Annotated in this window: 59 protein-coding genes and 2 pseudogenes (2 of these 61 running past the window's edge); 18 read left to right on the top strand and 43 right to left on the bottom strand. The window is 29.6% G+C overall.

The window, feature by feature from the left end; translation table 11 throughout:
• Positions 1 to 249 carry the start of an NUDIX hydrolase gene (locus CXF68_RS09895; protein ID WP_232771635.1) on the bottom strand. The gene continues 360 nt to the left of window position 1, outside the view, so 249 of the gene's 609 nt are visible here — the first part of the coding sequence; the start codon lies at positions 247 to 249; the stop codon falls past the left edge of the window.
• A 7-nt stretch (positions 250 to 256) separates the two neighbouring features.
• Between CXF68_RS09895 and pyrE the strand changes: the two genes are divergently transcribed.
• Positions 257 to 898, top strand: a complete 642-nt coding sequence (gene pyrE / locus CXF68_RS09890) for an orotate phosphoribosyltransferase (protein WP_101044231.1) — start codon at positions 257 to 259, stop codon at positions 896 to 898.
• A 15-nt stretch (positions 899 to 913) separates the two neighbouring features.
• Positions 914 to 1303, top strand: coding sequence for an orotate phosphoribosyltransferase (locus tag CXF68_RS09885; RefSeq protein ID WP_101044228.1), 390 nt, complete (start codon positions 914 to 916; stop codon positions 1301 to 1303).
• Between the two features lies 1 nt (position 1304).
• Here CXF68_RS09885 and CXF68_RS09880 read toward each other — a convergent pair whose 3' ends face one another.
• Complete coding sequence (locus CXF68_RS09880) at positions 1305 to 2036, bottom strand: biotin--[acetyl-CoA-carboxylase] ligase (protein ID WP_101044226.1); 732 nt, start codon at positions 2034 to 2036, stop codon at positions 1305 to 1307.
• 85 nt (positions 2037 to 2121) lie between these two features.
• Between CXF68_RS09880 and rsfS the strand changes: the two genes are divergently transcribed.
• Genes rsfS through CXF68_RS09850 form a run of 6 tightly spaced genes read left to right on the top strand, consistent with a single transcriptional unit; the run spans position 2122 to position 6769 of the window.
• Positions 2122 to 2490: a ribosome silencing factor gene (rsfS, locus tag CXF68_RS09875; RefSeq protein WP_101044224.1), complete on the top strand. Its 369-nt coding sequence runs from the start codon at positions 2122 to 2124 to the stop codon at positions 2488 to 2490.
• 28 nt (positions 2491 to 2518) lie between these two features.
• Positions 2519 to 4447, top strand: a complete 1929-nt coding sequence (gene ftsH, locus CXF68_RS09870) for an ATP-dependent zinc metalloprotease FtsH (RefSeq protein WP_101044222.1) — start codon at positions 2519 to 2521, stop codon at positions 4445 to 4447.
• 9 nt (positions 4448 to 4456) lie between these two features.
• Positions 4457 to 5047, top strand: coding sequence for an LUD domain-containing protein (locus tag CXF68_RS09865; RefSeq protein WP_101044220.1), 591 nt, complete (start codon positions 4457 to 4459; stop codon positions 5045 to 5047).
• A gap of 3 nt (positions 5048 to 5050) precedes the next feature.
• Positions 5051 to 5845, top strand: coding sequence for a phosphatidate cytidylyltransferase (locus CXF68_RS09860; RefSeq protein WP_101044218.1), 795 nt, complete (start codon positions 5051 to 5053; stop codon positions 5843 to 5845).
• A gap of 28 nt (positions 5846 to 5873) precedes the next feature.
• Positions 5874 to 6131, top strand: a complete 258-nt coding sequence (locus CXF68_RS09855) for an acyl-CoA-binding protein (RefSeq protein WP_101044215.1) — start codon at positions 5874 to 5876, stop codon at positions 6129 to 6131.
• 5 nt (positions 6132 to 6136) lie between these two features.
• Entirely contained in the window at positions 6137 to 6769 is a 633-nt protein-coding gene (locus CXF68_RS09850) for a YceI family protein (protein ID WP_101044213.1), read from the top strand.
• Between the two features lie 720 nt (positions 6770 to 7489).
• On the opposite strand, the gene CXF68_RS21200 is transcribed toward CXF68_RS09850, so the two are convergent.
• The 5 genes from CXF68_RS21200 to CXF68_RS09830 all read right to left on the bottom strand — a co-directional run bounded on the left by CXF68_RS21200 (position 7490) and on the right by CXF68_RS09830 (position 10397).
• On the bottom strand, positions 7490 to 7831 hold the full coding sequence (locus tag CXF68_RS21200) for a hypothetical protein (protein WP_369800496.1): 342 nt from the start codon (positions 7829 to 7831) through the stop codon (positions 7490 to 7492).
• Between the two features lie 66 nt (positions 7832 to 7897).
• A complete protein-coding gene (locus CXF68_RS21195; protein WP_369800495.1) occupies positions 7898 to 8026 on the bottom strand; it encodes a hypothetical protein in 129 nt (42 codons plus the stop codon).
• Between the two features lie 9 nt (positions 8027 to 8035).
• Entirely contained in the window at positions 8036 to 8290 is a 255-nt protein-coding gene (locus CXF68_RS21190) for a hypothetical protein (RefSeq protein ID WP_369800494.1), read from the bottom strand.
• A gap of 42 nt (positions 8291 to 8332) precedes the next feature.
• Entirely contained in the window at positions 8333 to 8824 is a 492-nt protein-coding gene (locus CXF68_RS09835; RefSeq protein WP_101044208.1) for a nuclear transport factor 2 family protein, read from the bottom strand.
• 25 nt (positions 8825 to 8849) lie between these two features.
• Positions 8850 to 10397, bottom strand: coding sequence for a peptide MFS transporter (locus CXF68_RS09830; protein WP_101044205.1), 1548 nt, complete (start codon positions 10395 to 10397; stop codon positions 8850 to 8852).
• A 189-nt stretch (positions 10398 to 10586) separates the two neighbouring features.
• Between CXF68_RS09830 and CXF68_RS09825 the strand changes: the two genes are divergently transcribed.
• The 5 genes and pseudogenes from CXF68_RS09825 to CXF68_RS20980 form a co-directional block, all read left to right on the top strand.
• Positions 10587 to 11270, top strand: a complete 684-nt coding sequence (locus CXF68_RS09825) for a TetR/AcrR family transcriptional regulator (RefSeq protein ID WP_101044203.1) — start codon at positions 10587 to 10589, stop codon at positions 11268 to 11270.
• Positions 11257 to 12921, top strand: a complete 1665-nt coding sequence (locus CXF68_RS09820; protein ID WP_198553790.1) for a peptidase domain-containing ABC transporter — start codon at positions 11257 to 11259, stop codon at positions 12919 to 12921. Before CXF68_RS09825 ends, CXF68_RS09820 begins: the two co-directional genes overlap by 14 nt.
• A gap of 13 nt (positions 12922 to 12934) precedes the next feature.
• Positions 12935 to 14290: an HlyD family secretion protein gene (locus CXF68_RS09815; RefSeq protein ID WP_101044198.1), complete on the top strand. Its 1356-nt coding sequence runs from the start codon at positions 12935 to 12937 to the stop codon at positions 14288 to 14290.
• Positions 14290 to 15687, top strand: a complete 1398-nt coding sequence (locus tag CXF68_RS09810) for a TolC family protein (protein ID WP_101044196.1) — start codon at positions 14290 to 14292, stop codon at positions 15685 to 15687. The genes CXF68_RS09815 and CXF68_RS09810 overlap by 1 nt, the downstream gene beginning before the upstream one ends.
• 267 nt (positions 15688 to 15954) lie before the next feature.
• A pseudogene (locus tag CXF68_RS20980) lies at positions 15955 to 16200 on the top strand (IS110 family transposase); the annotation flags it as partial.
• Between the two features lie 132 nt (positions 16201 to 16332).
• Here the strand turns inward: CXF68_RS20980 and CXF68_RS09800 are convergent.
• The 3 genes from CXF68_RS09800 to CXF68_RS09790 all read right to left on the bottom strand — a co-directional run bounded on the left by CXF68_RS09800 (position 16333) and on the right by CXF68_RS09790 (position 19123).
• Positions 16333 to 17439, bottom strand: coding sequence for an SMP-30/gluconolactonase/LRE family protein (locus tag CXF68_RS09800; protein WP_101044194.1), 1107 nt, complete (start codon positions 17437 to 17439; stop codon positions 16333 to 16335).
• A 68-nt stretch (positions 17440 to 17507) separates the two neighbouring features.
• A complete protein-coding gene (locus CXF68_RS09795) occupies positions 17508 to 18083 on the bottom strand; it encodes a Crp/Fnr family transcriptional regulator (RefSeq protein WP_101044192.1) in 576 nt (191 codons plus the stop codon).
• Between the two features lie 410 nt (positions 18084 to 18493).
• Entirely contained in the window at positions 18494 to 19123 is a 630-nt protein-coding gene (locus CXF68_RS09790) for a hypothetical protein (protein ID WP_101044190.1), read from the bottom strand.
• Between the two features lie 223 nt (positions 19124 to 19346).
• Between CXF68_RS09790 and CXF68_RS09785 the strand changes: the two genes are divergently transcribed.
• A complete protein-coding gene (locus tag CXF68_RS09785) occupies positions 19347 to 20339 on the top strand; it encodes an IS110 family transposase (RefSeq protein WP_101044188.1) in 993 nt (330 codons plus the stop codon).
• A gap of 153 nt (positions 20340 to 20492) precedes the next feature.
• Here the strand turns inward: CXF68_RS09785 and CXF68_RS09780 are convergent, their stop codons facing one another.
• From CXF68_RS09780 to CXF68_RS09750, 7 genes are all read right to left on the bottom strand, one after another.
• A complete protein-coding gene (locus CXF68_RS09780; protein WP_101044186.1) occupies positions 20493 to 21644 on the bottom strand; it encodes a serine hydrolase in 1152 nt (383 codons plus the stop codon).
• A gap of 50 nt (positions 21645 to 21694) precedes the next feature.
• Positions 21695 to 21964 carry an integrase core domain-containing protein gene (locus CXF68_RS09775; RefSeq protein ID WP_255398684.1) on the bottom strand — a complete coding sequence of 90 codons (270 nt, stop codon included), beginning with the start codon at positions 21962 to 21964 and terminating at the stop codon, positions 21695 to 21697.
• A 65-nt stretch (positions 21965 to 22029) separates the two neighbouring features.
• Positions 22030 to 23115: a serine hydrolase gene (locus CXF68_RS09770; RefSeq protein WP_101044184.1), complete on the bottom strand. Its 1086-nt coding sequence runs from the start codon at positions 23113 to 23115 to the stop codon at positions 22030 to 22032.
• 58 nt (positions 23116 to 23173) lie between these two features.
• Complete coding sequence (locus CXF68_RS09765) at positions 23174 to 23605, bottom strand: nuclear transport factor 2 family protein (RefSeq protein WP_101044182.1); 432 nt, start codon at positions 23603 to 23605, stop codon at positions 23174 to 23176.
• A gap of 47 nt (positions 23606 to 23652) precedes the next feature.
• Entirely contained in the window at positions 23653 to 24081 is a 429-nt protein-coding gene (locus CXF68_RS09760) for a nuclear transport factor 2 family protein (protein WP_101044179.1), read from the bottom strand.
• A 58-nt stretch (positions 24082 to 24139) separates the two neighbouring features.
• On the bottom strand, positions 24140 to 24889 hold the full coding sequence (locus tag CXF68_RS09755) for a type 1 glutamine amidotransferase domain-containing protein (RefSeq protein WP_101044177.1): 750 nt from the start codon (positions 24887 to 24889) through the stop codon (positions 24140 to 24142).
• A 75-nt stretch (positions 24890 to 24964) separates the two neighbouring features.
• Positions 24965 to 26008 (bottom strand): AraC family transcriptional regulator, encoded by a 1044-nt coding sequence (locus CXF68_RS09750; RefSeq protein WP_157821902.1) that lies wholly within the window; start codon positions 26006 to 26008, stop codon positions 24965 to 24967.
• A 384-nt stretch (positions 26009 to 26392) separates the two neighbouring features.
• Between CXF68_RS09750 and CXF68_RS09745 the strand changes: the two genes are divergently transcribed.
• Entirely contained in the window at positions 26393 to 27358 is a 966-nt protein-coding gene (locus CXF68_RS09745; RefSeq protein ID WP_101044173.1) for an IS110 family transposase, read from the top strand.
• Positions 27359 to 27485: 127 nt separating this feature from the next.
• Here CXF68_RS09745 and CXF68_RS09740 read toward each other — a convergent pair whose 3' ends face one another.
• The 3 genes from CXF68_RS09740 to CXF68_RS09730 all read right to left on the bottom strand — a co-directional run bounded on the left by CXF68_RS09740 (position 27486) and on the right by CXF68_RS09730 (position 30341).
• A complete protein-coding gene (locus CXF68_RS09740; RefSeq protein WP_101044171.1) occupies positions 27486 to 28226 on the bottom strand; it encodes a hypothetical protein in 741 nt (246 codons plus the stop codon).
• A 276-nt stretch (positions 28227 to 28502) separates the two neighbouring features.
• Positions 28503 to 29492: a WG repeat-containing protein gene (locus CXF68_RS09735; RefSeq protein WP_101044168.1), complete on the bottom strand. Its 990-nt coding sequence runs from the start codon at positions 29490 to 29492 to the stop codon at positions 28503 to 28505.
• Between the two features lie 213 nt (positions 29493 to 29705).
• Positions 29706 to 30341, bottom strand: a complete 636-nt coding sequence (locus CXF68_RS09730) for a hypothetical protein (RefSeq protein WP_198553789.1) — start codon at positions 30339 to 30341, stop codon at positions 29706 to 29708.
• Between the two features lie 356 nt (positions 30342 to 30697).
• Here CXF68_RS09730 and CXF68_RS09725 point away from each other — a divergent pair.
• A pseudogene (locus CXF68_RS09725) lies at positions 30698 to 31663 on the top strand (IS110 family transposase).
• A gap of 134 nt (positions 31664 to 31797) precedes the next feature.
• On the opposite strand, the gene CXF68_RS09720 reads toward CXF68_RS09725, so the two are convergent.
• From CXF68_RS09720 to kynU, 21 genes are all read right to left on the bottom strand, one after another.
• Positions 31798 to 33336 carry a hypothetical protein gene (locus tag CXF68_RS09720; RefSeq protein ID WP_101044164.1) on the bottom strand — a complete coding sequence of 513 codons (1539 nt, stop codon included), beginning with the start codon at positions 33334 to 33336 and terminating at the stop codon, positions 31798 to 31800.
• 162 nt (positions 33337 to 33498) lie between these two features.
• The gene (locus CXF68_RS09715; RefSeq protein WP_101044162.1) at positions 33499 to 34413 is read right to left on the bottom strand and encodes a hypothetical protein; all 915 of its coding nucleotides are present in this window, start codon (positions 34411 to 34413) and stop codon (positions 33499 to 33501) included.
• A 214-nt stretch (positions 34414 to 34627) separates the two neighbouring features.
• A complete protein-coding gene (locus CXF68_RS09710; protein ID WP_101044160.1) occupies positions 34628 to 35611 on the bottom strand; it encodes a hypothetical protein in 984 nt (327 codons plus the stop codon).
• A gap of 391 nt (positions 35612 to 36002) precedes the next feature.
• Positions 36003 to 36521 (bottom strand): hypothetical protein, encoded by a 519-nt coding sequence (locus CXF68_RS09705; protein ID WP_101044158.1) that lies wholly within the window; start codon positions 36519 to 36521, stop codon positions 36003 to 36005.
• A 157-nt stretch (positions 36522 to 36678) separates the two neighbouring features.
• Positions 36679 to 37449 carry a hypothetical protein gene (locus tag CXF68_RS09700; RefSeq protein ID WP_101044156.1) on the bottom strand — a complete coding sequence of 257 codons (771 nt, stop codon included), beginning with the start codon at positions 37447 to 37449 and terminating at the stop codon, positions 36679 to 36681.
• Positions 37450 to 37612: 163 nt separating this feature from the next.
• A complete protein-coding gene (locus tag CXF68_RS09695) occupies positions 37613 to 37963 on the bottom strand; it encodes a hypothetical protein (protein WP_101044153.1) in 351 nt (116 codons plus the stop codon).
• A gap of 34 nt (positions 37964 to 37997) precedes the next feature.
• On the bottom strand, positions 37998 to 38498 hold the full coding sequence (locus tag CXF68_RS09690) for a hypothetical protein (RefSeq protein WP_101044151.1): 501 nt from the start codon (positions 38496 to 38498) through the stop codon (positions 37998 to 38000).
• Positions 38499 to 39133: 635 nt separating this feature from the next.
• Positions 39134 to 40234 (bottom strand): hypothetical protein, encoded by a 1101-nt coding sequence (locus CXF68_RS09685; RefSeq protein ID WP_101044150.1) that lies wholly within the window; start codon positions 40232 to 40234, stop codon positions 39134 to 39136.
• Positions 40235 to 40318: 84 nt separating this feature from the next.
• Entirely contained in the window at positions 40319 to 40948 is a 630-nt protein-coding gene (locus CXF68_RS09680) for a hypothetical protein (protein ID WP_157821901.1), read from the bottom strand.
• A 51-nt stretch (positions 40949 to 40999) separates the two neighbouring features.
• Positions 41000 to 42085 carry an amidohydrolase family protein gene (locus CXF68_RS09675; RefSeq protein WP_101044148.1) on the bottom strand — a complete coding sequence of 362 codons (1086 nt, stop codon included), beginning with the start codon at positions 42083 to 42085 and terminating at the stop codon, positions 41000 to 41002.
• A 138-nt stretch (positions 42086 to 42223) separates the two neighbouring features.
• Positions 42224 to 42754: a 3-hydroxyanthranilate 3,4-dioxygenase gene (locus tag CXF68_RS09670; RefSeq protein WP_101044147.1), complete on the bottom strand. Its 531-nt coding sequence runs from the start codon at positions 42752 to 42754 to the stop codon at positions 42224 to 42226.
• 27 nt (positions 42755 to 42781) lie between these two features.
• A complete protein-coding gene (locus tag CXF68_RS09665; RefSeq protein WP_101044146.1) occupies positions 42782 to 43558 on the bottom strand; it encodes an SDR family oxidoreductase in 777 nt (258 codons plus the stop codon).
• A 10-nt stretch (positions 43559 to 43568) separates the two neighbouring features.
• Positions 43569 to 44126, bottom strand: a complete 558-nt coding sequence (locus tag CXF68_RS09660) for a cysteine hydrolase family protein (RefSeq protein WP_101044145.1) — start codon at positions 44124 to 44126, stop codon at positions 43569 to 43571.
• 12 nt (positions 44127 to 44138) lie between these two features.
• A complete protein-coding gene (locus CXF68_RS09655; protein WP_101044144.1) occupies positions 44139 to 44354 on the bottom strand; it encodes a DUF6500 family protein in 216 nt (71 codons plus the stop codon).
• Positions 44347 to 45789, bottom strand: a complete 1443-nt coding sequence (locus CXF68_RS09650) for an aldehyde dehydrogenase (protein ID WP_101047448.1) — start codon at positions 45787 to 45789, stop codon at positions 44347 to 44349. The genes CXF68_RS09655 and CXF68_RS09650 overlap by 8 nt, the downstream gene beginning before the upstream one ends.
• 5 nt (positions 45790 to 45794) lie before the next feature.
• Positions 45795 to 46427: a DUF4240 domain-containing protein gene (locus tag CXF68_RS09645; RefSeq protein WP_101044143.1), complete on the bottom strand. Its 633-nt coding sequence runs from the start codon at positions 46425 to 46427 to the stop codon at positions 45795 to 45797.
• Position 46428: 1 nt separating this feature from the next.
• Positions 46429 to 46830, bottom strand: a complete 402-nt coding sequence (locus CXF68_RS09640; RefSeq protein WP_101044142.1) for a RidA family protein — start codon at positions 46828 to 46830, stop codon at positions 46429 to 46431.
• A 56-nt stretch (positions 46831 to 46886) separates the two neighbouring features.
• Positions 46887 to 47456: a transposase gene (locus CXF68_RS09635; RefSeq protein ID WP_101044141.1), complete on the bottom strand. Its 570-nt coding sequence runs from the start codon at positions 47454 to 47456 to the stop codon at positions 46887 to 46889.
• Between the two features lie 27 nt (positions 47457 to 47483).
• Positions 47484 to 48017, bottom strand: a complete 534-nt coding sequence (locus CXF68_RS09630; RefSeq protein WP_101044140.1) for a DUF1697 domain-containing protein — start codon at positions 48015 to 48017, stop codon at positions 47484 to 47486.
• Positions 48018 to 48069: 52 nt separating this feature from the next.
• Entirely contained in the window at positions 48070 to 49479 is a 1410-nt protein-coding gene (locus tag CXF68_RS09625; protein WP_101044139.1) for an NAD(P)/FAD-dependent oxidoreductase, read from the bottom strand.
• An 81-nt stretch (positions 49480 to 49560) separates the two neighbouring features.
• Complete coding sequence (kynU, locus tag CXF68_RS09620; RefSeq protein WP_101044138.1) at positions 49561 to 50820, bottom strand: kynureninase; 1260 nt, start codon at positions 50818 to 50820, stop codon at positions 49561 to 49563.
• 150 nt (positions 50821 to 50970) lie between these two features.
• On the opposite strand from kynU, the gene CXF68_RS09615 reads away from it, so the two are divergent.
• The gene (locus CXF68_RS09615) at positions 50971 to 51747 is read left to right on the top strand and encodes an IclR family transcriptional regulator (protein ID WP_101044137.1); all 777 of its coding nucleotides are present in this window, start codon (positions 50971 to 50973) and stop codon (positions 51745 to 51747) included.
• A gap of 52 nt (positions 51748 to 51799) precedes the next feature.
• On the opposite strand, the gene serA is transcribed toward CXF68_RS09615, so the two are convergent.
• A complete protein-coding gene (gene serA, locus CXF68_RS09610) occupies positions 51800 to 53692 on the bottom strand; it encodes a phosphoglycerate dehydrogenase (protein WP_101047446.1) in 1893 nt (630 codons plus the stop codon).
• A 198-nt stretch (positions 53693 to 53890) separates the two neighbouring features.
• On the bottom strand, positions 53891 to 54706 hold the full coding sequence (locus tag CXF68_RS09605) for a hypothetical protein (protein WP_101047444.1): 816 nt from the start codon (positions 54704 to 54706) through the stop codon (positions 53891 to 53893).
• Positions 54707 to 54839: 133 nt separating this feature from the next.
• On the opposite strand from CXF68_RS09605, the gene gcvP reads away from it, so the two are divergent.
• A protein-coding gene (gene gcvP / locus CXF68_RS09600; RefSeq protein WP_101044136.1) for an aminomethyl-transferring glycine dehydrogenase crosses the window boundary here: on the top strand, positions 54840 to 57671 show its 5' portion. Its footprint extends 24 nt past the window's final position; 2832 of the gene's 2856 nt are visible here — the first part of the coding sequence; the start codon lies at positions 54840 to 54842; its stop codon lies beyond the right edge, outside the window.

Here is a 57671-nt window from a genome sequence, read left to right as displayed (position 1 = left end):
AAATTCTTTTTTATCATTTATAACAAGTCCGCCAGCTGAAACAATAATTTTAAATTTATTTTTAAATCCTTGCCAATCTCTTGCGATATTAGTTGTATAAATATATACACCTTTTAGCTTATTTAATTTTAATTTATAAATAAGTTCACTCATTATTATATTTTTGTAAATAAAAACGACATAATCTTCTTCATTTTTTACAGAAGTTGTAAAGATTATTGGTTTATCATTAACAAAAACTTTATACATTTGCATTATGGATTTTAACAAAGATACAGGAAAAAAAACTGCCGAACTTCTTCTGCAAATAAAAGCTATAAAACTAAGCCCTAACGAACCTTTTACTTGGGCTTCTGGCTGGAAATCACCTATATACTGTGACAATAGAGTTACATTATCTTATCCAGCAGTTAGAAACTTTTTAAAAGAAGAAATTGCTAAATTAGTTGAACAAAAACATGGTAAACCTGATGTAATTGCAGGTGTTGCTACTGGTGCAATTGCTATTGGAATGCTAGTTGCGCAAGAATTAGGAGTTCCTTTTGTATATGTACGACCTGAACCTAAAAAGCATGGTAGAAAAAACCAAATAGAAGGTCATTTAGAAAGCGGGCAAAATGTAGTGGTTATTGAAGATTTAATAAGCACAGGTAAGAGTAGTTTAAATGCGGTAAAGGCTTTAAAAGAAGCAAATGCAAATGTTAAAGGTATGATTGCTATATTTTCATATGGTTTTGAAATTGCTTCTGATAATTTCAAAAACGATAATATAGAGCTTACTACATTAAGTAATTACGAATATTTACTTGAACAGGCTTTAGATAGCAAGTACATTACAAATAAAGAACTAAATACTTTAAAAGACTGGAGAATGGCACCTAGTCAGTGGAAACAATAAAGAAAAACAAAGAAAATGAATATTGAAGGAAACAAAGTAGTTGTAAAGAAATCTACAGAAGAAGTTTTTAACTTTTTAATAAAATTAGATAACTTTGAACAATTAATGCCAGAAAATACTCAAAAATTTGAGGTAGACGGAGATAGTTTTATTTTTGGATTAAAAGGAATGCCCGAAATAAGATTGGTAATGAAAGAAAAAACTGCACACTCTAATGTTACATTAGGTGCTGCAAGCAGTAAACTACCTTTTACTTTATCTGCTGATATTTCTGAAATTTCTAAAGAAGAGAGTGAAGTTATTTTAAATTTTGATGGTGAGTTTAATGCAATGATGGCAATGATGGTTAAAAAGCCTTTAACAAAATTTATCGACGCTTTAACTGAGAATATTACAAAAATATAATTTAAACAAACGAAATTTCTTTAAGGCCAAAATCTTTTACTGTTTCGTTATCTAATTCTATTTGAATATTTCCGTTATCGGATATTCCAATAATTTTACCCATAAATAAAATGTTCTGATTGTTTTTAAACATACTCGGAACATTTTTTTTATATAAAACACTCAAGTACTCACTTTCTAAAAGTGAATATTCTTTTGTTTTTAGCACTTTTATTTTTTCTTTAAGAGTCTCTAAAAAGCTATTCATCAGAAAATCTAAATCTGTTTCTTTCTTTAAAATCATTTTTAATGAAGACGCATTCGGTAACTCATCAGAAAAATTATCTTGGTTAACATTAATACCAATACCAATAACTGAAGAGGTTATTTTATTAAGATTCAACGTGTTTTCAATTAAAATACCTACTATTTTTTTATTTACTGACATAATGTCGTTAGGCCATTTAATAGCTAACCGTGGTATTTTCAAATACTTAATAGCCTCATAAACACTTAAAGAAACACAATAGTTTAAATACTTATAATCAGCAATATTTAAATCAGAAAACTTACAAAAAACACTAAAAGTCAAAGCCTTACCTGCTTCAGCTTCCCAATAAGCATCCATTTGCCCTCTCCCAGAAGTTTGCCTTCTAGCAACTACAACAGTAAAATCATCTACTGCTGTTTTTACTGCCATATTCTTTAAAAAAGAATTGGTTGAATCAATGGCATCAAGTTTGATTATTTTCATATGGATTTTGTGAGTAAAACAAGTACCAATATTAAGCAATATACTCGCAAAAAAATAATAACTTTGCTAAAAATTATTTTTTTTGATGACAAAAAAACAAGCAAGCACAGATGATTTAATTTCTGTGATTATAAAAGGGATTGACGAAGTAAAAGGAGAAAACATCCAATTACTAGATTTAAGGGGAATTGAGAACACCGTTTGCGATTATTTTGTAGTCTGTTCGGGTAATTCAAATACGCAAGTTAATGCGATTTCTGGATCTGTTCAAAAAATGGTAAGTAAAGAACTTAAAGATAAACCGTGGCATATTGAAGGTCAAGGAAACTCTGAATGGGTTTTAATGGATTATGTAAACGTTGTCGTTCATATATTTCAGAAACAAGTTCGAGATTATTATGATATTGAAAGTCTTTGGGGTGATGCTAAAATCACAGAAATTAACCCAAAATAATTGCTAATAATTTAGACAAATTAATTATATGAGTGATAAGAAAAAAAACACACCAAAATTTACTTTTAATTCATTTTGGATATATATACCTATAATAGTCGTATTATTAGGATTAAGCTTTTTTAATTCAAGTAATTTAGGTTCTCGTAACATTACAGAAAATGAGTTCTCTAAGATATTACAGGAAAATGATATAAAGAAAATCGTTATTGAGAATAATAATCTTGCTCAAATATTCTTAAAAAGTGATGCTGAGAAAAAAGAAGAACATAAAAAAATAACAGAATCTGCTTTCTATAGAAAAGGATCACCTTTATATACATATAACTTTGGTGATTTACAAAATTTCGAAAATGAAATTAAAAAAGAAAGAACTGAAAAGAATCTTGATTTTGACATAAATAATGTAGAGCCAACAAGCTTAATGAAAACATTGTTTGACTTTCTTCCTTTTATCTTACTAATAGGTATTTGGCTTTTCTTTATGAAAAGAATGTCTGGTGGTGGATCAGGAGCTGGCGGTGGTGGTCAAATTTTTAACATTGGTAAATCAAAAGCTAAGCTTTTTGATCAAGACACTAAAGTTAAAACAACATTTAAAGATGTAGCTGGTTTAGAAGGTGCTAAAGAAGAAATTCAAGAAATTGTTGACTTCTTAAAAACACCTGAAAAATACACTAAACTAGGTGGTAAAATACCTAAAGGAGCCTTACTTGTAGGACCTCCTGGAACAGGTAAAACCTTATTAGCAAAAGCTGTTGCTGGTGAAGCAGGAGTTCCTTTCTTCTCTTTATCTGGTTCTGATTTTGTAGAAATGTTTGTTGGTGTAGGTGCATCTCGTGTTAGAGATTTATTCAAACAAGCCCAACAAAAATCTCCTTCAATTATATTTATTGATGAAATAGATGCAATTGGTCGTGCAAGAGGAAAAAACAGTATGACTGGTGGTAACGATGAGCGTGAAAACACATTGAATCAACTTTTAACAGAAATGGATGGTTTTGGAACTGATACAAATGTTATTGTATTAGCCGCAACAAATCGTGCAGATGTATTAGATAAAGCTTTAATGCGTGCTGGTCGTTTTGATCGTCAAATTTATGTTGACTTACCAGATTTACATGAACGTAGAGAAATTTTTGACGTACACATAAAACCTTTAAAGTTAGCTGAAAATGCTAATTTAGAATTACTAGCACAACAAACTCCTGGTTTTTCTGGAGCTGATATTGCTAATTTATGTAACGAAGCTGCTTTAATTGCCGCTAGAAACAATAAAGAAGCTATTGAGCATCAAGATTTCTTAGATGCTGTAGATAGAATTGTTGGTGGTTTAGAAAAGAAAAATAAAGTAATTACGCCAAAAGAAAAGAAAGTTATTGCTTTTCATGAAGCTGGTCACGCTACAGTTAGTTGGATGTTAGAACATGCAGCTCCTTTAGTTAAAGTAACAATTGTTCCTCGTGGTCAATCATTAGGTGCAGCTTGGTACCTTCCTGAAGAAAGAAAAATTATTCAAACCGAACAAATGCTTGACGAGATGTGTGCTACTATGGGTGGTAGAGCTGCCGAAAAGTTGATGTTTAATAAAATTTCTACAGGTGCTTTAAGTGACTTAGAAAAAGTTACGAAACAAGCCAGAGCAATGGTTACCGTTTATGGTTTAAACGATAAAGTAGGTAATGTTACCTATTATGATTCATCAGGAAATGATTCCTTTGTTAAGCCGTATAGTGATGACACTGCTAAAACTATTGATGAAGAAATCTCTAAAATGATTGAAAATCAATACCAAAGAGCTATTGATCTTTTAAGTGAACATAAAGATAAACTTAGCCAACTTGCAGAGTTATTACTTGAAAAGGAAGTTATGTTTAAAGATGACTTAGTGAAATTATTTGGAGAAAGACCTTTTGATAAAAAAGAAGAAAAAACAAATACTGTAACTGAAGAATAGTTTATTTGAATGAATATTTTCAAGAAAATATATAAATCTTACAAAAAATCATCTACAGAAAGACAAATTAACGAGCAAGAAGTTAATTTGTCTTTAGATGATTCTTTTGTTCATAATTTTATCAGTAAAGGAGGTCGGTTTTTATACTGTACATCTATAAATGAAGTAGCGAGTAATTTGAAAGAAATTTTAAAAGAAAACAATTGGAACGAAATTACTTGTTCTGATTTCGATTTATTAAAGATTACTGATAAATTAGATCTTAATATTCAAAAAAAAACTTCTGAAAACACCCCTTACTTTACCTCTTGCGAGCATTTAATTGCTAACAAAGGAGATATTTTGTTTTCTTCTAATCAAATAGGAAGCGATAAGCTATCTTCTCTTTCAAAACATTTTGTAGTATATGCTACTACAAGCCAATTGGTGAAAAATATGGGAGAAGGATTAACGGGTATTAAAACAAACTTTCAAGGTAATATACCTACAAATATTAGCTCTATCACTAATTATAAAATTGACGTTGACGATGATAGTTTTTTAACTTACGGTAACAGTAATTCAAAAAACTTATATTTGCTACTCTTTGAAGATTTATAAACCATGCGCAACCTTATAACAAGAAGTATTTCTGGACTTGTTTATGCTATAATTTTTATTTCTGCTATTCTTTTTTCCGCAGAATCCTACATCGGCTTAATTAGTATTTTTTCTGCTATATGTGTTTTTGAGTTTTCAAGAATACTCAATTTAAAAAATAGCATACCATATTTACTTTTAGCAAGTATTATTCTTTTATGTATTATCACAGTTCCCTCTTCTGTTGATAGCTTCCTTATAGGTTTTTCTTTTGTTGGTTTATTAGGCCTACTTTATTATCTAATAAGTACAAAACCTATAAAAACTAATACTATTACTCAAAAAATAACTTTACATATTACCTACCTAATTTTACCTTTTTATTTTTTAATAAAATTACCTTTTATTGAAAACGATTATCACCCGAATATTATTATTTTTATTATTTTGATGATTTGGACGAATGATAGTTTTGCTTTTTTTGTAGGTAAAAACTTCGGAAAACATAAATTATTTGAATCTGTATCTCCTAAAAAAACGATTGAAGGTTTTATCGGAGGGCTACTGTTTGCAATTATTGCAGGTTTTTTAATTGGAAAATACTCTACTTATTTTTCTATTTCAAATTGGATAATCATTGCTGTTATTGTAGCTATTTTTGGATCTTTAGGAGATTTAGTAGAATCTAAATTTAAAAGACAAGCAAAAGTTAAAGATAGTGGTACAATAATGCCTGGACATGGCGGTTTATTAGATAGGCTAGACAGTTTGTTTTTCCTAGCTCCCTTTGTATATTTGTATATACACTATATAATGTAAAATATAATTATATACCTTATTAGTATTTATGGTAAATGATTTAGACATACAATTTCAAAAAGCATACAAGGAAGCCTCTAAACTAAGGGAAAGACTTCCTCCTGATGTTATGCTTAAATTATATGCTTATTACAAACAAGCTGTTAAAGGAGATCATTTTTCCTTTAACACAAATAATGGTTTAAGAAATGCTTTTAAATTTAATGCTTGGATGCAATTAAAAGGAATGAGCGAAGACCAAGCAAAACAAGAATACATCAACTTAGTCAATTCAATTATAAAATAATTATCATGAAAAAAATCATTCGTTTAGCTGCAATTTTTATTGCCATTAATAGTATTGTTTCTTGTAAATCTGAAGCAAAAAAAGAAACACCTGTTAAAAAAGAAGAAGTTAAGGTAGTAAAAAAAGCAGCTTTTGTATTACAGGATGCCGATAATAAAATAAACTGGACCGCGTACAAGACAACTGAAAAACTACCTGTTAACGGGCAATTTAAAAAAGTAACTGTTACTTCTAATGGAGAAGGTAATACTCTTAAAGAAGCTATTAATAATGCAGAATTTTCTATTCCAGTAAGCAGTGTTTTTACAAAAGATACAAGTAGAGACTTTAAGATTAAAAAGTTCTTTTTTGGTATTATGGATAAAACTGAGTTACTTTCTGGTAAATTAGTTTTAGAGAATGACTCTATTGGTTTTTCTGATATTACTATGAATGGAGTTACTAAAAAACTTGCTTTTAAGTATACTATAAGCGGAAAGGTTTTTAATTTAACTGGTAACCTTAAAATTACAGATTGGAATGCACAAAAAGCTTTAACATCTTTAAATGAAGCTTGTAAAGATTTACATAAAGGTACTGATGGTGTTTCTAAAACTTGGGATGAAGTTGCGATAAACATTACATCAACGTTTAAATAACAGTAAACTTATCAAAATAATAAAACCATAGGAGCTCTCCTATGGTTTTTCTGTTTTAAGGATAAAACTTATCCTTTATTATAAATATTCCTGTTTTATCAAAATCAAGCAATAATTTATCTCATTAAAGAAAAAATAAAACCATACAATAAGCAAGGTTTAATGCAAGATTAATAGATCTATTAGCTCATATTTAATCATTAGCAAATATCTCAAAAGTTACCTTACAATATAAATAGTATGCGATATAAATAATTATTGTTTTTAATAAACCAGACGAAAAAATCAATAAAAATATGGTTAAAATTAGGAAACTAATTATGAAGCTGAGCTTATCCTTTGTTTTCTTACTTATATTAAAAATATAAAAAAGTTCATTAGAGAAGCTCCTAATAACTCCAGGTGGCATAAGCATTAGAAAAGCAGTAATCGTAAAAGAGCTTGAAAGTTTCATTAAAATAAAAAGCATTATTACATTAACTACAAAAAAAAGCGGTATAATTAAGAAAATACTTATTCTTTTACCAAATATAGTGGTGTATAAACTATCATTTTTCATTTATTTTTTTTTTGTAAATGTAATAAAATAAACTTTCCTTATTTCGTCTTTTAAACAACATAACAACTCGCTAACTCCAAATACCTAACTTATTGCATTATCAATACCATACAAAAATGACAAATATCTTTTTTATATAAGAAAACCATAAGATAGAGATCTTATGGTTTTGTTGCTTTAAGCGTATAAATTAAAGGATAAAGTTTATCTTTTGTTGCAAACATTCCGTTCTCTTCTTCTTCTAAATCTGGTAGTACATTATAAGGACATTCGTCATATTCCCTTAAAAATTCAATCTGCAAGCCTTCCGAAGTTAAAGCAGTAACTACATTACCTAAACCATGATTCCAACCATATTCTCTGGTTAGCATTTCATCATTAGTATCAGCATAAGTTCCTGAATACTCTTCGTAAATAACTTCTTTTTGATTGTATTTGTAGCGCATCACCGTTTTGTTGTCTTGATAATCGAACATCCATACAATCGGATGAAATTCTGCCATAAAAAACGTTACTCCACTTTTTAAACTAGCTGCAATTACTTTTGCCCTAGGTTTTAAATCAGGCAGCTAACCAATAACACCATAACTTGTATATACAATATCAAAAGTTTCTAATACATATTTATTGGTATCATATACATTACAACATATAAATTTCACCTCTAAACTTAATTCTTTATTTAACGCTTTTGGCAATTTAATTACTTAATCAGACAAATCTATCCCGGTGCACTTAGCTCCCATTCTTGCCAAACTTAACGTGTCTTGCCCAAAATGACATTGTAAGTGCAATAATGATTTACCAGAAACATCACCTAAAGCATCTAACTCATATTTCTTTAATGAACTCTCACCATTTTTAAATGCATTTAAATCATACATGTCACTTTTAGCATGCACCCCAACCTTCATGTTCCAAGTTTCTTTATTAATCACAAAATATTGTTCATTGTTTTCCATAATACCAAGGTATTAAAGATGCATATTTCATACTTTTCATCTTTAGCTTTTAGTTTTTTCAATTGAACTAGCATGGTCTTTTATAACATACCATTTACCTTTTATTTTTTCTAAGGTATAAGTAACTATTAATCTATTAAAATAAGGCTTACCGTTACGTTTAAATTCTTTATATATAGCTTCTGTAGTAGCAACTCCTATTCTATCTCCAATATTTTTACTGGTAATTTTAAATTCTAATGCTGAATTAGAATCCTTTAAAAAAGGCTCGTGGAATTTCAAAAAACCATTTACAGAATAAATAATTTCCATATTTGGTTGAATTAGCTCCATATCTCCTTTAGGTGATAATGTTATTTTTAACGTTTCCATATTTTTATCAGAAACTGCTTTTAAGTGCTTTAACATTACTTCTGTAAATGCTTTCTCATTTTGTTTTTCTAAAAAATTATTTGATTTTTTATTTTCTACATTACAAGAACTAACTAATGTAAATACAATAAAAAGTGATAGTAAATGTTTTCTTTGCTTCATACTAAATATTGTTTATGATTAAAATTTAATGAATTTTACCCATCATTTTTTTTATTGGATTTGAGAATAATACAACTATAACACCAATTACCGAAGCAACTAACCCTAAACTAGAGTATACAGAAACGTAAGAATATAACTGTTGAAAAGCAATTCCTTTTTCTAAAACGATGGTATTTGACAATCCCGTTACAAACTGTGTGATTTCTCCAAAAAAACCTTCTGAAAAAATACCTAAATCACCTTCTGATACGGTTGTTAGTTTTGCTATTTTACCTGCAAAATAATGTCCATAAAAATTAGCAGAAAACCAAACTCCCATAATAAAAGCCACATATTTCATTGGTGATAGTTCTGTCATTTTTGACAAACCAATTGGAGATAAAAATAATTCTCCAATAGTTAACACTAAATAACCAACAACTAAATATAGCATTGGTGTTTTTGCAAATTCATCTACTTGGTTTGCTGACATTCCGAAAATAACAAATCCTAAACCTAAGAATAACAACCCTAATCCGAATTTAATTACAGAGTTAGGATTCTTATTAATTTTGCTTAAAAATGTCCATAACATAGAAAATGGAATTGCTAACAGAATTATGAATCCAGAGTTAATACTATTGGTTCCTGCTGCATTCATACCTACTAAATTTACATTTCTATCTGCAAAAAGGGTTAGAGAACTACCTGCTTGTTCGAAAATAGCTGAAAACAAAGTGTATAAAATCGTAAAATAAACAGCAACCAATAAACGTTGCTTTTCTGATTTGCTTACCTGCTTTAAAATATACGTTATATATCCTATTAAAAATAAAGAAACTACCCAAACTAAATAATGTTCAAACTGATGAAAGCGTACAATTAAAGCAAAAATAGGAACAGATAAAAAAGCAGCTATAACAATAGCTGTACCTTTTTTAATTCCTAAAATTGTTTCGTTATATAATGTTGAGTTTGTTACCAAACCTTTATCTTCAAAAGTATTATTTTTAAGACCTCTCTGAAAAACGAATAAGCCCAATAACATACCAATACCAGCTAATACAAAACCATAATGCCAACCATAGGTTTCAGCAAACCATGCACAAGCTAATGGAGCAACTGCCCCACCAATATTTATTCCCATGTAAAATATTGTAAAACCTGCATCTCTACGAACATCTCCTTGTTTATATAAATTACCTACAAAAGAAGAAATATTTGGTTTAAAAAAACCATTACCTACAATAATTAAAGCTAGCGAGCCATAGAAAAATATTGGCTGCTCAAAGGTTAGCAAAAAATGACCTAATGACATTAATACTCCACCTAATAAAATTGCTTTTCTAAATCCTAAAATTTTATCAGCAAGAATACCTCCAATCATCGGAGTTACATATACTAAAGACATATAAGCTGCATAAACACCAAACGACATCTCATCAGAATACAATAAATGTTTTGTCATGTATAAAACAAGTAACGCTCGCATTCCGTAAAAAGAGAATCGTTCCCATAGTTCTGCAAAAAATAAATAAAGTAATCCTTTAGGGTGCCCTAAAAAGTCACCCGTTGATGTATGTGTTTTCATAATATAATTTTGTTTACACAAATCTAATTTTACATACCTTTAATATGAAGCGTTGTAGTAAAATGTATAAAAAAATAAGTGATTGTGAGTTTTTGTAATTCCTAAAAAAACTAATTTATTATTAAATTAACACTTTTACTTTCTTTATTAATAGTAATACTATTACATTTGCACTTATAATATTTATTTATGAAAAATTTTTTATCAAATATTAAGATTGAAATTCCTTCTGGCATCTATCTCAAAGACCCTGAAACTTCTGATTTAGGTAAAAGAATTGTAGAAAATAGTATTAAATTAATTGAAATTATTGGGTTTGAAAGCTTCAATTTTAAAAAACTTGGTAAATTAATAGGCTCTAACGAAAGTTCTGTTTATAGGTATTTTGAAAGCAAACATAAATTACTAATTTATTTAACCTCTTGGTATTGGGGTTGGATACAATATCAATTAGTTATAGAAACATATAGCATTAATGATGCTAAAGAAAAATTAACAAAAGCCATTCAAATAGTAACAAAAACAACCGAGCAAGACAGTAATTTCTCACATATTAATGAGATTTTATTAAACTTAATTGTAATTAATGAAAATTCTAAATCGTATTCTACAAAAGAAGTAGATACTGAAAATAAAGATGGTTTTTTTAAATTATATAAAGAAGTAGTAAAGCGTTTAGCCGACATTATATCTAATTATAACAATACCTACCAACACCCTCTTACATTAGCAAGCACTATTATTGAAGGGGCATTACACCAGCAATTTATTAAACAACACTTTAAATCATTAACTAATTGTAATGATTCAATATCTCCAACATCGTTTTTTCTTGATTTAACCTTAAATAGTCTTGCAAATGACAAAAAATAACACACTAACTCCTTGGCAACGTTTTCTTGGTCTTTTAAGTCTTGAAAAGAAAGATGTTTTACAAATATCTTATTATGCAATTTTTGAAGGTATCGTTGCTTTATCGCTTCCATTAGGTATTCAAGCAATTATAAATTTGCTACAAGGAGCTGAAATTTCAGCCTCATGGATTGTATTGGTTATATTGGTTACCGCTGGGGTTGCCTTTAGCGGGGTCTTAAAACTAATGCAAATAAGAATTATTGAAACAATACAGCAACGTATTTTTACAAGAGCTTCTTTAGAACTTAGTTATCGTTTTCCGAAAATAAAAATGAGCGAATTAAGGAACTACTATCCGCCTGAACTAGCAAATAGATTTTTTGACACACTAACTATTCAAAAAGGAATTTCTAAAATATTAATAGATGTTCCTTCTGCATTGTTACAAATTATTTTTGCGTTGTTATTACTTTCTTTTTACCATCCATTTTTTATATTATTTGGAATTTTACTATTGGTTTTAATTTTTGTAGTGTTTAAATACACCGCTAAAATTGGTTTGGAAACAAGCTTAAAGGAATCTAAAAATAAATACAAAGTAGCGCACTGGTTACAAGAAATTGCTAGAACAATTATTAGTTTTAAATTGTCAGGTAAAACAAAACTAGCCGTAGAAAAAAGTGATATTCTAGTAAACGATTATTTAGATTCAAGAGAGAATCATTTTAAAATCTTAATTATTCAGTACATTCAAATGATTAGTTTTAAAGTAATTATTACTGCAGGACTGCTATTAATGGGTGGTTTTTTAGTTTTAAATCAAAAAATGAATATTGGTCAATTTGTTGCTGCTGAAATAATTATACTGCTAGTGATAGCTTCAGTTGAAAAATTAATTTTAGGCTTAGAGTCTTTTTATGATGTACTTACTTCAATTGAAAAACTAGGTCAGGTTATTGACAAACCAATTGAAAATCAAAAAGGTAATAACATTAACATAACAAACTCTTTTAAAGTTGAACTTCAGAATGTTTCCTATTATGTTAGTAATAGAAATAACCCAATTTTAAATGATATTTCTTTTGAGATAGCTGCTAAAGATAGAATTTTAATTCAAGGAGAAAGTGGTTCTGGAAAATCTAGCTTAGCCCAATTAATTTCGGGTCTTGTAGAGCCAACTTCTGGTGGAATATTTATAAATGACTTATCATTAAGCAGCTTATATCTTAATAACTATAGAGCTAATTTAGGGTTGTCTTTATCGGAAGAAACTCCTTTTAAAGGTACTATAAGAGAAAATGTAACTTTTGGAGATACCTCTATTACAGATAATGATATTTATTTAACCTTTAATACTGTTGGTTTAACCGAATTCTTAAAACACCAACCCAATGGTTTAGATACTTATTTAAAACCTGAAGGAAAACATATTGGTTATACTATTTCAAAAAAAATAATTTTGGCTAGGGCTATTATAAGAAAACCAAAATTATTAATATTAGAAGATCCTCTAGATCAATTAGATAAAAAAGAAACTAAGGGTATTATAGATTTTATTACAAAACCTTCACAACCTTGGAGCTTAATTATTATTAGTAGTAATGATAATTGGAAAGAGAAATGCAACAAGCAAATTACGCTTAAGAAAGGAGCAATTGTTAACTTATAATTCATAGAAATCAATGTTAAACATATCTAACAATACCATTTCTGATCAAGTCAATTTATCAACTTTTAAATCAGGCGAGAGAGTTTTTAAAAAAGCACATCATAAATTATTTAAAAAATTTTTACTTTTCTTTTTATTAATAGTTATTATTACCATGTTTTTACCGTGGACTCAAAATGTAACTAGCACAGGTAACGTAACTACATTAAAACCAAACCAACGTCCTCAAACTATACAATCTCAAATACCTGGTCGTATTGAAGAATGGTTTATTAAAGAAGGTGATTTTGTTAAAAAAGGTGATACTATATTAAGGATTTCAGAAATAAAAAGTAATTATTTCGATACAAAGCTAGCTGAAAGAACAGCGAATCAAATTGATTCGAAAAGCCTTTCTGAAAAATCTTATGGTAATAAAATAAACGCTTTAAAAAGGCAAATTTTTGCTATAAGAAATGAACAGAGTTTAAAATCACAACAAGCGAAAAATAAATTACAACAAGCATATCTAAAAGTTAAAAGCGATAGTATTGATTTAGAAACTATCATTATAAAAAAAGATATTGCAAAAATTCAATACGACAGAACTTACACCTTACAACAAGAAGGCTTAAAAGCCGTAAAACATGTTGAGGAAAAAAAAGCAAAACTTCAAGAATTTTCTGCTAAAGTAATTTCTCAGAGAAACAAACTTTTAACCTCTGAGAACAACATTATTAACGCTAAACTAACTATATCTAGTATTAAAGCTTCTTATATCGATAAATTATCTAAAGCGCAAAGTACGTTACACTCAGCAGAATCTGGCGCTTATGAAACAGCAATACAGGTATCTAAATTAGAAACAAGTTTGGCTAATTATAACAAAAGAAATTCTTTATTATACATTACAGCTCCACAAGATGGTTATATCAATAAAGCAATAAAATCTGGTATTGGAGAAACTTTTAAAGAGGGTGAACAATTAATAAACATAATGCCTGCTGTATATGATTTAGCTGTTGAAATGTTTATAAGACCTATTGATTTACCGCTTATACATGTTAACGAAAAAGTTCGTGTTCAATTTGATGGTTGGCCTGCTATAATTTTTAGTGGTTGGCCCAATATGTCTACAGGTACTTATGAAGCTAAAATTATTGCTATCGAAAATTTTATTAGCAATAATGGTAAATATAGAGTTCTAATAACCCCTAACAACGTAAGCCAACCTTGGCCAGAAGCAATTAGAGTAGGTTCTGGAGCAAAAACAATTGCTTTATTAGAAAATGTACCTATTTGGTATGAACTATGGAGGCAAATTAATAGTTTTCCGCCTAATTTTTACCAACCTAAAACTAAAGAAACTAAATCAAAGAAAAAGAAATAATGAAAAAACTACCTTTTTTATATCTACTCATAAGTTTTGTTTCTTTTTCTCAAAATAAACAAACAAATATACTTTCTTTAGAAGAGAGTTTAGGATATGTAAAAAAATACCACCCTGTTATAAAACAGGCAAAACTTATTACCAACACCAACGAAGCAAAATTAATGAAAGCGCGTGGTGCTTTTGACCCTAAAATTGAAGTTGATTACAATAGAAAAGAGTTTAAAAATACTGATTATTACAAAAAATTAATCTCTACTTTTAAAATTCCTACTTGGTATGGTATTGAATTAAAAGCTAGTTATGAAAACAATTCAGGTCAATACTTAAACCCACAATTTAAAACCCCTAAAAATGGGTTATACAATGTAGGAGTTTCTATTCCGCTAGCAAGAAATTTATTTATTAATAAAAGAATGGCTACCTTAAAACAAGCTAAACTATATACTAAACAAGGTGAATTAGAACAACAATTACTTGTAAATACTGTTTTATTTAATGCAATTTCTTCTTACTTAAATTGGATTCAATATTACCAACAATATGCAGTTTATAAAAATTACTATGCGAATGCAGATGTTCGCTTAAAAAATGTTGTTAAAAATTTTAAAGCTGGTGACAAAGCTGCTGTAGATACATTGGAAGCAAGTATAAATTTAAAAAACAGAAAGTTAGATTTAGAAAAAGCTTTCATTAAACAGTTAAAATCAAAATTAGAGTTTTCTAACTATTTATGGATTAACGATAACATACCTATGGAATTAAAAGAGGAAATGATTCCAGATACAACTACTTTCTCTAAAATTGATTCAATATTAAAAACGTCTACAAATCATATAATTCAAAATAATTTCGATAATCACCCTAAATTAAAATTACTCGAATTAAAGAAGAAAAAATTACAAATAAACAAACGACTAAAAATAAATAATTTATTACCAAAAATAGATTTTCAACACAATTTCTTAGCTTCAAAAGTTAATAATTTAGATGCTTTTAATGTTGCTAATTATAAAAATTCTTTACAAGTTAGTGTTCCGTTATTTTTAAGAAAATCTAGAGGAGATTTAAAACTTGCTAAACTAAAATTACAAGACTTAGATTTTGAAATTAATGCCACAAAAATAGTTTTACAAAATAAAATTACTGCTACTAAGCAAGAAATTACTTCGTACCAAAAACAAAATACTATTTTAAAAAACTTAGTAAGTGATTATAAAATAATTGTTAAAAGCGAAGAGCGAAAATTTTATTTAGGAGAAAGCTCTTTATTTTTAATTAATTACAGAGAGGTTAAATTAATTGAAAGTAATTTAAAATCGATAAAAAATCAATATGAATATGCAAAAACAAAAAGTAAGCTTGTTCAGTTACTAGGAAAGTTAAATAACTTATAACTGTTTATTAAATTCATCTAAAAATACTTTATCTAGTTCCGCAAAGTCTCCCGGCTTTGAGTTATTCTTATTTATAATTTATACTACTTTTCTTAGGGGCTTTTACTCTTTCTTTCCACTCCTCATTGTTGCCTCAACAGAACGCTTTCCGCTAAGTCAAGAGACTTTACGGAGCGGAGTTTAAATATTATTTATTTCTCTTAATTAACACTTATTCATAAACGGTACTAGTTACAAACTAGCACTAGCAATTACGTGAGATACTAGCGACATCAAAGTAGGACAAGTAAAGTAGGTAATCGAAAATTACGGAATCTCTTGTTTTTATGCTCCTTTAATGCATGCAAACATAATAAAGCATGTAGAGATATTTATGAGCGTATTGTAAACAAAGGAAAGAGTAAAAAACTAGCTTTAATAGCAGTTTCAAATAAGTTAATCAAACAAAGTTTTGCTATTGCAAAATCTGGTTTACCTTATGATGAAAAGTATGTTTCCGTTTTGTCAAAATAAGTAGTGTTTATCTAAAAAATAAGAGCTCAAAACACCAAGTAGTAGCATTTTGAGCCTAGAATAATATTGTATAAATTTAATAAAAAATTTTGTTTGGTTTTTACCTCTGTTATTTGTTAACCACAGTTATTTTTACAGTTTATATTTTCCAATGTACCCAGATGTATCTCCTCCAAGGTAAAGATATCCATTGTGTTCTTCGACTGAAGTTGCTTCCGTTACAAATTCTCCAGTTGTATCGTAATATGTTTTTATAATTTCTCCATTGCTACTTATATGCATTAGCATTCCATAAGGTACTGCCTTAGGTTGCAAAAATGATGGAAGTCCATAAATGATTTTTTTAACTAGAGGTTTTGGATGTATTTCATCCAACGATTTATCTCTTTTAGTTGAAAATCCAAGCCAAAAACTACCATCTTTACTTCTAGAAATTCCATTTGGAAAACCAGTTAAATTATCTAAAAATATATCAGTAGTTCCTTTTTTGTCTCCTTTAAGCCAATATCTACGTATTCTATATTTTGCTAAATCTACCATTAATACAAAGTCATCATTTTCAGAAACAGCAACCCCGTTTCCAAAATATGTTCCGTCAATTAACATTTTTACACGTTTGGTTTTTGGGTCGTAACTATAAAGACCACCATCTGGTCTCGCTTCCATTAATAATTTCCAAATATGTTTGTTGCTAAAATTAACTTTTGATGATGTATTTGTAAAATATATCATTCCGTCACTTGCAATATCCACGTCGTTTGGTATTAAGAATTTGTTGCCGTTTTCATCTTCACTTGCCAAAGTTCTAATATTACCATTTTGGTCTATACTTATTAAACCTCTTTCTAAGTCGCCAGCGATTAGATTTTGATTACTATCAAAATGCATTCCTGTAACCCAAGATTCTGAATTTGCAAATACGCTAACTTTTCCAGACTTATCGATTTTTAAAACGCGACCATCTGTGAAGTCTGTTTTAGAAATATGCACCCCACAATACAAATTCCCTTGGTTATCTATTGCAATGTCTTCTGGACCAAACCAACCATCTAAATCAATCCGTTCTGTTGTGCTTAATAATTTATTTTCCGTAAGTATTCCATCTAGTTTTGGAATTGTTGGTGGCGACCAAGCCAAAGGACTAAGCGACCAAGAATTATATATTACACTAATAATGAGTAAAGCGAATAATGCAAGTATTGTACCTATTGATGTTTTTAATTTTTTTGATATTTTCATTGTGTTTATTTTTCCATTTATAAAACACAAAGAAACGACAGGTTTTAATATTTATATCTTGACATTTGTTATGAAATGGAAATTTCTTTCCTAACTCGACTTAGCGATTCGGAAGCTATACCAAGAAAACTCGCAATTTGATATTGAGGAACTCTACTTACAATTTTTTTGTTGTAATTTTCTAAAAAATCTAGGTATCTTTTTTTTGCAGACTTTGTTTGCATTGTTAAAGTTCTTTCTAAAGCACAAAGATGATTTTTTTCGGCTAAAATTCTACCGAATTTTTCAAATTTTGAAGATTTTTTATAAAGCTTGATCAAGCTATCAGAAGATATTTCATAAACGATGCTATCTTCAATAACTTCCAATTTTTCTGAAGAAGGTGTTTGATTTATAAAGCTGTTAAAAACCGTTATAAATTGATTATCACAGGCGAAGTAAGTAGTAATATCTTTTTCATCCAATTTTTTATATGTTCTAAATAGTCCAGATTCAATAAAGTACAAGGACTCTGCCATATTTCCTTCCTCAATTAATATGGTTTTCGCTTTATGCTCTTGTCTTTTTAATTGTTTAGAAAATTCTTCACATTCACTTTCTGTTAACCCAACTAATTCTTTCAATATTTTATTTAATTCATTCATTTTTTTAATTGTGGCTAACGTCGTAGTAAACTCAGCTAAAGCGTCGTTTATTAAATCGTTTGCGAAGCGATAGCGAAGACAAATTATTTAATAAATGGAGTTTACGAAGTGTTATATTTAGTTTATTGTCCAAAGCTAAGAAATTTTCTTCTTCCATCCTATGGGACAAATAAACGGTGTTTCAAAAATCATCCAAATAATAATAATAATAATAATAATAATACCCAAAACGTTTATAATTTTCAGTGTTAACTATTACTTATATACTTAATATGAGTAGTAGGGAACAATGGATGAGATTACTAACGTTTTTCCTCGTGATTTTGGAAATTAAGTCTAACGTTTCTTATATGATGCGTTTGCATCCCGTAGGCTGCATATGCATTATACAAATTGTTATGATCTTTTTTTTATTCTTTTTTCAATATACCACCTTTGTGAGGTTTAGGGTAATAACCTTTCTCTGGTTTAGGTAATTTAGTTAAACATTCATTAGAGCATACAATAGCTAGTAAAGGCAATATATCCGTAGCAACTTTCAGCGATATCCAATACTGTTCAAATCGATTCTCAGATTCCGTTTCTTCACATAAACTACATTTATTTCCACCAGAATAATTCACAGGGTTATTCGTCAAGTCTGGAAAAGGCTTTTTGTTTTTAAAATTCCCAAATAACGCTCTTGTACTTACAGTACTATTTTTGAGTTTTTTACACTTAGTAATTTCAAAAGGAAACCACCGTAATCCGTAAGAAGTATATGGAGTGAATTCCTCTAAATATTCCATTTTACCAATTTCTTGTGGAAATCTAGTCAAGTTACTTCCATAAAGTATCAAATGTTTTACTCGATTCAGTTTTTCAATTTCTTTAGGTAAACTTCTTATGTGCTTCCAATATTCAGCACCCAGTTCTTTAACAGGGTTGAATTCGTCTTGTCCGTCAGTATTTACAGATTCGATCAACTTAAGCAACTTTCGCCAAGCTTCACTTTCTCGATCTTGGGAATCTTTTTGAATTTTTATTTCATTATCTGACATTTCGATTTTCTAATGTGTGGTAACGTGTTTCTTTAGTTTGTATTAAATATCTTTAGATAGAAAAAGAGGAGAACTATAACGTGTTTTAGATTTTAAGCTCCAGTACACGTACGAGTCCTCTGTTTCTATAAAGTTGCCAAGAACCATTTGGAATACCAGAGTTAAATCTCCCGATAAAGGAAGTAGTTAAAGCAACAAATTTATTCACACTAAATGTAAAAATATGAAAAATTACAAAGAAGTCGTAGGAATTGATGTGTCAAAAAAAAAAATTGATGCTTATTGTTATCATGCCCAGTCTCACAAGGAGTTTAAGAACGATATCGTAGGATATAAAAGTTTAATAAAATGGGTTTTAAAAGCAACAAAAGGGGTTGATGTTTTTTATTGTTTTGAGAATACAGGATATTATTCTTTAAAATTTGCGCTTTATCTACATAGTCAGAAGATTGTTTATGTTGAAGAGAGTCCCTTAAAAATAAAGCGATCATCAGGAATTGTAAAAGAAAAAACAGACCGTCTAGATGCAAGTTTAATAGCCCGTTATGGGTGGATTTACAGAGAAGAATTAAGTCCAAGTACAGTAAAAAGCACAGCTCATCTAGAGCTTGGAAGATTACTCGCTTTGAGAGATCAATTAGTTAGAAACAATGCAGGATTAAAGGAAACTTTAAAAGAAATGAAAGTGTTTTTAACCAGTGCTACCACAGATGCTGGCTGCATTAGTTTAAAAAGAAGTATTGACTATTTATCCAAACAAGTAAAGTCAATAGAAATTAGAATAGAAGAATTAATATTTGAAGATAGTTCGATGTATAAGAACTATGAATTATTATCTAGTTTAAAAGGAGTTGGTTTTGTAGTTGCTTGTCAACTGATTTATCATACAGGTAATTTTACTAGATTTGATAATTGGCGCTCATTTTCGAGTTATTGTGGAACAGCACCTTTCGCGCATGAATCAGGAACAAGTATAAGAAGAAGGAAACAATGTCATTATTTAGGTGATAGGAAAATGAAGAGTTTATTGAGTATGGCAAGTGTTTCAGCAATACAGCATGATAGTGAATTACGAATGTATTATAAAAGAAAGTTAGCAGAAGGAAAAGATAAAATGTTAGCCATAAATAATGTTAGAAACAAACTAATCTCAAGAGCTTTTGCAGTTGTTAAAAGAGGAACACCTTATGTAGTTCTTCAACAACATGCAGCTTAAAAAAAAGAAACTTTATTAGGATTTGATCTTGGAATACGTATAAGATTAGTTGCGTGATTTAAGTACTAAATTTAGCAAATAAAACACAGATAGAAAGTCTACAAGGACTTTCGTAAATAGTCTAAAACCAGCAATTAATTTTATACGGTGTTTTCATTCTTTTTCCATTTCTAATAATAGATATGAAAGCTCAATTGATAAATCTCGAACTTCTTCGCTTGAATTCAAATTATTGGCTAAAGTAGCAACTACCACTTTTTCGTCAAAATATATTCTAAAATAGCTACTTGATCCAACTTGTACTCCATTATGTTCAATAACTTTTCCAAATTTAGGACTTTTCCAATTATCCCAACCGAAAGTATATTCCATTTCCTCGTTTTCATTATTAGTCAATTGAATCATCAGTTCTGTTGTTGAAGGATTTATGAACTTATAATTTAAGACAGCTTTTCCAAATTTTATTAGGTCTTCTGCTGTGGATTGTATTCCTCCTCCAGAATATGTGTAACTCAAATTATTTTTTGGACTTCTGTAAAAGTGATTTCCAAGTTTTATGTAAACTTTCGTTTTAGTCTGTGCTACATTAGTGTTAATCATATTTGCTGGTTTCCAGACATTTTCCTGCATATAACTTTGATATGATTTTCCTGAAACTTTTTCTATAATCGCACCAAGTAGTGTGTATCCAAAAGATGAATACAAAAATTCAGTTCCTGGTTTAAAAACAAGTTCTCTATTCTCAAATTTTTCGAGAGCTTTTACGCAATTGTTATAATGCGTAAAGTTGAATATTCCTAAATCAGATTTGTAATGAGGAATTCCAGATGTATGGTTTAATAATTGACGAATTGTAATATCTCCTTTTTCCTTTTTTGCAAATTCATGTAAATAATTTTGAATAGATAAATCTAAATTTATTTTCCCTTTTTCATAAAGTTGAAGAATAGCAATAGCTGTCATTGGTTTGCTAATAGATGCAATTCTAAATTGACTATTTTTAGTGGGTTTCTCTTGATTTCCTTTATTTAAAAATCCTGCAGTAGATAACCAATTCCCACATTTTTCTGAATAAACACCTGTTGAAGTAGCTAAAAATGCATTTTTATTTATTGCAGAATTGACAATACTATCAGCCTTGAGCCTAAAACTATTTAAGTTGTCACAATTCAGGTTATTTTGACTTTGAGATTGTGAAATAGGTTTGTTGGAAAACGGATTTAAACTATAAGGTTCAAAAGTCCAGTAGAATAAATAGCAAAGAAATATTACAATTATTCCTAAAATTATTTTTCGCTTGTTCATTGGTTTTTCAGCTGTCTTGTCCTGAAATATGGCTACAGGTTAAAATTGAATTAAGCTGATAATTTATATACCATATTTGGTGTTTTATAATCTAAAGATAAATGTAATCTTACTTCATTGTATAAATTAATTGCATTTTTTGCAGCTCTCTTTGCGTGTGCCACGTTATCAAAGGTTTGGTCTAGATAAAATTCATCTTTTAATATACCGTTTACACGTTCTGCCATTGCATTTTCATAACAATGATTTTCTTCAGTCATACTAATATTTATCTTTTTTATTGGAAAGTCGTCAAATTTAAAAATTTGGCGACTTTCCAAATATGCTTTAACTTCGATTAAGCAACTTATTAGCTATATACGTTGTTGCCACCAGTTTTTTAAAATTAATCGATTAATTTGCCAATGATTCTATCTGATAATTCATTCAAGTCACCTTGAGAATTGTCAGTTGAAACATTTGTAACTAAAAAAATACCTATATTTTGTTTAGGGTATAAAGCAATCCAAGAGGATTGTCCAAAAGTTCCTCCATTATGATATAACATTTTTTTTGTTTTATCGTAATCAAAAGTGTTCCAAGCATAGGCTCTTCCATATTGAGTATTTCCTGCCAAAAGGTTCATTGACTCTTTTATAACAGGATCATTATTGGTCAAGTACATTTTAATAAAGTCAAGCATTGAATTTGTTGAAGATTTAAGTCCTCCCGCGTATTGATAAAACCCATCTTCTAAAGGCATTAGTTTACCACTACTGTCTTTTCCAATTGCTATATTATCAATCATACCACTATTAATTTTATATTTTGTGTCTTGCTCTCCCGAACGAGCAAATACATATTTTTTTAAAAGTTCTTGGAATGACATTTGGTAAACATTTTCTAAAATATAGCCTATCAATTGTACTCCAGCATTTGAGTAATGATAATTCTTTCCAGAACTGTCGATAAGTGTGGTTAGTTTCAAAACTTCAAAAAATTTGTCCTTTGTGAATTCATCAAAGCAAGAAAGTTGATCTTCAATAGTAGTATTTTCATTTCTGCAATTAATATTCATTGGAATACCTGAAGTATGAGTTATTAAATGTCTCAACGTAATTGGCTTGTTGTCATTTAACTCTAAATTAGAATATATATCGTCTAAATATGTTCTTATATCTGTGTCAAGGCATAGTCTTTTATCGTAAACCGCTTGAGAAAGTATTAATCCTGTATAGGTTTTAGTAATAGAAGCTATCTCATATATGGTTTTATTAGTTGCTTGTTTTCCATCAGTTAACTTACCAAAATGAAATTGATATGTTTTTCGATTAACATATACCGCCCCAGATATTGCTGTATAAGGTGATTTGATGAAATTGGATAGATCTTCATTCACTACCTTTTCAATGGTTTTTTGGAATAATTTATCATTTTCACCTGGTTTACAGTTAATAAAAATAATTAAGAGAAAAATTATAGTTTGTTTCATATATGTTTGAGTGAGTTTAAATGTTGCACCACGTTTTTATATACGGTGTCGCCAACAGTTATTTTTCGCTTTTCGGATATTCTCTCCAAGTATAGCTTTTATGGACAATTTTCCACTCTCCTTTGTATTTAAGTAAAAGGAAATAATCAGTAAAAATTCGCCAATTTGGAATGATTATTTCAGCTTTGGCAATGGCTGCATCTTTTTCATAGTCTATAGATATGATTCGTCCTATGCGATTATTTTTTTCACCTTTTTTTACATTAGAAATGTACTCTCTACCTGACCGAATCCACAAACTATCACTTGTTATTGTGTATAAATTAAAATCTGGATGAAAAGCCTTTTTTAATTTATCGGGGTTACCATTTGCTGTACCTTCTATATAATCGTTTAATGTTGTAGTAATTAACTCTAAATCAGTTTGTGCATTAGTTATTTGTATAGCTAAAAATGCAATTGTGAGAATTAGATTTTTTTTTGTTTTCATATTGTTTAGCTTTTGTTAGACTTTTAAGAATTGTTACTGAAAAAGGCTTACAGCTTAATTTCAGAACCCCATGTAATTGTTGTTATTTTCCATTTTCCATCAGCCTTATGTAGTGTGAACAACTTGTAATGGGCTTTGCCGTTATTTGTTGCTAATCGTGCTCTAACCAATGCAAGTTTTCCGTAAATTTCAATGCTCAATATTTCCTCTTTATATCTAGTGTCTGCTTCAGCTGAATCTAAATCAAAAATAAACTCATCATAAGTTCCGTCCCTTTTTATGTACCTGTAAGCACCTTTTTTGTGCATAGAAAGCTTTTTATGCTCAATACTTGCGGTGTGATCGCCAATAAAAAAATTCTCTGTTGTTTCAATAATAGCTTGACGGTCTGAAAAGTCTGTTCTTTGTGAGTAAGAATAAGAAGTAAATAGTGTCAAAACTAGGGCAGGTAATAATATTTTAATTAATTTTTTCATTGTTAAGTGGTATTTTAATAATTATTTATAATGTAAATTTTAATCTGTTTTGAATAGATTATAATTGTTTAAGTGCTACAATTATTTTTTTTGCAACGCTTCTAGCTGCCGTTGGATCTTGTCCTGTAATTAAACGACCATCCGCAATTGAGAAATCATCCCAACCTTCTTTAGAATATTCAAATCTCCCTCCATTAGCTATTAATTTTTGCTGTATCGAAAATGGAAATGTGGCATAGTATTCTGCATCCATGCGTTCAAAGGCATCTGGAAAGCCGTTTACTTTTTTTCCTTCAACGAGGTACTTTCCATCTTTTGTCTTTAAATAGGCTAATCCAGCACTTCCATGGCAAATAGCAGAAACGATACCATTATTTTCTTCATAAACTGCCATAGAAACATCTTGAATTCCTTTATTTTCTGGTACACCAAACATGGCCGAACCACCACCTCCGTAATATACTGCGATGTAGTCTAAAGTGTTTACCTCATTTGGCGACATCGTAGTTTTTAGGCGACTCATAAACGCTTCATCATCTAAGTATCTTTTTTGAGTTGCATTAGTATCATCTATATAGCCAACCCAAATTTTACCGCCTTTTGGGCTTACAAAATCGACACCATATCCAGCATTAACAAATTCATCATAGGCTAGAACAATTTCGGCAAAATGGTTGGAAGCGTTGATTTTGGTATTTCCATAGGTGTGTTGATTTGAGGTTACGATTAAAATCTTCTCTTTGATTTCTTTTTTTGAACAGCTTACCAATAGGAAAACTATTAAAAATAGTGATATAAGTTTTTGCATTTTTTTGATATTTGAAGCAAATATGCAAAACCAATTCCGATGGCTGATACAAAATGATAAAACAGTAGTTCGGATTTATAAAGTAGAACTGAGACCAATACTTTTTTGGTATTCGGAAGGTGTTTGCCCAGTAAGTTTTTTAAAGGAAGTAAAGAAAGTCGATTTAGAGTTAAAACCGCTTTCGTAGCCAATACTCTCAATTGTAAAGTTCGTTTTTGTACGTAAAAATTCCTTAGCTTTTTCTACCCTTAATTCGTTTATAAAAGTTGAAAAGGATTTTCCTTGTTCTTCATTCAAGTATTGCGACAAAGTATGTTTTGGTACACCCAATTCTTTTGCCGTTTTCTGAAGCGTTATGTTTGGGTCAAGAAATAATTCATTAGCTACAATTTTTGGCAATCCGTTTTTTATATTTTCCAATAATCCTTCCTCAATTTCCTTGTTTTGATATTTTTCCTTTTCTTCAAAAAATGTAGTTGCTTTATTGTTTTTGAAAATGATTAGCAAAACAATTAGATAAAGTACAAATGAAAATGATAATGCTCCTACGATATAAGACATATAGGCTCCAATGCTGAAAGCTAACCAAATAAAAGCAATGCCAAAATAGATGCTCAACAGCCAAATGTCAATGTTTTTTAATCGTTCTTTAGTTTTGATTTTTTCATTAATGGGTTTAATAAATTTAAAAGAAAGTAAAATATAGATAAGCCATTGAATGTAAATACCTTTAACAATCCATTTACTCCATATGGTTCGATGTTCCGCATAAGGGTAAAAAATTCCTAGGATTGAAATTCCAATCAAAAAAGATATGATATGTATTTTCCAATTTACCTTATTCTTGTAATAATGAGTTTTTAAATATAGAAATAAGAATGGTCCAATTAAAATACAGGCAGAAAGTCCTATTTGAATAAAAATGTTTGATAAGTCTGGATTAAAATAGAAAAAAACTGATTTAATAATTCGGATACTTAGCATTAAAAGCAACGAAGCCAAAAAGTAATTTGAGAACTTTTTCTTTTTTGCAATCAAGGCAAAATATAACGAAAGTAAAAAGCCATTAAATGCTCCCAAGGCACTAAAGAAAAAGATTATTTGATTATCAAAATTCACGTATTTAGATTTGGTTCTCGAGTTAGGTCAAAATTGATGGCAACGTTGTTGTATATGGTTTGTTGCGTGTTTCAAGCTCCTAATTTAGTAAATAATTACCGACCAAGAAAGTGTGCAAGGACTTTCGTAAGTAGGCGAGAAGCTAGCAATAAATTATATACGGCTTAAGTTAGCAATTTAATAAAAAGATTAAATTTAAGACATATAAATCAGAAAGAATAAAAGAGAGAATTAAGGTTAATATACACGGTGAAGCTTAGACTTCGACAACATTGGTAATTGGCTCTCTTTTCTACTAAAAATCACGTTTAGTTCTGTGAGACTTAGATCTCGTTTTCAAGTTGTTGTGAGTCAAGTAGGTTATTCTTTCATAAATCAGTTCTTATGAATAAATATAAGGAAATTTTTGGAGTTGACATTAGCAAAGATGTATTTGATGTTTATGGAAGTAAAAGTGGTCATAATCAATTTAAAAATGATGCATCTGGATTTAAGATTTTGCTAAAAAACCTTCCTAAAAAATCATTAGTTGTAATGGAAGCTACAGGTTATTATCATTATCGATTAGCTCAATTTTTATACAAACAAAACATTATTGTTTCAGTAGTAAATCCTTTATCAGTAAAGCGTTTTATTCAAATGAAATTAGCGAAAGTAAAAACAGATAAGAGTGATGCAAAAGCCATTTGTGAATATGGTCAAATAAACGATGTTCCGCTATACAATGCACTAACGGATGTTCAAAGTGAATGCTTACAATTGTTTCGTTTAATGGATAGTTGTATAAAGAAACGTACAGCAACAAAGAATAAAATACATGGAGAAGAAGTTTTAGGAATTCCTTCTAAATATGTATATCGTAGTTTAAAACGAATAAAAAAGTATTTAGATAAAGAGATTTTAGGGATAGAAAAAAAACTACTATCATTAGTAAAACAAGAGCAGCAAGTACAATTAAGTCTATTGACAAGTATTCCAGGGATAGGACTTAAAACAGCCTTATTTATGATTGTAATAACCGATGGATTTACCAAGTTTGAAAACTCAAAACAACGCTGTAGTTATGTTGGTATAACGCCTACAATACGAGAGTCAGCTAGTAGTGTAAGAGGTAAAAGTAGGATAAGTAAAGTTGGTAATAGAAAGTTACGGAATCTCTTGTTTTTGTGTTCTTTTAATGCATGTAAACACAATAAAGCCTGTAAAGATATTTATGAACGCATTGTAAACAAAGGAAAGAGTAAAAAACTAGCTTTAATAGCGGTATCAAATAAGCTAATAAAACAAAGTTTTGCTATTGCAAAATCAGGATTACCTTATGATGAAACTTATGTTTCTGTATTGCCATAATAAGTAGTAATTATATAAAAAATATAAGCTCAAAATAGGAAGAATATTACTTTGAGCTTAGTATAGTATTGCGTAAAATTAATAAAGAATTTGTTTGGTTTTTACCTCAGTTCTTTGTTGTAGCACGTTATTGTCCATAATATTTATCTCTTTTTTTCTGTTGTTCAGTATTTTTTCGTATTTTTTCAAAATCTAAATATGGTATTGTTCTTGTAATGTTAAAAACCCAAGTTTTATTATTTTCTGAAAATTCATCTTTAGAAATACCTATGTTAAAATAAAGTGAGTTGTTTCGATAATAAACTATCGCATTTCCGCCTTTCTCTTTATTCCAATTTTCATTAACTATATTTCCACCTTTTTTGTAGATGAAATTACGAACTTTTTCTAAATCTAAATCCTTTCCAAAATTTATTGTATAAACTCTCCACTTTATTTCTTGATAGCAGTTTTCAATTTCTTTAAGTTCCCAAGGATAATATTTGTTTTCAGCAATTTCTTCTTCTAAGGTTTTAGAAATATAAGTTGTTTTCAAATCTGATTTTCCTTCAGTTTCTTCCTCAATTTCTTCTTCTTCAGGAAACATAAACATTTCATATTTTCCTTCGTATTTATCGCAGTCAATTCCAACTTCATATTGTATAATTGTATCTGCTATTTGTTTGGTGTATTGTACTTGACCACAAGGCATACTTGCAAATTTATATCCATTTTTCACTATTGATTTTAAATTCAAATTTGAGTTTAATTCAAATGGATGTAAATAAGGAGTTCTATCTATATTTTCCGATTTAGAAAATAGAAAATATAATAAAGCTATATTTAAAATAGCAGAACTAATAAAAATAATTAATTTTCCTCTGTTCATTTTTTAATATGCTACAACGTTACGTATAAGAAACGTAGGGCAGTTAAAAAACACTATCGTTTCGGTTTATTACTTAGCTAAATATAAATATTTTGCTTTTATTTTTTCTACGATAAACGCCAAAATTTATATTTAGCGGGCTTTGTTAAAATTCACAGACCTTTCGGTATAGCAAAAATGCCCTATGTTTTTTATACATTGTTACTTGTAGTTTTTAAACTTTTATTTAAGCAATCAATTCCTAAATTATTCAAATCGTTTTTATATTCAGTAGAATTACTTTGATTTCCAAATGAATTCTCCTAATTTATTGATATAACCTTCTCGTTTCTTATCCTTAACATAAGCAAGTCCATTTTTAAAAGGTAGTGCAATTTTAAACTTTTCAGAAATCACTATTTCCCCAGTTTTGTTTATATAGCCGCTACTTTTCATGCCTGCTCTTTTAGCAACGGCCAAGCCTTCCGTAAACCTGAACGTGGATGCAAATTTAGGTTGAATAACCCAGTCGCCTTTTGTGTTTATATAACCATAGCATTCCGTGTCATGATCATAAACATTGGCAAGATTTTCCGAAAAACTTGTTGCTGTTTGAGATAGTCTTTCAAAAGGAATCTCTCCTTTCAAATTTATAAAGTAGTAATCATAGCCATCATTAACCATGGCGAAGCCTTCTGAAAAGGCATTAGCGTGATAGTTTTCAGGTTCAAAAACGATATCTCCGATTTTGTTTATATACCCAAAATTATTGTCACTTTTCAATCCTTCTTGACCTCTGCTAAAGCGAACAGCAGCAAGTCCTTGTGAAAATCTACTGTTTTGTGCAAAAGCTGAATTCACACCATATTCACAATTAATAACTTGATGACCTAATTCATCTATATAGCCGAATAATCCATTTATAGAAACCAATGCTCGATTTTCAGAGAAATGATACGCCTTATCAAATATTGGGTCAGTAACTGGATCTCCTGATATATTAATAAACATCATTTTTCTGTTATCTGCTTGTATAGGTGCCAATCCTTCTGAAAAAAGGCTTGTTTCGTTCATAGACCAACCATAACCAGAAAATGTAGGTTCAATTACCCAATCTCCTGTTTCATTTATAAATCCTGAAAACCATTTTCCGTTTTTTTCAGTTACAGCCCAAGCAAGTCCTTCATTAAACTCTGACACTATTTCAAATATGGGTTTAATTACTTCTTGTCCATCTTGGTCAATAAAGCCATGTTTTCCTTTTTTTTTGATAATATATCTAAGCATATTTTTTTTATTACAACGTTTAGTATAAGAAACGGAGGGCAGTTAAAAAAGCACTATCGTTTCGGTTTATTACTTAGCTAAATATAAATATTTTGCTTTTATATTTTCTGTTTTAAATGCCAAATTTTATATTTAGCGGACTTTGTAAATATTCACAGACCTTTCGGTTTAGCAGAAACGCCCTATGTTTTTTATACACTGTTGTAACACGTACTATTCCACGTATTTTTTTATCTGCTCATTATTTTTCAAGTCAATTAATTCGAGTGAATTCCAATCCATAAGTAACAAATTCCATTCCGTTCCTATTTCATTTAATACACTAATCAGCTTTTCATCATTAACGTCTAATCTTCCTGAAATCCAAATATTTGAAACTATGTCTTGATTAAAATCAAAGAACAGTCCATTGTAATTTTCGCCATATCCAAACGTGTTTTTACTTAACATTTCGTCAGGTCTAATTCCCGTTGTTGCGATTGTATGTTTCTCTACAGATAGTTTAGATAGTATTTCATTAAGTTCAGAAACTTTGATTTTCCGCTCTTCGAGTTTTAGTCCACTTTCTTCTCGAACATACATATCAGTAAAACCTCCTCCGTCAAAATGCTTTTCCGAAAAGTCTTTTACATTTTCTGCTTCTTTAATTAGTCTATCAAAATTTTCATTTGGAATAATCTCTACTTGTCCAAAATCATCTTCGTGATAAAAGATTGTTCCTTTAATTTCTTTTGAAGAGTTTTTGGTATCGGTTAAATCAGAGTTTGATTTATTTTCTGTTTTATTCATTTGCGTATACGCCAAAATCAAGACTATTAAAATGACCAAAATTATTATTACTGTCTTCATTTTTCGTATGTGTTACAACGTTTAGTATAAGAGCAGTAGCGGATTAAACGCACTCGCTTTTCGGACGGCAAGATACTTAATTAAACACAAAAGCGATTTGAGAATACACCCAAACCGCTATTGCTTTTATACATCTTAAGTTAGCAATTTAATAAAAAGGTTAAATTTAAGAGATATAAATCAGAAAGAATAAAAGAGAGAATTAAGGTTAATTTATACGGTGAAGCATTAGACTTCGACAACATTGGTAATTGGCTCTCTTTTCTACTAAAAATCACGTTCAGTTCTGTGAGACCTAGATCTCGATTTCAAGTTGTTGTGAGTCAAGTAGCTTATTCTTTCATAAATCAGTTCTTATGAATAAATATAAGGAAATTTTTGGAGTTGACATTAGCAAAGACGTATTTGATGTTCATGGAAGTAAAAGTGGCCATGATCAATTTAAAAATAATGCATCTGGTTTTAAGTCCTTTCTAAAAAGCCTTCCTAAAGAATCATTAGTTGTAATGGAAGCAACAGGGTATTATCATTATCGATTAGCTCAGTTTTTATACAAACAAAACATTATTGTTTCAGTAGTAAATCCTTTATCGGTAAAGCGATTTATTCAAATGAAATTAGCTAAAATAAAAACAGATAAAAGTGATGCTAAAGCCATTTGTGAATATGGACAAATAAATGAAGTGCCTTTATATACAGCACTTACAAATGTTCAAAGTGAATGTTTGCAATTGTTTAGATTGATGGATAGTTGTATCAAGAAACGTACAGCGACAAAGAATAAAATCCATGGTGAGGAAGTTTTAGATATTCCTTCTAAATATGTATATCGTAGTTTAAAACGAATAAAAAAGTATTTAGATAAAGAGATTTTAGGGATAGAAAAAAAGCTATTATCATTAGTAAAATAAGAACAGCAAGTACAATTAACTTTATTGACAAGTATTCCAGGAATAGGACTTAAAACAGCCTTATTTATGATTGTAATAACCGATGGTTTTACCAAGTTTGAAAACTCAAAACAACGCTGTAGTTATGTTGGTATAACGCCTACAATACGAGAGTCAGGTAGTAGTGTAAGAGGTAAAAGTAGGATAAGTAAAGTTGGTAATCGAAAATTACGGAATCTCTTGTTTTTGTGTTCTTTTAATGCATGTAAACACAATAAAGCCTGTAAAGATATTTATGAACGCATTGTAAACAAAGGAAAGAGTAAAAAACTAGCTTTAATAGCAGTATCAAATAAGCTAATAAAACAAAGTTTTGCTATTGCAAAATCAGGATTACCTTATGATGAAACTTATGTTTCTGTATTGCCATAATAAGTAGTAATTATATAAAAAATATAAGCTCAAAATAGGAAGAATATTACTTTGAGCTTAGTATAGTATTGCGTAAAATTAATAAAGAATTTGTTTGGTTTTTACCTCAGTTCTTTGTTGGTAATAGTTATATGCTAATTCCCATATAAAGGTGTACATTCAGATTTATGTACTTCTTTTCCTTCAAGGTTATAACATTTATAAATCTTTTTATATTGACCTGCTTTGTATCTTAAAAAATTTGATTTACTATAAGCGAAACGTCCTTTGGTCTTCTCTTGTTCAAAAAGAACTTCACCACTTCTGTTTACTATAAAAGTCTTATAATTTGTTTTATCACGTAAGTACATGTAACTTTTAGTTCCTTCAATACGACCAAATTCACCATTTCGGATTATAAATTTTTTAGTTTTTAATGAAAATATACCTGTTTGATTATTTTCAAATTTCACATTCAAAAATGGTAAATATTTGAATTTACTTATAAGTTCGGTTATTTTATCTTCTTCTGTAAAATAAATTTCATGAGTATTTTCATCGGACATTTTCCAATTATTATTCAATTTTACAGCAATAATATTTGTATTAGGAACTGGAAAAATTTCTTTATAAAACTGTTTGTACTCCATCTGCCCCTTTTCTAAATTAAATTTATTACGAGACTTCTCAAAGTTAACAACTTTACAGAATTTTTCTTGACAATTAACTATTTCGTACTCAATAGGTATTTTAATAGAACCATCTATACTTATTGCTCCTTTTTTACCATCTTTTTCAGCTAAAAAAATGGTCGTATAAATAACATCGTCAAGTCTAGCTTTTTTTGTGCCTTGATCAAAACCTAGTTTTTCGAAAAAATAACTAAAATCATCATATTGGTTTAAAATAGCCCATTTTTGTGTAGGTAAATGATATAACCCATATTTTGAATTTAATTTGGATATTATATAATTTGATGTAAAGTTATTGGAGAAATCTGTCAATTTTACTTCTTCAAAAGTTGTCGTTAGTTTCTTCTTTGATGAAATTTCAAAAATTGAAATACTTTTGTTTTTGGTAAGAAACAAATAATTACCATTGTTTTCAATTTTATCATATTCTGCATCTAAAAATATTTTTCCAAATTCATCTAAAAGTCCAATCTTACCATTTTTATGAAAGGTGATGAAATCTCCATTTTTAGTAATAATGTAGCTAAAATAATTAGACATTCCCATTTTAAATGAAATATTTGGTCCTAAATTTTTGTTTAGCAAATTACCTTTTAAATCATAAATTTCGATATTATTTGATGTTGAAGACTCAGGTTTATTCTCCCAGTTTTTCATCATAAATATTGTTCCTTTTCTTGTAGGGTAAAGAACCTGCCAATTTCCATTTACTGACTTGTTTTTTGAATAAGGTAATTTTAAAATATTTCCGGATATATCTGAGATATATTGAACTCCATGTTTTTTTACTATAAAATAATTATTTACCGCATTTGTGGTAATTTCATATCCTTTATCTTGAAGTTTTTTTTCAATCTGATTGAAATTTGGAATATCCGATTCAAATTTAACGGCTATACCAGATTTATCACTTACTAGTGATGCACCTTTTTCATTATAGATTTCATAGTCTTGGGCAAATCCTAAAAAAGGAATTAAAAGAAATAGTACTTTAATTTTCATGTTTTTTATTTAATTATTACCAACGGTTTGTATAAGCTTTGTTGCGTTGGTTTAGCAGTAAAGTTAGTAAATAATTACCGACCAAGAAAGTCCGAGAGAACTTTCGTAAGTAGGCAATAAGCCAGCAATAAAATTTATACGGTGTTGGCTTTTAGTGCATTTTTAACTTTCTAAATCTTTCTCAATTGTTATTCCTCTATTTTTATAATGTTCTTTTATTTTAGAATCATCAATTCCTTCTTTAGTGTCTAGGTCATAATCTATTCCACCACTTCCATAATCTAAAGAACCCAATAGTTTTGAACTAGTTTTTTGTTTAGCTATCTTCCAACACTCAAACATGAACTCAGAAAATAAATCATAGGTATAGTCCGAATATTCATCATAATAATCGCCACTTAAAACATTTAACTCTTTTAAAATTTCAGTTTCAATTCTGTCAATATCAATATCAAATTCATGTCTCAATTCAAATTCAGGTATATATTTTGAATATTTGTCATTGTGAAATAATCTGGAAGGTTCAGCACACAAGTAGAAATTATAATTGCCTTGTAAAGAATAAATTATACTAATTGCTTTTAGAGGAATATTAGCTTCTGGTTCCCTCAATTTTTGGCTGTTTTCAAGAATATTAGTTAGAAAACCAATTATCTTATGCTTTATTAAATCTAAATTTATTCTATATAATCCTTTAGTTAAATAATGATTTGATGATAAATCATAGATAATTTGTTCCTCTTTGAAGTCAGTATCATTTCTCATAGCACTAACTTCTTCTTTAATTACATAATAGTATTTAGAAATATACTCCCAATTGTCCAATAATATTTGAGAGGAAACTTCGGATTTATCTATTTCGAAAGTTTCAGTGCCATCAATAATTTCATTCCAGTATTCATATTTATAGTTATGTAGATTGTTTTGAAATTCAGTTTTTTCTTTTCTATATTCTTTTTGTTCTCTTAAATCTAATAGATAGGATTGCGTTTTTTGTCTTTTCTTTATGTCATTACGTATAATTAGTTTTACTATTACCAGAATAACAATTAAAATAAAAAATAACCCTTCTATCATTTTTGTGATTTTATTTTCAGCATTAAAGCCAACGTCTAGGCTATGGTTAGTGCGGGAATTAAAAGTAGTAAATTTTCGATTAAGCACTTAGCCAAAACTTTTTATTTTTTTTTATCTTTTTTTTATAAAGCCAAATCAAAAAGTTTTGGCGGACTTCATTAAAAGCACTAAACTTAATTTTAAGCACCAAAACCCGTATTAATTATAGCCATTGTTAGCTGTTAGTACTTTTTTTATTTTCTAATTCAAACGTTTGATATATTTTTTTAACGTTCTGATAATATGTTTTTTCAAAAGGTGTTCCTCTATATAGAAATTTACAAAAAAAGTGAGGATAAATATAAAATTCATCTCCTCTTTTATTATAGTCAACTATATCTTGAAAGTTTATTTGACCAATTCCATATACATTCATTTTCTCTCCAATTATTTCAGAGTCTTCATTTACAAAATCCCAAGAATTATCTTCGAATACTTGAATTTGTTTTACAGAATGAATGAATTCTAATCCAGAATGATATAATCTTAAAATCTCTACAGCAAACCATTCATATTCGCCAAATTTATCAGGCTCATTTGTGTTAGGATATTGTTCTCCATCAAATGCTCTTAAAAGCATTTTATTACTTAACTCTCTGTTTTCTAATTTATAGTCAAGCCATTTTTGAAAATCCTTTGTGATTTTTTTTCGTAAAGTTAAATCTCTTACAATTTTAGATTCTTTGCTATTGTCGTTTATTATAAATTCTGGCCAATATTTTTTTAAGAGATTCTGTTTATCGATAACAAATTCCTCAATTGTATCCCAACCCCAATAAATTATGTCAAATTTTAGATTTAATTTTTCTTTTAATTCTATACAATACTCATCAATGTCTGGATGATTTTTATATGTTGAGGCGATATAAAGAATTTTAAGTTCAAGTTTTAATTCTTCATTTATTATTTTATTCACATCTTTTTCAATATCATCTAACAATTCTTTTCGAATAGATATATCTCTTCGGCTTAATTCTTTTTTCTTGCATTGAATTGCAATTTTATCGACTGGTGAAAAAATGTCGATTCCTTTTTGTTTATTGCCATTTCTGCCAAATTTTTTATATGTGTTTTTAGATTCAATTTGATTAAATAAATCACAAATTAAGCTTTCAAAAATATTAGGATTGTTTGATGTCGGTAATTGGTGAGTAGACATTTTTTAGTTCATTTTTTTTTTGCATTACAGCTAACGTTAAATATATGGCAAGTTGGGCAGAAAACAAGCGATTAATTTCGGTTAAGTCACAAGCCAAATCTTTTTATTTTGTTTTAATTTTTCTCATTTAATACCAAATCAAAAGATTTGGCGACTTTGTAAATAGACAACAACTTTTCGGTTAAACACTAATCGCCCAATTTGCTATATATAGTGTTAGCACCTGTTGTTATTTGTTTTATATACTTTCTAAAAAATCATTTAGGATAATTACGAATGCAATTAGGTTCTTAATTAAATCATTAGTTTTTTTCTTTCCTAATCTACGTGTGAAATCAATTTCGTGTATACTCTCGTGTCTTATTTCTAGCAATTTTCTAATATCTTTTTGCTAATTTGGAAAATCACATGACAGATTTAAAGTGTCCAATTTAAAATAATTAACTAAATCAGGTGATAATTCCGTTTTTATATCATTTATACATTTAAAGAAATCTCTACCTGTTAAAACACCTAATACATAACTAATGGAATCTAAGTTTTGAAAATTGTAATATCCAGCAATTATGTCTTCTGTTTCGATTTTTGTTTTCCTAAATAACTCATAAGCCTCATACAACGATATTTTTTCTTTTAATAAATTCTTTTGTTTTTCAGGTGCAAAATAATAAAGGTCACCTTTTATAGAATCTTTAATAAAAACTTCTAAGGCTGTGACCGAATTTATAATTAGATTTTCTCTAGACTGGACTTTTAACTTATTGTCTTTGATATTATTTTCAATTTCACGATTTAAGTCTCGCGACAAGTTTAATTTATTGATGAAATTGTTTAGAGAATAATTATCACGTTTTTTATGTAGCTTATCTGATTGAGTATGATTCTTTACTATCTTTTCTGATAATTTCATTTCTAATATCTAGAGTTTTTAAATTGGTGCTAACGTGTTTGTGTATGAGTTGTTGCGTGTTTAAGCGACTAATTTAGTAAATACAAACTGAATAGAAAATCCGCGAGGATTTTCGTAAGTAAACACAGACCAAGCAATTAATTATACACGGTGTTGGCTATAGTTTTATTTTTTTTAAATTGTCAAAAGGTATTCCTTCTTGTTCTATTGTTTCAAATACTCTATAAATTTTTTTAATTTTTGTTTTTCGTAAATTTTCAAGAATCGACGAAACAACGTTTTTAGGTGTATTTTTATCTATGAATAAACAATAGTGTATGTTAACTCTAATCCATTCGTTGAAAGTTAAACGTTCTTTCATATATTCATTATATTCCTCTGTGAAATAAGGATTTAAATCGATTAATTTTTTCTCTAAATCATTTTCAAGGTTTTTTAAATTATCTGAATATTCTGTTTTAATTATGATTGAATCATTTTTAAGTCCAACAAAAATTTTAATTCCGTACTTGTTTCTTTGTCCTTGATATTCCGCCTTTGAATTATTTTCTAAAGTTATATTAATTCTATTTTTTCTAAATAAAAAATCAGTGTAACTATTCGTTTTAATTAAAACTATTTTTTGTAAACCATCTTTTTGTGGTTCAATTATTAAAGAGTCATTTTTCAATAATTTGTATTTTAAAGATACTTTTATTATTGAGTCGTTAAAGAATGTCTTGTAATTATAATTAATTAGATTTTCGGTTGCATTCCAAGTCGTTTTTTCAAATCCAATGTCTGAAATCATCAATGAATCCTTTTCAAGTCTTAAATTACTTCCTTCCTTAAATTCAAACCAATTCCCAATTAGTTTCTTTTCATATTTGTTTTTTCCACAAGAAATTAGAATCATAGAAAATAATAAAAATGTGAGTGTTTTTTTCATTCTGTAAATTATAGCCAACGGTTTGTGTATGGTTAGTTGCGTGGTTAAGCAACTAATTTAGTAAACAAATACGAACCCGAGAAAATTCCGAAGGAATTTTCCAAATAAGCACTTGCCAAAGCAATTAATTATACACGGTGTTGGCAACAGTATTTTTTAATATCTACTCTTTAAATTCAATATTCATACATTTATTTTTTTCATACCATTCCAACCACTCTTTTTTATCCTTTTCAAATATTCCGATTGGATATGTTCCTGCATAATTAGTCATTGATTCAAAAGAAACTTTAGTGTACTTACCAATGAAATTTAAAGAATTCCTAAATGATTCGTTCTGGTTTTTGTCAATCAAATTTTCTACGTTTTCAACGTTCTCAAAAAAAGCTTTTTTAAAATTCAAGTTTTCATTACAAGAAGTTTTTTTTAATGACTGCTTTGAAGATGAACAAGAGAAAGTAAGCATTGTTATTCCGTATAATATCCCAATTAAAATTATTCTCAATTTATTCATCAAATTTTTGATTTTATATCAGTTTCAACGGTGTTTATTTTTTCAAATATTGTTTTTCAAGCATATAATTTTCAAAGTCAGATTTAAACAACTTAAAATCAAATTTTTTTAATTTCGACAATCGAATAAGAGATTCAGATTCCGCTATTAATTTTCCGCAAACTTTTTCAATTAATTCAGCGTACTCAAGTTTAGTTACATCGTTGAATTCAAGCTTACAGCTGATTTCAGCACAATTATTAGATTTTATTTCAATTCCATCCACATAAGAAGTCCTTTCTCCAGCTTTATAAGCTGGTCTTTTCTTTTTAAAAAACTGTTCAAATTCAGGCTTAACCATTGTCAGTCCAAAATATAGTTCCTTCAGGTCTTCTCCATAATTCTTGTCTTCGAAAAACGATTTGAATTCAATCGATAAGTCATTAATCCAATTGGTTTTTTCCTGTGTCAGATTCGTATATTGTACTATTGCAAATCTCAATTTTAGTTCGGTTTTTATATTGTTGCCAACAACGGGATATATGTACTGGTACATATATTTCCATTATGTTTTAAAACAAATTTAATACAATTGATAGAGTTTATGATAATAAACACTAAATTTTAAACATGTAAAATAGTATTTGTAATCCCCTATTCTAAAAGGGAAAAGCAAATATAAATTTTAGAAGCACATAAAATATGTGTAGAATTAAACGTTTAATAGACGTTTAATTCTACACATATGAAAAAAGAGGTTTTAAGAGAGACAATTGGTAAATAAGAAAATTTGTACAGTTTTTTTTAAGGTAATTTTTTATGTACAAGAGCGCAGTGATGTTTCTTGTACAGTTTTATATTTAGGTAAAAAAGCTGTACAAAAAAATTACACAGTTCACTGTACAGTTTTTAATAAAGCAAAAGAAACTGTACAAAATATTTATTATATACACACCCGCTACGCAAAGTCTCCTACTTTGAGTTATTATTATTTTACACTACTTTTCTTAAGATCTTTTACTGTTTATTTTTACTCCTCATTGTTCACCGAACAAAACGCTTTTCGCTAAGTCAGGAGAATTTCCGGAATGGAATTAAATTAAATTAAATTAATTGAAAGCAATAAAAAATAAATATGAATATGCAAAAAGTAAACTTATTCAATTACTAGGAAAGTTAAACAATTTATAGCTATCCACTAAATTCATCTAACAAAGCTTTATCAATAAATATATGTTCTGGCAAAACTCGTAGACGATACTTACTTTCTCCAATAAATGTAATTAAATCTTTTCGTTCTAATCGATCGTTTTCTTTTAACTGAAGTATTGAGTTTATGTTATCAACTATTCTAGTTAAATAGGTCTGACTTTTTATTTCTCCTCCAGAATTAACAACAATAGATTGCGCTGCCGCTTCAGAGAATTTTCTTTTACATGCAAAGTTTAATAAGTTTTTGTACTGCGTTGTTTTCGACCCAAAATCAACTTTCTGATCATAAATACCTTTAGAAGGTACACTTAACTGTATTAAAGACCAATCTAAAAACTTAATTCTAATTTCATTAGGTTTCGGTGTGTTTGCTAATTGAATTACCCAACTTGTTGCTAAAACTAAAAATACCGACACCAAAGAGGTTTTTGCTACAATCCGAATCATATGGTTTACAAAGTCGTTATCTAAACCAATAAACACATCATACAATTGTGATAAGAATAATAAAAATATTGCAATTACAGATATAATAGCAACCAGTTTTAAATCTCTGTGCATAAAAGTTCTAAAGAATGAAACCGCCATTAAATAACATAAAAAAGTTGTTAATAGCACATCAGGAACTGCAGCTATTTTTACGCCAAAATAGACTTCATTTTCAACAAACAAAGATAAAAACACCGTTAATGATGCTACTATAAGTATAATAACGCCAATAACCTTTACGTTTTTTTCATTCTGATAAATAAATTTTGGAGCGTCATAAACATAATACAAAGCTAATAACCAAAACAAGTTATTTATTGTAGATAATGTATTTACCCCTATTTGATAAACACTTATTTCTGTAAAGTTAAAATAACCCGCAATATATGCCCAAACACCAGAAACAACCCATACTAACATTCCGAAACTAAAATATAGTAAACCTTTATCTACTCGCTTACTATTGCTACCTTCTTCTAATACTTGTTTAAATCGCTTTCTAATATTATAATAGATAGCTAGTAATAATATAGCTCCAATAAAAGAAATACAGATGTGTAATAAATTATGAAATTGGGTTATTTCGTTCATTTTACATCAAAATTTATATGTTTTTTCATTATAGCTAACGAACATACTATATTATTTTTAAAAAATTAAAATAGTACCTTAAATTTATAATACTCGTTTTGAGAAATTCTCAAACAAAAAAATGGTAGCTGCAAAAAACCATAACATAAACCAGTAATAAGGAAATACAGAAAAAAACTGAATATACATACCAAGAATAGCAAATAGAATACCTATAATTCCTGTTAATTTTAAAAGTATAAAACCAATACCTTTCGTTTTGGGCATTATAAAAGCTAACATAAAAGACGCTACCATTGGAAGCCAAAAACTTATATCTCTTATAATTGAATGTATAAATAAAATGCCCTCAACATTTTTATTATTTCCTGTTAATAATGAAAAACTTATTGAGTTTTCAGTAATATCTAATAAAGCTCCCAAAAGACTCAATCCAAAGCAAACACTTATTAGATTTATATTTAATGATTTAAAATGCAAAAATATTCCAATCCAAGATCCTATCCATGAAAAAATAAATACCGTATCTAAAGCATAGTTAATCCCTATTAATTTAATTAAACTTTCTTTCTCTAAAACAGAAATACTCACATTATTCAATAGCACATCATTCAACGAATACTCTGTTAAAGGCCATGTATAATTCATTATCAATAACAAGATAAACGCCAATAAAGACGCTATACCTGTATTTAAATACATGCTTTTATTCATTGCTTTTTAAATGCTAATAATGTTGATAAAAAATGTGTTTTACAAATATTTTTATCCTAAAATTTTTGATATTAAGTCTTGTTTTGCTTTTTCATCATCACCAAACAGCCAGCGTAAAGTGTTATCTTCCCATATCTCATGATATTGCTTTTTATTTATAATATCTCTATCGATTGCTAAGTCTAATAATTTACCTGGATATGATGATTGTGCATCACTTTCCATTTCACCTAACGGATATGGATCATCTAAGCCCATAATCACTTGATTTGAGCCTTGACGATCTATCATTAACTTTAACGAATCTGTATCATGAACCAAGGTGTCAAAAAAGATATTTGGATGCCCTACTGCTTTCCTTGGATGCGTTTTTCCTTCAAACAAATCTGGTCTTCCGTCAAATCCTTGAATACGACGTCCTAAATTCATTTGTGCTAATTGCCCTCCATGCGCAAAACAGGTTCTAATATTCGGAAAACGTTCTTGCATTCCGTTTAAGGTATAAAAATGATACGCGTCACCACATTGTGCTAACATCCATATTAAATGAAAACGCCAGTTGGTATTTTCTAACTTAATCATCTTATCTCCGTCATACGGGTGTATTTCAATAGCTAGTTTATATTTATCTGCTAATTCAAAAAGAGCATCATTTTCTTTATCAAAAACACAACGCCATTGCCCTATCGAATCCATAAAGTGAGTAGGCAAGCATAACACTTTTAAACCTAGCTCTTCTACACAACGTTCCATTTCCCATAAAGCCCCTTGAATAAAACCAGGATGTACCACAAAACCACAAGTAAATTTACCAGGATGATCATGTTGTACTTTTGCGTTAAAATCATTTTGGAAACGCAACGCCTTTTTCATTTCTTCTAAGCGCAACCCATTTCCATACAATTGAGAAAGATTTAAAACTACCGCATGGTCTAACTTATTTTTTTCCATCCAAAGTAATTTCTCATCTAAAAAAAAACTAGAATCAGTAACAGGTCGCTTCCACCCCTTTTGCAACATGTGCTTACGTTCATCATCTACCCAAAAAATTTCTTTTTCCTTCATAAAACTAGGAATCTGTTCTGGATATGGTAATAAATGTGAATGTCCGTTTATACGTAATTTGCGTTTTTCCATTTTAATCTTATCATTGCAAGGCTTTAACCATGGCAATTTTTTAATTTATTAGAGATTACTTCGTCATTCTTCCTCGTAATGACGTTAATTTTTTAAACTGCTAATGCTAGATTAACAGCTATATAGTAAAGACAATGCTTATTTAATTTTCTTAGGCGCTTGCATTACAGTTCCGCAATTAGAGCAAGTACATTTTTTAGTATCAGAATAATAGGTATCAAAAATAATAGGCATATCGGTTACAATATTGTCTAATGCAAATTCTTCTCTATAAAGTTGAGTATTGCATTTTTCACAATACCATTCTAATGCATCTAACATTCCTTCATCACGTGGATATTCAATCACCAATCCAACCGTATTTTCTTTTCGCTGTGGAGAATGCGGTACTTTTCCTGGTAATAAATAAATATCTCCTTCATTAATTTCTACATCAATCATTTCTCCTTTAGCATCAATGATTTTTAAAATCATATCTCCCTCTACTTGATAAAAAAACTCGGGCGTTTCATTATAATGATAATCCTTTCTGTTATTTGGCCCACCAACAACCATTACAATATATTCGCCATTATCCCACACCTGTTTATTACCCACTGGTGGTTTTAATAAATGACGGTTTTCATCAATCCACTTCTTAAAATTTAAAGGCTGTACTAACTTGCTCATGATTGTTTGATTTTTGATTCTATATATCTACAAAGATTTTGTTCTTCCACCGTCAACAGGAACATTAACACCATTAATAAAGCTTGCACTTTCACTTGCTAAAAAAACCACTGCATTGGCAATCTCTTCTGGCTTTGCAAAACGTTTTGCTGGTGACGCGTTCATCATATTTGTTGAAACCTCATCAACAGACAGTCCTGTTTTTGCTGCTTTATTGTTTATAATTTCTTTTAACCTTTCTGTTCCTGTAGCTCCTGGCAACACATTATTTACCGTAATATTAAACTGACCTAGTTCATTTGCTAATGTTTTAGACCAACTTGCAACAGCTCCACGAATCGTATTAGAAACCCCAAGACCATCTAAAGGTTGTTTTACAGAAGTAGATATTACATTAATAACTCTACCAAAACCTGCTTCTTTCATAAACGGAACAACTGCTTGTACCAAAACATGGTTACATTTTAAATGCTGTGTAAAAGCGCTATCAAACTCAGCTAACTCAGCATTAAAAATAGGGCCTCCCGCAGGACCTCCCGTATTATTCACCAAAATATGAAAGTTTAATTTTGATGCTTCAATTCTTTCTTTTAATTCCTTCGGATTCGAAAAATCAGCAACTATATAACTATGATTTTGATTGTTATTTGGTAATGCTGCTAAAACTTTTTTAAGCTTTTCTTCATTACGAGCAATCAACGTTACATTTACACCTTCGGATGCTAAACCAAATGCTGATGCTTTTCCTATTCCTTGTGTACTACCGCAAACTAAGGCGTTTTTATTTTGTATATTTAAATTCATTTATTTCAATTTAGAACATTGATATTACTTCTTCTGTATTAATAACTGTAGCAAATTCTTTATGCAAATTTGCTAGTGTAGTTTGATGTATTATTTCGGCAGGAAAAACTTCACCATTAACTCCTACTCTATCGAAAGTTGCTGTTGCATCTGAAATTAAATACACATCATATCCATAATTACCTGCCATTCTAGTAGAAGTAGATACACAATGATTCGTTGTTAAACCTACAATAACTAGCTTTTTAATTTCTTGATTATCTAACCTTTCTTTTAAATCAGTGCCAATAAATGCACTATTAACATTCTTTTTTATAACAGGTTCTCCGTCTATCGGCTTTACTAAATCTTTTATTTCATACCCTTTATTTGATTCATGTAATTTAGAAGTAGGATCTTGAGAACTATGAACAATATGAAAAACTGGTTGTTTAAGAGCTCTCCAAATATCTAGTATTTTCTTACAGTTTTGTTCTGCTTTTTTATTATTTCTATTCCCTCCCCAATGCTCTTCTTCGTCAAATCCTTTTTGAATATCAATTAATATCAATCCTATATTATTTGTCATAACTTTATACCATTAACTATTTTCAATCATTGCTTTAATCTTTACTGCTTTTTCAAAATGATCTAACTGATGTGTTTCAATCCACCATTTTGCAACTTCCATTAAAAGCTTTGGATTGTCATTTTTATTCTTGAAAAATGCGTAGAAAGACAAACCTACATTATCTCCCTTTTTTGCAATTTTCTCGTTACAAACTTCAATAAATTTTTGTCGTATTTCTTTATTCATAATGTATACAAATGTTTTTAGGTTCGGTAAAAAAGCGCAATGCTTCAAAACCTCCTTCGCGTCCTACACCACTTTCTTTTTGTCCTCCAAACGGAGTTCTTAAATCTCGTAACAACCATGTATTTACCCAAACAATTCCTGCGTGAACTTGTTTTGATATTTGCATCGTTCTGTTTAGATTATTTGTCCAAAGTGTTGCAGATAATCCATACTTTACATCGTTTGCTAATGCTAACGCTTCTTCATCTGTTTTAAAAGGCATAATAGTAACAACTGGTCCAAAAATTTCTTCTTGATTCAATCGACATTTATTATCCGTTACTTCAATTATTGTAGGTTGTAAATAATATCCGTTTTCACTGTCGGTGACAGTCACAGTTTCGCCTCCAAAAAGAATCTTACCTCCTTCTTGTTCAGTAATATCAATATATGATTTTACTTTTTCTAAATGCTGTTTAGATACCAAGGCTCCAATATTTGTATCGTTACTTGCCGGATTCCCAACTTTTAATTGAGATACTTTTTGAACGAAATCTTTTTTGAATTTTTCATAGATTTTCTCTTCCACAAAAATTCTACTTCCGCATAAACAAATCTGACCTTGATTTGCAAACGACGATCTAACTGTGGTTGCTAACATTTTATCGTAATCGCAATCTGCAAAAATTAAATTCGGATTCTTCCCTCCCAACTCTAGAGATAACTTCTTAAACATTGGCGCTGCTACTCGTGCAATATGCGCTCCTGTTGTTGTTCCTCCTGTAAATGAAATTGCTTTAATATTCGGGTGTGCTACAATTGCTTGTCCTGTTGAACCTCCTAAACCGTGGACAATATTTAAGACTCCTTTTGGGAGACCAGCCTCATTACAGATTTCTCCTAATAAATAAGCTGTCATTGGTGTTACTTCACTTGGTTTTGCTACCACACAGTTTCCTGCTGCAATTGCCGGAGCAATTTTCCACGTAAATAAATACAGCGGTAAATTCCATGGAGAAATACAGCCTACCACACCAATTGGTTGACGCAAGGTGAAATTCATCGCATTTAAACCGACACTTTCATGCGCTTCTGATGAAAACTGGGTAATGGCATTTGCAAAAAACTGAAAATTACTTGCTGCCCTTGGAATGTCAATCTGTTTTGCTAAACTAATTGGCTTTCCGTTGTCTTTAGATTCTGCTTCTGCTAAAAAAGATAATTTCTCTTTTATTAATTCCGCAATCTTCGATAATATTTTACTTCTTTGGTCTAAGGTTGTTTCTGACCACTGCCTAAAGGCAGATTTGGCAGAATTATATGCAGCTTCAACATCTTCTTTTGATGAATTAGGAATTTGACCATATACTTCACCTATTGAAGGATTGTAATTATCAATGTAATTTCCATTTATTGGATTTACAAATTCGCCGTTTATGTAGTTTTTAATATGCATTTGATTTAATTCCATAATTTAGAGTAAAGATTTGGGCAAATCACTTTCATTGTTTCTGGTCTCTCTTCACTCCAATCAAATTTAAACTGAGGATAATTACCTTCACTTGTTTTAAATTTATTATAATCTATATAATCATATAGCTCTTTACCTGTTTTCTGTTTAAATGCATCTAGAGCAACATACCAAAAACTTTCAAATTCGTAAAAATCATTATTACCAACTTGAGATATTAAACTATCTGGATTTTCTTTTGCCTTATAAAAAACTTCTTTTCCTCTTGAAATAACCCAATTTCTAAAATACTCAAATCCATCATCTGAACAACCTCCATTCATTATGTACCCAGCACACCACATTTGAGAGTTATAAGTATCAAAAAGTAATTTGTCTGTTCTCAATCTAAACCCCACTATCTCTTTAGGTGATAATTTTAAAATCTCACTTATTAAGGTTTTCTCTTGACTCTCGGCTCTTTTAGAGTAATCAATAATTTTCCAAAATAAATTTTCATCTAACATTTCTGAAACTTTATCTAGTTTAGATATATCTACCATTTTTATGTTTTTTTTATTATTATTTTGCCCTAAACAAGAACTAAATAATGAAATTACAAATAACAATTTTATAGTATTCATTCTACTTCTTTTTATAAGCCGTTACTTTAATCTCCACCACTAAATCAGGGTGCGGTAATTGATGTACCGCTACTGTTGTACGTGTTGGCCCAGTTTCTTTTTCAAAAAAATCAGCATATGTTTTATTATAGCCTGCAAAATCATTCATATTTACTAAAAACGTAGAAACATCAACTACATCTTTTAAACTCGCTCCTACTGTTTGTAAATTTTTATCTATGTTTTGTAAAACCTCACGTGTTTGTGTTTCGATATTTAAATGCTTGGTTCCCATTTCGTCAATAATATCTACTCCTGCAATCGTATTATCTGCTCGTCGTGAACTTGTACCCGATACAAAAATAAAATCTCCTACAACTTTTACGTGTGGATATGCGCCTCTTGGTGTTACTTTTTTTTCCATATTACTTTACTTAGGAAACCTCATCGGTTTTAAAAACCTGTGAAGTCTATATTTAATTATTCTAAAACTAATGCCGTCAATTTTTCATCAAACTCCAATTTTTTGTAAGTTAAATGATATATAAAATTTTCTTTATTCTCAAACAGAAACAACACTTCTTCTCTTTTTAATAAAGTGCTTTTTTCTGAAATAAGACTTAAATATGATGAGTGTTTATAATCATTTAAGCTCGTTACAAATTGATGATAAATTGGATTTAAATTTATATAAATTATTAACTTTTTTAAATAGACTTCTTCTTCAACCTTAATTCTCTTAAATCGGTCTCTAAATAAACTACCACTTCTATTATACTTCTTATTTATTGATTTTGAGTATGAATTAAATAGGTTAGAAAATGATTTAGATACTTTTTTCTCTTCAGCTACTTCTTTTATCTGAACCAATAAATGAAAATGATTCTTTAATAAACAATACGATAAAACATTAGCTATAGGATTTACATACTTTTTGATTAATTTTAAGAAATAAATATAGTTAACATCTTCTATAAAGATATTTTCTCCATTATTTCCTTGATTGAAAATATGGTAATAATTATTTGATTGTAAAATTTCGTATTTCATCTATTTATTATGTAGACCTCACAGGTTTTAAAAACCTGTGAGGTCTTTCGCTAATTCTAATAACTTTAAAGTTGTTTTATAATTTCTTGTTGTTGCTACTAGGTTTAATTTTTTTTCTATTGTATTATTCGTCAATTTTGTTTTTCCGAAACCTGATGGACAATTTAAATAAACTACATCACCGACTATTTTATATTGATCTTCTTTAATTCCTTTTATTTCAATTTCAGTTTCACTTGTTGTTTTATCTAAAAAAGTAAAAGCAACTATTTTTTCATTCTCTATTGAAAAAGGATATTTTTCAATTATCGCTGTCCATTCTTGTGGTGTTCTTACTAGCACAGGAATATCATAACCGAATTTATCTGCAATTCCTTTATTTACTTTTTTACAAACCTCAACTTTCTTTTCATCTGAACTTAAAATAATATTACCACTCTGAATATAGGTTTCAACATTTTTAAAACCTAAATCATTTAATAATTCACGTAGCTCAGCCATCGGAAGTTTATTTTTTCCCGATACATTAATTCCACGTAATAAAACAATGTATGTTTTCATATTTATTTTTGATACCTCACAGGTTTTAAAAACCTGTGAGGTATTTTACACATTACATCCCTGCAATTTTATCTTCGTTTAAAATTTCGTTCGTTTCTTCTTGTACTTTTTTAAGTACTTCTTTTAAATCAGTAATTGCTTCTAAGTCATGATGTGTAACCATATTTAATAACGCTTTATCTTGCGCACGTCCTTTTTTCATTGCTTCTGCGTACGGAATATTTTCATTAAAAGTTACCATCGAGTATTTTGAAAAATATGCCGAAGGAAAATTCTCTTCTAAAGACATTTCTAACTTTCGCTTTTCTTTAAAAATCGGATTTGCAACATGATCTTTCATCTCATGAAAATTATCAATTGCTAAATCTGCAATAGCATCCGTGTCTTCTTTTCTTGCCTTCTCGTACCTTTTAAAAACTGTTTCCCAATCTTCTACTTCTCGACTGCGCTCGAAATGACTTAAAATTTCATCAAAAACAGTAACATCTTCAAACGAAGCATTCATTCCTTGTCCGTAAAACGGAACAATAGCGTGTGCTGCATCTCCCATTAAAATGGTTTTGTTTTGATAATGCCATGGCGAACATTTTACAGTACCTAATGCTCCTGTTGGGTTATTTAAAAACTCATCTTTAATACTCGGAATTAACGCTAAAGCATCCGGAAATTGTGTTTCAAAAAATGAAGTTATCTTTTCTTCAGATATTAAATTATTAAAGTTATATTCTCCTTCATCATAACTTAAAAACAAGGTTACGGTAAAGCTCCCATCCATATTTGGTAATGCTATTAACATATACTCGCCACGAGGCCAAATATGTAAATGCTCTTTACTTATTTGATGGTTTCCTAAGGCATCTGCAGGAATTTCTAGCTCTTTATAGCCGTGTGATAAATAATTTTGTGAGTAACTAAATAAGAATTTTCTTTCTAAGTAGTAACTTTTTCTCAATATCGAACCAGCGCCATCTGTTCCGAAAATTACATCCGCATTTATAGAAAACTCTTCTTTGGTTTTATAATCTTTAAAATGCGCAATGGTATTTTCTATGTCTATTGAACTACATTTCTTATTAAAATGAATGGTTACATTCTCATGTTTTTCAGCTTCGGTTAATAAAATACCGTTTAAATCGCCACGAGAAATTGAGTTTATGTATTCTCCTTCTCTTCCTGAGTAATTAGAGGCAAAAGTATTTCCTTTAATATCGTGAATTAAACGACCATACATCGGAATACATATTTCACGTGCTTTTTCTTCTACGCCACATAAACGTAAGGCTTTAAATCCACGGTCAGACAGTGCTAAGTTTATTGATCTTCCTGCTGAAATATCAGTAGTTCTTAAATCTGGTCTACTTTCATATACGGCAACTTTATATCCTCTTTGTGCTAATCGCAAAGCTAATAAGCTTCCACATAAACCAGCACCTATAATCAGTATGTTATTTTTTTTATTCATTTTATTCTAATATCTATTCGAGCGCAGTCGAGAACTAATAAATATCTCTCGACTGCACTCGAGGAGACATTTTACTTTTAATTATAACAATCCTTTTAAAACAGAAACCATTTTATACACATCTTCAAAACTAGTATACATTGGTACTGGTGCGCAACGAATAACATCTGGCTCTCGCCAATCGGTAATAATATTATTTTCTGTTAGTTTTTTATGTAAGTTTTTATCCGCATTTTTCACTTGAAGAGATAATTGACAACCTCTTTCTTTTGGATTTGATGGTGTTATAATCTTAATTGAATCCGAATCTATTTGGTTGATTAGATACTCAAAATAACCTGTTAGTTTTTCTGATTTTTCTCGTAAAGCTTCCATTCCTACCTCAGCAAACATATCTAATGATGCTTTAATTGCTGCCATAGATAATATTGGTGGGTTACTTAATTGCCAACCTTCTGCCCCTGCCATTACATCGAATGGTTGACGCATATTAAATCGTGTTTCTTTATTATGATTCCACCAACCAGAAAAACGTGGTAATTCTTTATTATGTGCATGCTTTTCGTGCACAAACAATCCTCCTAAACTACCTGGCCCTGAATTTAAATACTTATAAGTACACCAAGCTGCGAAATCTACTCCCGAATCGTGTAACTCTGGTGATATATTACCTGCTCCGTGCGCCAAATCAATCCCTACAAAACATTCTTTTGAATGTCCTATTTCTGCAATACGTTTTAAATCTAGATATTGACCCGTGTAATAATTAACACCTCCTATTAACAGCAACGCTATTTCATCTCCTTGTTCAGCAACAATCGTTTCTAAATCTTCAATATTTAATAATTCTTCTCCCGCTCTTGGCTTCCATTCAATCAACCCTTCTTCTACATCAAACCCATGAAATTTTAATTGAGATTGTACTGCATATCTATCTGAAGGAAAAGCATCTGATTCTATTACAATTTTATACTTCTTTTTTGTTGGTTGATAAAAAGAGACCATTAACAAATGCAAGTTGGTTGTTAAAGTATTCATCACCACAACTTCTAGTGGTTTTGCACCCACTATTTTTGCCATATTCTCTGTTAAAAACTCATGATAAGGCAACCAAGGTGTGTTTCCTTCAAAATGCCCCTCTACTCCATAATTAGCCCAATCATCTAATTCTTGTTGAATATATTTTTGAGTATTTTTAGGTTGCAACCCAAGCGAGTTCCCTGTAAAATACAACCACTCATTACCTTCTTTATCTTTAGGTATATGAAATTGATTGCGCAAATGCGCTAATTTATCTTCCTTATCTTGTTGTTGTGCGTAATCGAGTGTTGCTTTATACATACTTCTTTTTATTTCAAAAAACCTTTTCGCGGAAACACTAAAGATACTTGATTTAAAAGAAAATCAAAAAGACTAAAGCGTTTCACTTAATGAAACGGTGTTTTATAAATCTACACTTTTTTATTATATTAGCAAAAATTATTTTCGGAAATGATTATTGATAACAAAAATTTAAACCAATCAATCATAAAAGCTTTTACTGTTTTAGATGCTTTTACAAATGATAAAAAAGAATGGGGCGTTCGTGAATTAGCGAATAAAACAGGCTATAACAAAAGCACTACCTATAGATTATTAAGCACTTTGGTTTCATTAAATGTTATACATCAAAATGAAAATGATAAATATCGCCTAGGTAGTAAACTTTTTGAGTTAGGTAATCGTGTTTCATTATATCAATCTTTAATTACGGTTACCAATGAAACTATAAAAAATATCGCTTTAGAAATTCAAGAAACGGTGTTACTTAGCACTTTAAAAGAGCTGCAAGTTTTTCACATCAATAAAGCAGACAGCTTGCAAGGATTAAAAATTAGCACCTCAATTGGTTCTTACCAACCTACTCATGCAACTGCATCAGGAAAACTATTATTGGCTTTTTCTTCAATTGAGAATCAGAGCAATTATTTTAAGAATAGCTCTTTAATTACATTCACTAAAAAAACAATTACCAAAGCTTCGGAATTAAGAACAGCATTGCAAACTATAAAAAAACAAGGATATGCTTTAGATTTAGAAGAGTTTGAATTAGGATTGATTTGTATAGCCATCCCTATTTTTAACAAAAATAAAAATGCCATTGCTAGCATTAGTGCTTCAGGACCTTCTAGTCGATTTAAATTGGAAAATGTACATAACTACATTTCTATTTTACAAAAAGGAGCTACTTTGATTGAAAGGACTTTACAAGATTTTGATTCTTTATAAAAAAAAGCCTTATAAAATATTACAAGGCTTTTTTAAAATTAAAATTTACTTTTTAATACAATACTCTAAATTTAATAGTACCGTCTACTTTACGAAGTTTAGCAATTACTTCTTGGTTATATTCTTTATCAATATCAGTAATTACATATCCTACTTTAGAATCTGTAGATAAATATTGTCCTGTAATATTCAGTTCATATTTAGCCAATACCTTATTAATTTTGGCCATTACACCAGGAACATTTTTATGAATATGTAAAAATCGGTGTGCGTTTGTTTGACGTGGTAATCTTATATTTGGAAAATTAACGGCATCTACGGTGTTTCCTGAATTAATATATGCCATAATTTTACTCGGAACAAAATCAGCAATATCTCTTTGTGCTTCTTCAGTACTTCCACCAACATGCGGAGTTAAAATAACATTATCTAACCCTTTTAATTGCGTTATAAAATCACCATTTTTTCTTGGCTCTTCAGGATATACATCAACAGCTGTTCCTGCTAACTTACCAGATTTTAAGGCTTCAACTAAAGCTTCAATATCTACCACAAACCCTCTAGAAAGATTAACTAAATGCGCTCCGTCTTTCATTTGAGCTATTTCCTCTTTACCTATATAATTTTTGTTCGCTGCATTATCATCTATATGTAAAGTAACAACATCAGAAATATTCAACAATTCTTTTAAAGTATTAATTCTTGTTGCGTTTCCTAAAGCTAACTTATCTTCAACATCGTAATAATACACATCCATCCCTAAAGCTTCTGCCAAAACTGATAATTGCTTTCCGATGTTACCGTAACCTACAATACCTAATTTTTTACCACGAACCTCTCTTGACCCTTGTGCTGTTTTATTCCATTCACCATTGTGTAATTCTGTACTTCGCTGAAATACACTACGCATTAGCATAATAATTTCTCCAATTGCTAATTCAACTACAGAGCGCGTATTACTATAAGGTGCGTTAAAAACTACTACTCCGTTTTCTTTACAAGCATCTAAATCAATTTGCTTTGTACCGATACAAAATGCAGAAACAACCATTAATTTCTCAGCAGCTTCAATCACCTTTTGGGTAACTTGAGTTTTAGATCGAATACCTAAAACATGTACGTCTTTAATTTTTTCAATTAGCTCGTCTTCTGATAAACTTTTTGATACGGTTTCAACAGCAAAACCATCTGCTGTTAATTTTGTAAAAGCATCAGCATGTACATTTTCTAATAATAATATTTTAATTCTGTTCTTTGGGTATGAAATATTTCTTGGCAAATCGTTTAGGTATAAAAATTCATCTAAATTAGGCGTAATATGGTCAGCATTCGCAATTGTTTTCTCCCTGGACACATTTTCTGTATATGCAAAAAAGGTATCAGCAACACCTGCTTTTTTCGTTACAGCATCACTATAACCATCACCAATTACTTGTATTTCTCCTTCTAAATTTAAGTTCTGTAAACATTCTATTTTACCATTGTGTTTTGAGAGCGAGTTCTCTACATCAAAACCAATAATAACACCTTCGTTATCAAACTTAAAAGTATTTGCAAATACTCTTTCTGAAGGAATATTATACGCAGCAACTATTGGGTCTATAAACTCTTTGAACCCTGCTGAAATTACATAAATATCATCAGAAAAATTTTCAAAAAAATCTTTATTACTTTCTATAGAGCGTGAAACTTTCTGTTTTAATTCCTTAATTAATAAAGGTAAATCAGACTCTTTAGCTTTTAATAGTTTAATGCGTTTTTCTAAAGATTGAGGAAAGGATATTTCCCCATCTATTCCTTGATTTGTAATGTTTACAATCTCTTTAATAATTTCATCCTTTTTCGGATTCCCTGCTAAGGTGATTTCTGCTAAAACATCTAATGCTTCTACCTTTGTTAAGGTACTGTCGAAATCGAAAACGAAACTTCGTTTTACTAAATTCATATTAGCTTTAATATTTTGTGTTGTTGTTTTGTTAAGCTGACGAAAATACAACTGTTTTTATAAAAAACTTACTATAAATATTTTTCCTTACGAAATTTAAACAATTGCAAATCTGATACTTCTTATAACAACTAGACCGTAATCACCCCGAATAATTATTTTAAGAATCAACTATTCTACGAAACACAAAACTGCTACTTATGCTATTATTAATAATAAAACCCACCATATAATAGGCACAGATTCCACCAAAAATGAGCTGTAATATTTTGATTTTTCTTCTGAAGATTTCATTAATAAGATTAAGGTAATAGCCATAAATAGTAAAAACACTGTTATGAGCTCATGATTTGGTTTTATAGCAAATTCTAGTAGTAAACAAATAACTAACAACGAATAACCTAACTTTTTTGTTTTTTTAATTCCTATTTTTTTTGGAATTGTTTGTAGTAAAACCGCATCGTACTGTACATCTCTAATATCAAAAGGAAGTATTAAAACAACCACTAACAAAAAACGCTGTAAAGCTATTAGATACAATGAGTTTGTAAAAATTATTTCTGAATCTAAAGCTGGTAAAAACACTGTAATTCCAGCCCAAACAGTGGCTACAATTATAATTTTTAAATACCCAATACTTCTTAAATTTTTTTGAAACCCACTAAGAAAAGGAATTGCATATAAAAAAGTAAGCAGCCCTAAAGGGGCAAGAAATAATAATGTTTTTACACTTAACTTACTCATATAAAAGCACATTAAAAGAATACAAACTAAAGAGAAAATTTGAATTATTTTTAAATGTGTTGTTAAACTCCTATGGTACAGTTTTGCTACACCTGCATATTTTACAAAATTATAGGCTGTAACGGTTGCATAAAAAACAAAATAACCTAAAGATTCACTGCCTGTTAGCTCTAAATAAAACTCGGTTATTCTAACAAAAGAAAATACAGCTAATGCTACGTGAATACTAGCATTTATATAAAAATCAATTATTATTTTAAAGAGTTTCATTACACAAAAATAGTTTTTATGTTTATAACCTCTCCTTTTGGTTAATAAAATATCTGTTTTAAAGCAAAAATATACCATATAGAATGATACAATTTTATTATTTTTGAAGCACTTAAAAAAACAACAACAGACAATGAACACTAATTCATTTCAACTAAGACATATTGGTCCTCGTGAGAAAGACCATCAACAAATGTTTACTACTATTGGTGTAGATAGTTTAGACCAATTAATTTTTGAAACTGTTCCTGATGATATTCGTTTAGATTCAGCATTAGATTTAGCTCCTGCAATGAGTGAATATGAGTATTTAAATCATATTACCGAATTAGGTGCAAAAAACAGTGTTTTTAAAACTTATATTGGTTTAGGGTATCACGAGGCAATTGTGCCTAGTGTTATTCAAAGAAACATATTAGAAAACCCGGGATGGTATACAGCATATACACCATACCAGGCTGAAATTGCTCAAGGGCGTTTAGAAGCTTTATTAAATTACCAAACAATGGTTTGTGATTTAACTGGAATGGAGTTAGCTAATGCTTCTTTATTAGATGAAGGTACTGCTGCGGCTGAAGCAATGGCTTTATTATATGATGTTCGTGAGCGTGCTCAGAAAAAAGCAGGTGTAAATAAATTCTTTATTTCTGAAGATATTTTACCACAAACATTATCAATTTTACAAACTCGTGCTATTCCTATCGGAATTGAGTTAGTTATTGGAAACCATGAAAAATTTGATTTTTCTGAAGAGTTTTTTGGTGCTATCGTTCAATACCCAGGAAAACATGGTTTGGTTTATGACTATACTGAGTTTGTTGCTAATTGTAATGAAAAAAACATAAAAGTAGCTGTTGCTGCTGATATTTTATCATTAGTAAAATTAAAGGCTCCAGGTGAATTTGGTGCCGATGTAGTTGTAGGAACTACACAACGTTTCGGAATTCCGTTAGGTTATGGTGGGCCTCATGCTGGTTATTTTGCGACTAAAGAAGCTTACAAACGTAGTCTTCCTGGTCGTGTAATTGGTGTTACTAAAGATGTTGATGGCGGTCGTGCTTTACGTATGGCTTTACAAACTCGTGAGCAACACATTAAACGTGAAAAAGCAACTTCTAATATTTGTACTGCACAGGTTTTATTAGCTGTTATGGCAGGTATGTATGCTGTGTACCATGGTAAAGATGGTTTACAATATATTGCCGATAGGGTTCACACTGCAACAAATACGTTAGCTACTGCTTTAGAAACTTTAGGTTTCAAGCAAAAAAATGCTGCTTATTTTGATACTATATTAATTGAGGTTGAAGCTAAAAAATTACGTGTCGTTGCTGAGAAAAACGGAATTAACTTTAATTATATTGACGATAACCATGTTTCTATTTCAGTAAACGAAACTGTTAGCTTAAAAGAAATTAATGCTATTGTTGATTGTTTTGAACAAGCTTTTAATGTACAAGACATTACTGTTACCGAGTTTACAGCATCAGATGTAATTCCTGCAAACGCTAAAAGAAATACTTCTTTCTTAGATAACGAAATATTTAATACGTATCAATCAGAATCTGAAATGATGCGTTATATTAAAAAATTAGAGCGTAAAGATTTATCGTTAAATCATTCTATGATTTCTTTAGGTTCTTGTACTATGAAGCTAAATGCTGCTTCAGAGATGTTACCATTAAGTAATCCTCAATGGGGAAACATTCACCCTTTTGTACCTATTGATCAAGCTCAAGGATATCAAAAAGTTTTAACTAATTTAGAAAACCAACTAAACGTAATTACAGGTTTTGCGGGTACTTCTTTACAGCCAAATTCTGGTGCACAAGGAGAGTTTGCTGGTTTAATGGTTATTCGTGCTTATCATAAATCAAACGATGATGCTCACAGAAATATTTGTTTAATTCCTGCTTCTGCTCACGGAACAAATCCTGCTTCAGCAGTTATGGCTGGTATGAAGGTAGTTGTTACCAAAACAGATGAAAGAGGAAATATTGATGTTGAAGATTTACGTGCAAAGGCTGAAAAACATAAAGATAATTTAGCTGCTTTAATGGTAACGTATCCATCTACACACGGTGTTTACGAAAAAGCTATTAAAGAAATTACGCAAATTATTCATGATAATGGCGGTCAGGTTTATATGGACGGTGCGAACATGAATGCGCAAGTAGGTTTAACAAACCCTGCAACTATTGGTGCAGATGTTTGTCACTTAAACTTACACAAAACATTTGCGATTCCTCACGGTGGTGGTGGTCCTGGTGTTGGACCAATTTGTGTTGCTCCTCAACTAGTTCCTTTTTTACCAACCAATCCTTTAATAAAAACTGGTGGAGAGCATGCTATCACAGCTATTTCAGCAGCGCCTTGGGGTTCTGCTTTAGCTTGTTTAATTTCTTACGGTTACATAACAATGTTAGGTGCTAACGGATTAACAGACTCTACTAAGTTAGCTATTTTAAATGCTAACTATATTAAAGAGCGTTTAAATGGTCATTACGACACATTATATTCTGGTGAAATGAATCGTGCTGCGCATGAAATGATTTTAGATTGTCGTTCTTTTAAACAAAACGGAATTGAAGTTGTTGATATCGCTAAGCGTTTAATGGATTATGGTTTTCATGCACCTACAGTTTCTTTTCCTGTTGCTGGTACCATTATGGTAGAGCCTACAGAATCTGAAAATATTGCTGAGTTAGATCGTTTTTGTGATGCTATGATTTCTATTAGAAAGGAAATTGCTGAAGCAACTAAAGAGAACACCAACAATCCTTTAAAGAATGCACCGCATACACAAGGTATGTTAACTGCCGATGAATGGTCTTTACCATATACTCGTAAGCAAGCTGCTTTTCCTTTAGAGTATATTGCTGATAATAAATTTTGGCCTTCAGTACGTCGTGTTGATGATGCTTTTGGAGATCGTAATTTAATTTGTTCTTGTAATCCTATTGAA

The sequence above is a fragment of the Tenacibaculum sp. Bg11-29 genome, from assembly GCF_002836595.1.
Classification (GTDB): Bacteria; Bacteroidota; Bacteroidia; order Flavobacteriales; family Flavobacteriaceae; genus Polaribacter.
This window is presented reverse-complemented; position numbering and strand designations above follow the sequence as displayed.

What these genes read in the sequence shown, in the direction of transcription:
- CXF68_RS09765 (WP_101044182.1), bottom strand. Translation starts at nt 23,605, where the DNA reads ATGAAAACAAAAAAAAATCTAATTCTCACAATTGCATTTTTAGCTATA.
- CXF68_RS09735 (WP_101044168.1), bottom strand. Translation starts at nt 29,492, where the DNA reads ATGCTTAGATATATTATCAAAAAAAAAGGAAAACATGGCTTTATTGAC.
- CXF68_RS09630 (WP_101044140.1), bottom strand. Translation starts at nt 48,017, where the DNA reads ATGAAAACATACATTGTTTTATTACGTGGAATTAATGTATCGGGAAAA.
- CXF68_RS09880 (WP_101044226.1), bottom strand. Translation starts at nt 2,036, where the DNA reads ATGAAAATAATCAAACTTGATGCCATTGATTCAACCAATTCTTTTTTA.
- CXF68_RS09685 (WP_101044150.1), bottom strand. Translation starts at nt 40,234, where the DNA reads ATGAACGAAATAACCCAATTTCATAATTTATTACACATCTGTATTTCT.
- ftsH (WP_101044222.1), top strand. Translation starts at nt 2,519, where the DNA reads ATGAGTGATAAGAAAAAAAACACACCAAAATTTACTTTTAATTCATTT.
- pyrE (WP_101044231.1), top strand. Translation starts at nt 257, where the DNA reads ATGGATTTTAACAAAGATACAGGAAAAAAAACTGCCGAACTTCTTCTG.
- kynU (WP_101044138.1), bottom strand. Translation starts at nt 50,820, where the DNA reads ATGTATAAAGCAACACTCGATTACGCACAACAACAAGATAAGGAAGAT.
- CXF68_RS09860 (WP_101044218.1), top strand. Translation starts at nt 5,051, where the DNA reads ATGCGCAACCTTATAACAAGAAGTATTTCTGGACTTGTTTATGCTATA.
- CXF68_RS09755 (WP_101044177.1), bottom strand. Translation starts at nt 24,889, where the DNA reads ATGCAAAAACTTATATCACTATTTTTAATAGTTTTCCTATTGGTAAGC.
- CXF68_RS09800 (WP_101044194.1), bottom strand. Translation starts at nt 17,439, where the DNA reads ATGAAAATATCAAAAAAATTAAAAACATCAATAGGTACAATACTTGCA.
- CXF68_RS09675 (WP_101044148.1), bottom strand. Translation starts at nt 42,085, where the DNA reads ATGGAAAAACGCAAATTACGTATAAACGGACATTCACATTTATTACCA.
- CXF68_RS09605 (WP_101047444.1), bottom strand. Translation starts at nt 54,706, where the DNA reads ATGAAACTCTTTAAAATAATAATTGATTTTTATATAAATGCTAGTATT.
- CXF68_RS21200 (WP_369800496.1), bottom strand. Translation starts at nt 7,831, where the DNA reads ATGGCAGAATTTCATCCGATTGTATGGATGTTCGATTATCAAGACAAC.
- CXF68_RS09715 (WP_101044162.1), bottom strand. Translation starts at nt 34,413, where the DNA reads ATGATAGAAGGGTTATTTTTTATTTTAATTGTTATTCTGGTAATAGTA.
- CXF68_RS09790 (WP_101044190.1), bottom strand. Translation starts at nt 19,123, where the DNA reads ATGTCAGATAATGAAATAAAAATTCAAAAAGATTCCCAAGATCGAGAA.
- CXF68_RS09655 (WP_101044144.1), bottom strand. Translation starts at nt 44,354, where the DNA reads ATGAATAAAGAAATACGACAAAAATTTATTGAAGTTTGTAACGAGAAA.
- CXF68_RS09835 (WP_101044208.1), bottom strand. Translation starts at nt 8,824, where the DNA reads ATGAAGCAAAGAAAACATTTACTATCACTTTTTATTGTATTTACATTA.
- CXF68_RS09710 (WP_101044160.1), bottom strand. Translation starts at nt 35,611, where the DNA reads ATGTCTACTCACCAATTACCGACATCAAACAATCCTAATATTTTTGAA.
- CXF68_RS09855 (WP_101044215.1), top strand. Translation starts at nt 5,874, where the DNA reads ATGGTAAATGATTTAGACATACAATTTCAAAAAGCATACAAGGAAGCC.
- CXF68_RS09700 (WP_101044156.1), bottom strand. Translation starts at nt 37,449, where the DNA reads ATGAAAAAAACACTCACATTTTTATTATTTTCTATGATTCTAATTTCT.
- serA (WP_101047446.1), bottom strand. Translation starts at nt 53,692, where the DNA reads ATGAATTTAGTAAAACGAAGTTTCGTTTTCGATTTCGACAGTACCTTA.
- CXF68_RS09770 (WP_101044184.1), bottom strand. Translation starts at nt 23,115, where the DNA reads ATGAAACAAACTATAATTTTTCTCTTAATTATTTTTATTAACTGTAAA.
- CXF68_RS09640 (WP_101044142.1), bottom strand. Translation starts at nt 46,830, where the DNA reads ATGGAAAAAAAAGTAACACCAAGAGGCGCATATCCACACGTAAAAGTT.
- CXF68_RS09885 (WP_101044228.1), top strand. Translation starts at nt 914, where the DNA reads ATGAATATTGAAGGAAACAAAGTAGTTGTAAAGAAATCTACAGAAGAA.
- CXF68_RS09865 (WP_101044220.1), top strand. Translation starts at nt 4,457, where the DNA reads ATGAATATTTTCAAGAAAATATATAAATCTTACAAAAAATCATCTACA.
- CXF68_RS09705 (WP_101044158.1), bottom strand. Translation starts at nt 36,521, where the DNA reads ATGAAATTATCAGAAAAGATAGTAAAGAATCATACTCAATCAGATAAG.
- CXF68_RS09730 (WP_198553789.1), bottom strand. Translation starts at nt 30,341, where the DNA reads ATGAAGACAGTAATAATAATTTTGGTCATTTTAATAGTCTTGATTTTG.
- CXF68_RS09665 (WP_101044146.1), bottom strand. Translation starts at nt 43,558, where the DNA reads ATGAATTTAAATATACAAAATAAAAACGCCTTAGTTTGCGGTAGTACA.
- CXF68_RS09720 (WP_101044164.1), bottom strand. Translation starts at nt 33,336, where the DNA reads ATGAAAATTAAAGTACTATTTCTTTTAATTCCTTTTTTAGGATTTGCC.
- CXF68_RS09660 (WP_101044145.1), bottom strand. Translation starts at nt 44,126, where the DNA reads ATGACAAATAATATAGGATTGATATTAATTGATATTCAAAAAGGATTT.
- CXF68_RS09825 (WP_101044203.1), top strand. Translation starts at nt 10,587, where the DNA reads ATGAAAAATTTTTTATCAAATATTAAGATTGAAATTCCTTCTGGCATC.
- CXF68_RS09810 (WP_101044196.1), top strand. Translation starts at nt 14,290, where the DNA reads ATGAAAAAACTACCTTTTTTATATCTACTCATAAGTTTTGTTTCTTTT.
- CXF68_RS09625 (WP_101044139.1), bottom strand. Translation starts at nt 49,479, where the DNA reads ATGAATAAAAAAAATAACATACTGATTATAGGTGCTGGTTTATGTGGA.
- CXF68_RS09680 (WP_157821901.1), bottom strand. Translation starts at nt 40,948, where the DNA reads ATGAATAAAAGCATGTATTTAAATACAGGTATAGCGTCTTTATTGGCG.
- CXF68_RS09780 (WP_101044186.1), bottom strand. Translation starts at nt 21,644, where the DNA reads ATGAACAAGCGAAAAATAATTTTAGGAATAATTGTAATATTTCTTTGC.
- CXF68_RS09850 (WP_101044213.1), top strand. Translation starts at nt 6,137, where the DNA reads ATGAAAAAAATCATTCGTTTAGCTGCAATTTTTATTGCCATTAATAGT.
- CXF68_RS09645 (WP_101044143.1), bottom strand. Translation starts at nt 46,427, where the DNA reads ATGAATACTATAAAATTGTTATTTGTAATTTCATTATTTAGTTCTTGT.
- CXF68_RS09690 (WP_101044151.1), bottom strand. Translation starts at nt 38,498, where the DNA reads ATGTACCAGTACATATATCCCGTTGTTGGCAACAATATAAAAACCGAA.
- rsfS (WP_101044224.1), top strand. Translation starts at nt 2,122, where the DNA reads ATGACAAAAAAACAAGCAAGCACAGATGATTTAATTTCTGTGATTATA.
- CXF68_RS09795 (WP_101044192.1), bottom strand. Translation starts at nt 18,083, where the DNA reads ATGAATGAATTAAATAAAATATTGAAAGAATTAGTTGGGTTAACAGAA.
- CXF68_RS09635 (WP_101044141.1), bottom strand. Translation starts at nt 47,456, where the DNA reads ATGAAATACGAAATTTTACAATCAAATAATTATTACCATATTTTCAAT.
- CXF68_RS09785 (WP_101044188.1), top strand. Translation starts at nt 19,347, where the DNA reads ATGAAAAATTACAAAGAAGTCGTAGGAATTGATGTGTCAAAAAAAAAA.
- CXF68_RS09740 (WP_101044171.1), bottom strand. Translation starts at nt 28,226, where the DNA reads ATGAACAGAGGAAAATTAATTATTTTTATTAGTTCTGCTATTTTAAAT.
- CXF68_RS09820 (WP_198553790.1), top strand. Translation starts at nt 11,257, where the DNA reads ATGACAAAAAATAACACACTAACTCCTTGGCAACGTTTTCTTGGTCTT.
- CXF68_RS09760 (WP_101044179.1), bottom strand. Translation starts at nt 24,081, where the DNA reads ATGAAAAAATTAATTAAAATATTATTACCTGCCCTAGTTTTGACACTA.
- CXF68_RS09650 (WP_101047448.1), bottom strand. Translation starts at nt 45,789, where the DNA reads ATGCATATTAAAAACTACATAAACGGCGAATTTGTAAATCCAATAAAT.
- CXF68_RS09670 (WP_101044147.1), bottom strand. Translation starts at nt 42,754, where the DNA reads ATGAGCAAGTTAGTACAGCCTTTAAATTTTAAGAAGTGGATTGATGAA.
- CXF68_RS09615 (WP_101044137.1), top strand. Translation starts at nt 50,971, where the DNA reads ATGATTATTGATAACAAAAATTTAAACCAATCAATCATAAAAGCTTTT.
- CXF68_RS09745 (WP_101044173.1), top strand. Translation starts at nt 26,393, where the DNA reads ATGAATAAATATAAGGAAATTTTTGGAGTTGACATTAGCAAAGATGTA.
- CXF68_RS09695 (WP_101044153.1), bottom strand. Translation starts at nt 37,963, where the DNA reads ATGAATAAATTGAGAATAATTTTAATTGGGATATTATACGGAATAACA.
- CXF68_RS21190 (WP_369800494.1), bottom strand. Translation starts at nt 8,290, where the DNA reads ATGGAAAACAATGAACAATATTTTGTGATTAATAAAGAAACTTGGAAC.
- CXF68_RS09815 (WP_101044198.1), top strand. Translation starts at nt 12,935, where the DNA reads ATGTTAAACATATCTAACAATACCATTTCTGATCAAGTCAATTTATCA.
- CXF68_RS09830 (WP_101044205.1), bottom strand. Translation starts at nt 10,397, where the DNA reads ATGAAAACACATACATCAACGGGTGACTTTTTAGGGCACCCTAAAGGA.